A 44,508-nucleotide genomic window follows, 5' to 3' on the forward strand; every position below is an offset into this window, starting at 1 on the left:
CCCCCACCCCCCCCCCCCTCCCCTCCCCCCCCCCCCTCCCCCCCCCCCCCCCCCCCCCCCCCCCCCCCCCCCCCCCCCCCCCCCCCCCCCCGCTTCGTCGACTCAGATGAAGCGCCAGAGGTGGTCGTTGGTGCCGTTGTCGTCCCAGATCACGATCTGGGCGCCGCGCGCGGTGGAGGCGCCGTTGACGCCGAGCACGCGCCCGCCGTTGCCGCACTGGATGCGGAAGTAGCCGCCGGTGCCGTAGCGCAGCCGCCACTTGTGGTCGTTGGTGCCGTTGTCGGCCCACTGGAGCACCCGGGCGCCGTTGGCGTTGGCCGCGTTCTCGACGCCGAGGACCTTGCCGCTGTGGGAGTTGCGCAGCCGGAAGTAGCCGTCGGGGTCCACCACGGCGGTCCAGAGGTGGTCGGCGGTGCCGTTGTCGTCCCACTGCACGGCGAGGCCGCCGTCGGCGGTCGACATGTCCTGCACGCCCAGGACCAGGCCGCTGGCGAGGTTCTGCACGCGGCGGGCGCCGACGGGCACGAACCGCCAGCGGTTGTCGGCTGTCCCGTTGTCCGGGTCCTGCACGGCCTGCGCGCCCGCCGAGGTGGAGCCGTTGAGGATGGCGAGCAGCTTGCCGCTGTTGCCGTTGCGCAGCTTGTGGGTGCCGTCCCCGTTGTCCAGGACCGTCCACTTGTGGTCGGCGGCGCCCGTGTTGCTCCACTGCAGGACGCGGGCGTTGTCCGCGGTGGACGCGTTCTCCACGCCGAGCACCTTGCCGCTGTTGCGGTTGCGCACCCGCACGGCGCTGCCGTCGACGACCAGCTCCCAGTTGTGGTCGGCCGTCCCGGTGTCGTTCCACTGCACGGCGAGGCCGCCGTCGGCGGTCGACATGTCCTGCACGCCCAGCACCAGGCCGCTGGCCGCGTTCACCAGCCGGTAGCCCGCGTCCGAGCCGCCACCGCCGCCGCTGGTGCTCCAGTAGACGGTGTAGTTGTGCCCGTGGGCGTCGTAGAACGGCCCGAGGTTGACCGTCGCGCCGTCGGCTCGCGCGGTGAACGCCAGGCCCGACGTGCCGGTGCGGGTGATCGAGGCGGTGTCCAGCGCGGGCAGCCTGCTCAGGGCGGTGTTGCCGTAGTTGCCCGACAGCACGACCGGTCCGAACGTGACCGCGGCGACGGCGGGGTTGTCGTTGGAGGGCTGCACCACGACCCGCATCGGCAGGCGCACGGTGACCGCGTCGCCGGGAGCCCACGACCGGGTGAGGCTCGCGTAGGTGCCCGGGGTCGTGGCGATGTCCTGCGCCACGCCGTTGACGCTGACCGTCGCGCCGGTGGTCCAGGCGGGGATGCGCAGGCGCATCGTCCACGACCCGCTCACGCTGCCGGTCACGGTCAGCGTGGTGGTGTCCGACGCCGGGTAGCTCGTGGTCTGCGTGACGGTGATCCCGCGCTGCGCCCAGGTCAGCACCGACGGCGTGTACAGGTTCACCGTCAGCGTGGTGCCGTTGTGGAAGTAGATGGAGTTCGCCAGGGAGGTGTTGACCTCCAGCGCCGTGCCCTGGCAGCACCAGAACGTCGTGTAGTCGGTGCTCCAGTTGCCGCCGCCCCACGCGGGTCCGGTGTTGCCGCGCCGGTGGCCCGGGTTGAGGCCGGTGAAGTAGCAGATGTGGCCGTGCGGGTCGGCCGTGTTCTGCTGCCCGATGAGGTGGTTGAGCAAGGCGCGCTCGTAGAAGTCGAAGTAGGAGGCGCGGTTGGGGTCGAGCAGCCACAGCTCACGGGTCAGCTTGAGCATGTTGTAGGTGTTGCACGCCTCGGCCGTGTCGGTGTTGAGGTAGGCGGCGATGGCGTTGGGCGCGCGGAAGTGCTCGGCCTGGCTGTTGCCGCCGATGACGTAGGTGTGCGCGCCCACCGTGATGTTCCACGCGTTCGACGCGATGTCGCGGTAGCGGGTCGTCCCCGTGGCCTTGTACTCGCGCGCCGCGCCGATCCACTTCGGCACCTGCGTGTTGGCGTGCAGCCCGCTGAGCCGGTCCTGGTTGGCCGCCAGCGGGTCGAACACGGCGGCGTGGTCGAACCGCTGCGCCGCGGCCAGCCACCGGCTGTCCCCCGTCTGCTGGTACAGGTCGGTCAGCACGGCGTTCATGCCGCCGAACTCGGTGCCCAGGACGCGCTGCATCTGGCTGTAGGACAGCCGGCCGGTGCGCCAGTCCACCCACCCGGCGAACCGCAGCAGCACGTCGCGCGCCTGGGTGTTGCCGATGTGCCGCCACACGTCCAGCAGACCCGCCAACGTCTTGTGCAGCGAGTAGTACGACACCGACTTGGGCGAGCCCGCCTCCATCGCGTCGAAGTCGGACTCCGGGAACCCGGACAGGTACCCGGTGTTGAACCCGGCGGCGGCGTTGTTCGCCTGGCACTTCGCCAGCTCCGCGACCATCTGGTTCGCCCGGTCCCTGCACGTGGTGTCGCCCAGCACCGCCCACGCCTGCGCCCACGCGCTGAGGAAGTGGCCCTGGCTGTGGGTGCGGAACGGGAAGTTCGGCGCCTCCCAGCCGCCCAGCGCCGCCGCGCCGTTGGTGGACAGCCGGTGGTTGGCGCGGAAGTTGTAGAGCAGCCGGTCGACGTTGACGAACTTCAGGTACGTCAGCGTCCGGCTCTGGTTCTCCATCCAGCGACCGGGGCTCAGCCGCACCTCGCCGAGGTCGAACGGGTGGGCGGCCACGCCGAGGTCCGGCCGGACCGGCGGCACCGACGCCGCGACCGCGGACCCCGTGGTCAGGCCGGGCACGGTCGTCGCGACGGCCGCGACGCCGACGGCTTGCAGCAGCGTGCGGCGGCTCAGGGGTGACGACATGGGCTCTCCTGTGGGTTGGAGGGAAGGCCGGTGACGTCCCGCGGGACCGGCACGCGCGGTGAGGCGGGCGCGCCGCCGTGGCGACCGGCCGGGACATCGCGGTGCGGCCGGCAGGACCTGTCGGCGAAGGGAGATCAGGGACGACGTGGCGGAGCCGCCGCGACGGGTCGGCGCGCGAGGAGCGCCGCGCGAAGGCGCCGACCGCGGAGGTTCAGCGGGTCAGGACGTCCGGCTGCGGCAACGATCGGCGTCGGGTCGGGACGTGCGCGGCGTGCCGTGTTCGTCGCATCGGAATCCCCATCGTCGTCGTTGACGGGCGGTCGTGCCGGCGGATGCGTGACCGACTCGGGCCCGGCGGCCCGGCTGTCAGCACAGTAGCCACCGCCCGAGCCGGGCGTCAACGATGCGGCCCGCTAAAATGTTCACGCTCACTTTTAGCGGGCCGCAGCGCGTCCGGGTCGCCGATCGCTTGAACTTGGTTGTTTACAGAGGTGATCTCGCCTTCTCTTCCGCTACAGGACCAGCAAACCTGATCGACCGCAGGCTGATTCGTGTGAGCGTGAACATCGCCGGGCGACCAGAGCCGCGCCGCTTCGTCAGAAGCCCCAGAGCCGCCACGTCTGGTTGCGCGGGCTCGACTGGCCGACGGGGTTGCAGGTCCACTGGTGGACCGTGGCGCGCACCGCCGTGGAGACCCCGCTGACGTCGACGCACTTGCCGCTGTGCCGGGCCACGAGCTGGCGGTCGTGGGGGTCGTTGCCGGAGTAGGTGACCTTCCGCAGCGCGAACTGCTGGTTCCGCGCCCCCGGGAGGCACGTCCACTGCTGCACCGCGGCGCCGTCGGCCGAGGACGAGCCGTTCACGTCGAGGCACTTGCCGGTCTGCGCGTTGACGACGGTGTAGGTGTCGGCCGCATCGGTCACCGGCCGGAAGTCCCACAGCTGCTGGTCTCCGCCCTCGCAGGGGAACTGCTGCTGCCGGTTGCCGTCGGCGGTGCCCAGGTCCGCGTTGTCCAGGCACTGCTGCGAGTGCTGGGCGACGGCCACGGACGCGACTCCCCGGCTCGACGGCGGCAGGAGCGTGATGGTGAAGGTGTCGTCGATGGCGGTGTGCGGCAGGTTGACCGTGGCGCCGTTGCCGGACAGCGTCACCACGGAGTTCTGCACGGTGATCGGCCCCTGGACCGCGCCGCCGCCGTTGTGCGGGATGCGCTGGACGACCGCCCGCACCTGGTTGTTCTGCACGATGCCGCTGGTGGCGTCCAGCCGCCGGAGCTGGACCGCGACGTTGCCCGTGGTGCCGCCACCGCCGACCAGGACCTTCGCGACCCCGTCGGCCTTCGTGGCGAACGCGTCGTAGGCCGGGCTGGGCGTGACGGAGACGACCTGCCCCGTCTGCGAGCCGTAGAAGCGGTAGACCCACCACTCGCCCTTGGGCTGGTGCTGCCCGGCCGAGTTGCGCACGAGCAGGTTGCCGAGGTCGTTGTGCAGGTTGCCCGCGCTGGCCCAGTTGGCCCGCAGGCCGTCGGCTCCCGCCCGCTCCAGGCGCGCGATGTACCAGGCGCCGTCACCGGGGTTCTGCTCGTTGGACGCGCCGTACTCGTTGATCTGGTAGGGCCGCGGGTGCGGGATGCCGCGCGAGTCCAGCGTGGTGTTCGCCGCCGCCACGTTGGCCACCGGGTCGCCGGGCAGGGAGTGCCAGCTGATGATGTCCGGCACCGTGTTGGACGTGCGGATGAAGTCGAGGTACTGGTTCCACCACGTCCCGTTCGTCGTCGGGACGCCCGCGAAGCTCGGACCCACGATCAGCTGCTGCGGGAACGCGGCCCGCACGCGCTGGTAGGTGCGCCGCCACAGCTCGAAGTACTGGGACTGGGGACGGTTCCAGAACGGGGTGATGTTGGGCTCGTTCCACAGGTCCCACTGCACCGGGACGCCCGTGGCCCGCACGTCGTCGATCAGGCGGGTGAGGAAGTTGTCGTAGTCCGCCCAGTTGCCGTTGTCGCCCGGGAAGCGGGAGATCGGGTAGCCGTCCGCGCCCCACAGGTCGTGCGGCAGCAGGATGAACTCGCCGCCCAGCGACCGGGTGCGCAGCAGCTGGGCACGGGTGGCGTTCCACCGGCGGTCGTACTTGCCCGCCACCCAGCCGCCGGGCCCGTCGAGCTGGGCGCCACCGGCGCGCATGTACCGGAACTTCACGTCGCGGAAGAAGTGGTCCGCCGGTCCGGACCCGTTCTCGGTCATGCCGTAGATCCAGCCGGAGGCCCGGTAGGTCGGTGAACCGCCGGCGACGGAGAAGTCGACGGAGATGGACTCGTCCCCGGCCAGGGCCGCCGGACCGGGCGAGACGAGGGACGTGACGACGGAGGCGGCGATGACGAGGCCGGCGGTGACGCCGCGACCTCGCCGCCTTGCGGGGTTGGTGGCCACGCGTGACTCCTTTGTCGGTGATGGGCGCGAAGAGAGGTCGAACCGGTTCGACTAGCTCTGCACCGTACGCGCCGGCTCGCTTGCACGACAAGGGTCGAACCGGTTCGGCTGAGGCGTCGACGGTCGCCGAAGTCAGGCCACCACGGCCGTCGACGGTCGCCGAAGTCAGGCCACCCGGGGCGTCGACGGTTGCCGAAGCGGGCCGCCGAGGCGGGGAACTAGCGCCGCGGTCCGGCCGGTCGGGTTTCGGCGTCCGCGGCGAGCAGCAGGTACGCGCTCGCGGTCCAGGTGTAGGCGCGGTCGCGCAGGCCGTGGCCGGTGAGGGCGTCGAAGTTCTCGGCGAAGCCGCTCTTCTCGCACACCGCCCGGAACCGGGCGCTGACCTCGTCGGCGAGTTCCACCGCGCCTCCTCGGCGCAGGCCGTCCTCGATGAGCACGGTCGACGGGGCCCACACCGGGCCGCGCCAGTAGCCGTCGGCCTCGTACCAGGGCGAGTCCGGCAGTTCGGTGGCGAGGCCCACCGGGGTGAGGTGCCGCGCCACGCCCTCGACGAGCTTCGCGTGCACGTCGGGGGGCAGGTCGGCGCCCAGGACGACCGGCATGAGGTCGAGCAGGCTCGCGGTGGCGCGCGACGTGCCGTCGACCGCACGGCCGGTGAACGTCGTGCCGTCCCACAGCCGCGTCAGCATCGCGCCCAGCATCGCGTCCGCCTCCCCTGCCCAGCGCGCCGCGGCGGTCGGGTCGCCGAGGTCCCCGGCCAACCGGGCCAGCTCCCGCAGCTGCACCACGAGGAACGCCGCCAGGTCGGCGGACTGCACGAGCCGCCGGTCGCCGAAGACGGTGGAGTTGTCCCAGCCGCTGTCGTTGCCGTGCTCGTAGTGCGGGAACGGCTCCCCCGGCGCCCGGCGGTGGTCGAGCCAGAACGTCGTCCACGCCGCCAGCTGCCGGTACAGGCCCGGCAGTTCGGCGGCCGGGATGCCGCCGGGCAGCTTCGACCGCAACCGGCCCACCGCCCAGCCGTGGATCGGCGGCTTGACGAAGTTGTGCAGCACTTCGGCGTGCGTCACCGAGTCGGGCAGCGCGCCTTCCTCGGTCTGGTGGTCGAACACCACCTGGAACTGGTCCCACGCCAGGTCGGGCACCCCGGGCGCGAGCGCGAGGGCGTTGAAGCAGTGGTCCCAGCTCCAGACCTTGTCCATCCAGTTCTTCGACATCAGCACCGCCGGCCTGCGGAGGAACCCGGACGGGCTCACGGTGGCCGACCACAGCACGTAGCACGCGAGCTCGGCGGCGGGGGTGCGGTCGCCGCGCCAGGGCGCGACCCGGTCGGTGAACCGCTCGAACGACCGCCGTGCGGCCGCCACCACCTCGGCGAAGGTCGCCCCGGTGGAGAACCGCTTGCGGGCGGTCGTGGTCTCCTCCACCACCAGTTCCCACCGGCCGCCGTCCCCGCCGACGACGACCGCGCGCTCCGCCGTGCCGAGCGCGGAGTCGCCGTGCACGTCCTCGCGTCCCGCCAGCACGGTCACCCGGTAGCGGTGGCCGGTCTCGTAGGAGGTGAAGACGTACGACGAGGTGACGGGGTCGCGGAAGAAGTAGGTCCCGGTGAAGGGCGTCAAGGTGGCGTCCGCCGCGGCGATGCGCAGGCCGAGGCCGTGGCCCGACACCCTCAGCGCCGACGGCGACTCGAACGCCGCCGCGACCTCGCCGCGGCCCGCGGTCCAGGTGAGCAGGACCGGGTTCGCCGCGACCTCGGCGGTCACGCGGGCGCCGGCCAGCACGGGCGTCAGGGACAGCACCGCGTGCATCCCGTTGCGGTGGGACACGAGGTGCAGGTCGTCGGCGTAGTCGGCGAGCCCCACGACCGCGGACAGGTCGAACCACGCCCCCGGATGGCTGAACGGGATCTCCCGCACCGAGAAGTCGTCCACGAAGGTCCCTTCGGTCAGTCCTTGACCGCGCCCGAGGTGATGCCGGCGGCGACGAAGCGCTGGGCCAGCACGAGCAGCGCGGTGGCGGGCACGGAGGCGACCACGGCGGTCGCCATGATCGCGTTCCACTCCTGGTTGTTGTTGCCGATGTAGCGGTAGATCCCGAGCGTGAGCGGTTGCATCGCTCCCCCGGCGTCCAACGTCGCGGCGAACACGAAGTCCGACCACGCCCACAGGAACGCGAACAACGCGGCGGTGACCACCCCGTTGCGACTGGCGGGCAGCACCACGGACCAGAACACGCGCCACGCGCCCGCGCCGTCGATCCGAGCCGCCTGCACCACCTCGTCGGGCACCGAGGACATGAACGAGGTCAGGATCAGCACGGCGAACGGCACCGCGATGGTCGAGTCGGCGAAGACCAGGCCCCACAGGGTGTTGGTGACGCCGAGCTGGACGTAGATGCCGTAGAGCCCCAACGCCATGATGGTGCCGGGGATCATCTGCGCGACCAGCAGCACGAACGTGAGCGGTCCCCGCCCGCGCGGGCGCAGCTTCGCCAGCGAGTACGCCGCGGGCGCGGCCAGCGCCAACGTCAGCACCACGGTCCCGAGCGCGACCAGCAGGCTGGTCCCGAAGTAGGGCAGCTGCTCGTCCAGGACCCGCGCGTACCCCTCGAACGTCGGGTTGCCCGGGAAGAGGTCCGGCGGGGACTTGCGCATCCGTCCCGGCGGGGTGAGGGAGACGTTGACCATCCAGTAGACCGGGAAGAGCATCATGGCGGTGAGCAGCAGGCCCACCGCGGTGCGCCACCGGGGCCGGGTCATGACGCGTCCTGGTGGCGCTGGACGCGGACGTACGCCAAGCCCGCGACCACGGCGAGCAGGATCAGCACGTTGCCCACCGCCGCGCTGGGCCCGAAGCGGGGCAGCATGCTGCCGAACCCGAGCTCGTAGGACCAGGTGGCGAGGGTGGTCGACGACCCGCTCGGGCCGCCGCGCGTCATGATCCAGATGATGTCGAACACCTTCAGCGTGTAGACCAGGCCGAGCAGGATCGTCACGGCGGAGACCGGCCGCAGCATCGGGAACGTGACGTGCCGGAACGTCTGCCAGGAGCCCGCGCCGTCCAGGGCCGACGCCTCGTGCACCTCGGCCGGGATGTTCTGCAACCCGCTGTGCAGCACGACGAGGTTGAACGGGATGCCGATCCAGACGTTGGCGATGATCACCGAGGCCAGCGACCAGTCCGGCGAGGTCAGCCAGTGCGGGCCGGAGACGCCGAACCACGACAGGGCCGCGTTCACCACCCCGGCCTCGCTGTCGAACATCCACGCCCACGTCGACGCGGACACGATCAGCGGCAGCAGCCACGGCACCAGGAACAGCGCCCGCAGCGTCGTCGACAGCCGGAAGTGGCGGGTGAAGAACACCGCCAGCGCCAACCCGGCGGTGTACTGGAACACCAGCGAGGTCACCGTGAAGAGGACCGTGTTGAGCAGGGCGGTGCGGAAGACGGGGTCGGCGAGCACGTCCGCGTAGTTGGCCAGCCCGATCACCTGCGCGCCGCCGTGCACGAAGGTGCGGACGGTGTAGTCGCGGATGCTCAGGTCGAGGGTCGTCAGCAGCGGGTAGCCGTAGCACAGCAGCAGGTAGGCGACGAGCGGGACGAGGAACGCCCAGCCGACGAGGTTGCGGCGGACCACGGCGCTACTTCGCCGACGCGGCGGCGCTCTGGGCGTCCTCGAGCGCGTCCGCGGCGGGCTTCGACCCGGTCAGCACCGCCTGCACCGCGGTCCACAGCGGCTGCGAGATCCGCGGGTAGCGGGTGCCGAGGCCGTCGCCGGTGCGGCCCTTAGCGGCCTGGACGGCGTCGACCCACACCTTCAGCTCCGGCCGCGCGGCGACCTGCTGCTCCCGCACCGATCCGATCGCGGAGACGTAGGTCAGCGCGGTGTCGGTGGCCAGCACGGTGTCCGGGCCGACCAGGCAGTCCGCGATCTTCGCCGCGGTGGCCTCGCGGTCCGCGGAGCCCTGCACGGGCACCGTGACGAACTCGCCGCCCGTCGGCGCGGGCGCGACGCCGCCGTCCCGCGAGGGGATCGGGATGACGCCGTGCTCGAAGCCCAGCTCCGCGGCGTTGCCGAGCTGCCAGGTGCCGTTCTCGGCGAACGCGTACTCGCCGGTGGCGAACTCCTGCCAACTCGTGGTCTGCGTGTTGCCGACGACCGAGTTCGGCGCGTACCGCTTGTCCAACCACGACTTCCACAGCTCCACCGCCGCCACTGCCTGAGTCGAGGACAGGTCGGTCAGCTGCGCGCCCGCGCCCCAGAACCACGGCAGGAACTGGAAGGAGCCTTCCTCGGTGCCGATCGCGGAGAACGTGATGCCCTTCTTGCCCGCGCCCGTGACCTTGGCCAGCGCCGCGTCCAGCGACGCCCAGTCCGTCAGCGATGCCGGGTCGACGCCGGCCTGCGCCAGCACCGCCTTGTTGTAGTACAGCGCCAGGGTGTTCGCGCCGATGGGGACCCCGTAGGCCTTCCCGCCCACCTCGCCGGCGGCCAGCAGGTTGGGCGACGCCCCGGACGCGTCCAGGCCGGTGTCCTGGTTGGCCCGCAGCACCCCGCCCTCGGCGAGCGTGGAGACCACAGGGTTGTCCACGACCAGCACGTTCGGCGCGGTGCCCTGCTGCGCGGCGAGCAGCACCTTGTTGGTCAGGTCGGAGGTGTCGTACGCCTGGCGCTCGACCTCCACGCCTGCCTCCGCGCCGCACTTCTCGATCACCTTCACCCACTCCGAGCTGCCGTCGAACTGCGGGTAGGGGTCCCACACGGCGAAGGGCCCGGCGGCGCTCCCGTCGGTGTTCCCGCTGGACGTGCACGCGGTCAGGGCCAGTCCCGCGGCGACCAGGGCGGTGGCCGCGCGTCGGCTGGGCGAAGTGCGCTTCATGGGGGTCGGTCCTTCCTGGCGGCGACGCTGACACCTCATCGAACCGGTTCGACCTTGCGAGGCTGCGTCAACGTATCGGCGGCAAGGAGCGCACGCAAGAGCCGCATGACATATCATCGAACGCCTGTCGAACCGGTTGGACGGAGAGCGGATGAACATCGGTGAGATCGCCAGGCGCGCGGGCGTTTCGCGCAGCACGGTGTCCTACGCGCTCAGCGGGAAGCGGCCGGTGTCGGCGGCGACGGCGCAGCGCATCAACGGCGTGATCGCCGAGCTGGGCTACCGGCCCAACGCCAGCGCGCGGGCGTTGGCCGAGGGGCGGACCCGGACGCTGGGCCTGGTGATACCCCCGGCGAGCAGGCGGCTGACGGACGTGCAGCTGGGGTTCGTCGCCAGTGTGGTCGAGGTGGCGGCGGCGCACGACCTCGACGTGCTGCTGTCACCCAGCGGCGGCGACCACGACCGGTCGTTCGAGCGCATCGTCACGGGCCGCCGGGTGGACGGCGTGATCCTGATGGAGATCCTCCTCGACGACCCGCGGGTGGCGCGGCTGGAGCAGGAGGCGCTGCCGTTCGTGACCATCGGTCACGTCGAGCACCCCGGCGCGTCGTGGTGGGTCGACGTGGACTACGCGGAGCTGATCAGGCGCTGCGTGCACCACCTCGCCGACCTCGGGCACCAGGACGTCGTGCTGATCAACCGGTCCGACGAGCTGGTGGCCGCGGGCTACGGCCCGGCGCTGCGCTCGTCGACCGGTTTCCTCGCCGCCGCCGAGGAACGCGGGCTGACCGCGCACACGGTCTGCTGCGCCGACGAGCCCGCCGCGGGTTCCGCGTGCTTCGAGGACATCCGCCGGCGGTGGCCGGAGGTGACGGCGGCGGTGACCATCAACGAGGCGGCGCTGCCCGGCCTCCAACGTGCGCTGCGCCGCGCGGACCTGGACGTGCCCGGCGACTTCTCGATCACCGGCGTCATCGCCGGCCGCCTGGCGGAAGCCTTCCACCCACCCCTGACCGCCGCCGACGTGCCCGCGGGCGAGATGGCCCGGCTCGCCGTGGACCTGCTGGTGGAGCAGATCGCCGACCCCGGCGCCACCCCGCGGAACGCGCTGCTCCAACCGGCCATCGCACTGCGGTCGAGCACGGGAGCACGCCGCCGCTGAACACCACTGCCGAGCCCTCGGGGTGGACCGCTTCGGCGGTCCACCCCGGGGTCGACGGTCACCGCACCCCGTTCAGCCGCCCGTGGAGAAGGCGGCGTCGAAGGAGGCCGTCGGCGCTTCGAACGCGTTGCGCCGCACGAACTCCAGGGCTTCGGGCGCGCCGACGAGCCGATCCATGCCGGCGTCCTCCCACTCGACGCTGACCGGGCCGTCGTAGCCGATGGTGTTGAGCATCCGGAACGACCGCTCCCACGGCACGTCGCCGCGGCCGGTGGAGACGAAGTCCCAGCCGCGTCGGGGGTCGGCCCAGGGCAGGTGGGAGCCGAGGCGCCCGTTGCGCCCGTCGCCGACCTGGCGGCGGGCGTCCTTGCAGTCGACGTGGTAGATGCGGTCGCGGAAGTCCCACAGGAAGCTCACCGGGTCGAGGTCCTGCCAGACGAAGTGCGACGGGTCCCAGTTGAGGCCGAACGCGGGCCGGTGCCCGATCGCCTCCAGGGTGCGCACGGTGGTCCAGTAGTCGTAGGCGATCTCGGAGGGGTGCACCTCGTGCGCGAAGCGGACGCCGACCTCGTCGAACACGTCGAGGATCGGGTTCCAGCGGTCGGCGAAGTCCTGGTAGCCGGCGTCGATCATCGACGGCGGCACGGGCGGGAACATCGCGACGGTCTTCCAGATCGAGGAGCCGGTGAACCCGACGACGGTGCCCGCACCGAGCTTCGCGGCGGCCCGCGCGGTCGCCTTCATCTCCTCGGCCGCGCGCTGCCGCACGCCCTCGGGGTCGCCGTCGCCCCAGATGCGGGGTGACAGGATGCCCCGGTGGCGCTCGTCGATCGGGTCGTCGCACACGGCCTGGCCGGTGAGGTGGTTGGAGATCGTCCACACCTTCAGGTCGTGCTTGGCCAGCACGTCGAGCCGATTGCGCACGTAGTCGTCGTCCTCGGCCGCGCGCCAGGGGTCGAGGTGGTCGCCCCAGCAGGCGATCTCCAGGCCGTCGTAGCCCCACTCGGCGGCCAGCCGGGCGACCTCCTCGAACGGCAGGTCGGCCCACTGGCCGGTGAACAACGTGATCGGACGCGCCATCTCTCGTTCTCCTCTCAGACGTCTCGCCAGGTGCGGGACGCCGCGCTCGCCTCGACGGCGGCCAGGACGCGCTGCAACCGCAGCCCGTCGGCGAACGACGGGGCGGGGTCGGTCCCGGCGGCCACGGCGCGGACGAAGTCGACGGCCTGGTGGGTGAACGCGTGCTCGTAGCCCAGGCCGTGGCCCGCCGGCCACCAGGCGTCGACGTAGGGGTGTTGGGGTTCGGTGACGACGATGCGCCGGAAGCCCGCGGTGGCGGCGTCGTCGGTCCCGTCGTAGTAGTGCAGGACGTTCATGTCCTCGAAGTCGAACGCCAGGCTGCCCGCGGAGCCGTTGACCTCGATGCGGATGGCGTTCTTGCGGCCGTTGGCGAACCGGGTGGCCTCGAACGAGCCGAGCGCGCCACCGGTGAACCGGGCCAGGAACAGCGCCGCGTCGTCCACGGTGACCGGCCCCGTCCCGGCCGACGAAGCGGTGCCCGACAGCCCGGAGTGCTCGGCGGCCAGGGGCCGCTCGGACACGAACGTCTCCAACGTCCCGGACACCTCGCGGATGGTGTCGCCGAGGATGAACTGGGTGGCGTCGACGATGTGCGCGCCGATGTCGCCCAACGCGCCCGATCCCGCCTTCTCCTTCTGCAACCGCCACGACAGCGGCGCGGCCGGGTCCACGATCCAGTCCTGGAGGTACTGGGCCCGCACGTGGTGCACGCGTCCCAGCCGCCCCTGTGCCACGAGGTCGCGGGCGAGGGACAGCGCGGGCACGCGCCGGTAGGTGAACCCGACCATGGCGCGCACGCCCGCCTCGGCGGCGACGGCCGCCGCGGCCGCCATCGCCTCGGCTTCGGCGACGGTGTTGGCGAGCGGTTTCTCGCACAGAACGTGCTTGCCCGCCTCCAGCGCCGCGATGGCGATCTCCGCGTGCGTGTCACCGGGCGTGCAGATGTCCACCACCCGCACGTCGTCCCGGTCCAGCACGGCCCGCCAGTCGGTCACGGCCTCCGCCCAGCCCAGTCGCCGGGCGGCGGCCTCGGTGCGGTCCCGGTCCCGGCCGCAGACCACGGCCATGGCCGGGTGCAGCGGCAGGTCGAAGAAGCGCGGCGCGACGCGCCACGCCTGCGAGTGCGCGGCACCCATGAAGGCGTGGCCGATCATCGCGATACCCAACGTCGCTGTCGTCACAGCGGTGATCTCCTAGGACTCGAAGGCGGTGGGCAGGTAGCGGTCGACGTTGTCCTTGGTGACGACCGGGGCGAACAGCTCGACCTGGCGCGGCACCTCGACCTCGACCAAGTCTCCGAGGCTCTTGCCCTGCACCGCCAGCCGGGCCAGCCGGATGCCGTCCGCGCCCTGCGTGGAGGGGTAGACCACGGTGGCCTTGTGCAGGCCGTTGCCCGCCTTGATCTCCCGCATGACGTTGGCCGAGCCCGCGCCGCCGACCAGGAAGAACTCGTCGCGGCCGGAGTTCTTGATCGCCGCGGTGACGCCGACGCCCTGGTCGTCGTCGTGGTTCCAGATCGCGTCGATGCGCGGCGCGGCCTGGAGCAGGTTCGCCGCGGCCCGTTCCCCGCTCTCCACGGTGAACTCGGCCGCGACCCGGTTGGCCACCTTCAACCCGCAGTCGCCCAGGGCGTCGGCGAAGCCCTTGCTGCGGTCCTGGGTCAGCGGGAGGGAGTCGATGCCGGCGATCTCGGCGACGACCGCGCCGGACTTGCCCTTGAGCTCCTCGCAGATGTAGGTGCCCGCCGACACGCCCATGCCGTAGTTGTCGCCCAGCACGGTCGAGCGCGCCGCGAACGGGCTGCCGAACTCGCGGTCGACGTTGATCACCGTGATGCCGGCCTTCATCGCCTTGAGCGCCACCGGCGTCAGCGCCGCGCCGTCGAACGGCAGCAGCACGATCGCGTCCACCTTGTCGTTGATGAACGTCTCGACCTGGCTGATCTGGAGGTTGACGTCGTTGGTGCCCTCCACCACCTTCAGCTCCACGTCGGAGTACTTCTCCGCCTCCGCCTTGGCGGCGTTGGTGATCGCGGCCATCCAGCCGTGGTCGGCGGCGGGCGCGGAGAAGCCGATGACGACCTTCTCGCCGGGCTCGTCGTTGGCGACCTTGGCGCCGCCCTGGTTGCCGCTGCCGGCCTGGGGTTCGGGGGTGTTGCCCGTGCAGGCGGTGAGCGCGAGACCGACCGAGAGCGCGGCGATGAGACGGGTTGTTGCCTTGCGTGACATGGGAATGCTCCTCGAAATGGCGGCGGGGTCGGGGTCAAGCACCGCTGCGACGGGCCAACCGCTGTTGGAGCAGGACGGCGACCACGATGATCGCGCCCTTCGCGACGGCCTGCGCGGAGATGGAGAGGTTGTTGAGGGTGAACACGTTCGACAGCGTGGTGAAGATCAGCACGCCGAACACGGTGCCCGCGATCGTGCCGCGACCACCGGACAACAGCGTGCCGCCGATGACGACCGCGGCGATGGCGTCCAGCTCGTAGAGGCCGCCGTGGGTGGAGCTGCCGGTCGTGGTGCGGGCGACGAGCATGACCGCGGCGATCCCGCAGCACACGCCCAGCAACGTGTAGAGCAGCACGGTGTGCCGCCGCACGTCGATCCCGGCCAACCGGGCGGCCTCCGGGTTGCCGCCGACGGCGAACGTCCGCCGCCCGAACGTGGTGCGGTTGAGCACCACCCACCCCACGACGGCCACCAGCGCGAAGATCACCACCAGCACGGGCACGCCGAGCACCGAGGCGTCGAAGAACGCGGAGAAGCCCGGCACGTCCACGATCTGGGTCTTGCGGTTGGAGATGATCTCGGCCAGGCCGCGGGCGGCGGCGAGCATGGCCAGCGTCGCGATGAACGCCACGATCCGGCCGTAGGCGATCAGCAGGCCGTTGACCACGCCGCAGCCGGCGCCCACGGCGAGCGCGGCGAACACGACGACCAGCCAGTGGGTGTCGTTGGCCATGGCCTGGGTGGCGAGCGTCGTGGCCCAGACCGAGGACAGCGCCACGATCGCGCCGACGGACAGGTCGATCCCGCCACCGGTGATCACGAACGTCATGCCGACGCTGACCACGCCGATGACCGAGGCCAGGCGCAGGATGGTGAGCACGTTGTCGACGTCGGCGAACCGGTCGCCCGCGGTGGCCACACCGACCAGGCACAGCAGGACCAGGGCGACGACGAGACCGGTGTTGCGGCCGGCGGCGGACCCGAGCAGCGCGGTGACGCCGCGCTTCGCGTGCTCCGTCGTCGGCGGGTCGGCCGCGGTGGTGGCGGCGGCGTTCTTGCTCATGCGGCGGTTCCTTCCATGACCAGGTCGAGGACCCGGGATTCGTCGATCTCGGCGGCCGGCCCTTCGTGGACCACCCGGCCTTCGCGCACGACCAGCACCCGGTCGGCGAGGCCGAGGACCTCCTCCACCTCGCTGGACACGACGACCACGGCGACGCCGCGGCCGGCCAGGTCGCGGATCAGCTCGTAGATCTCGCTGCGCGCCCCGACGTCCACGCCCCGGGTCGGCTCGTCGAGCAGCAGCACGCGGCACTCGCGGAGCAGCCACCGCGCCAGCACGACCTTCTGCTGGTTGCCTCCCGACAGCGTGCGCACCGCCCGTTCCACGCCCGGCGGGCGGACGTCCAGCGCCGTGGTCAACTCCTGCGTGCGCGCGCGCTCGGCGCCGTTGTCGAGGAAGCCGAACCGGGCGAACGCCGACAAGGTGGACACCGTGACGTTGCGGTACACGGCCTGGTCCAGCAGCAGCCCCTGGCTCTTGCGCTCCTCCGGGCACAGCCCGACCCCGGCGCGCACGGCCGCGCCTACGCTCCCCCGCCGCAGCCGCCGGCCGTCCACCTCGACGGTGCCCGCCGTCGGCTTGCGCGCGCCGTAGACGGCTTCCAGGATCTCCGACCGACCCGACCCGACGAGACCGGCGAGCCCGACCACCTCGCCCGCGCGGACGGTGAGGTCCACCCCGGCGAACCGCTGCCCGGCGGCCAGTCCGCGCACCACCAGCACCTCGGGCGCGGCCGGGTCGACCGGTTCGCGCGGCGGGAAGGCGTACTCCACGTCACGCCCGGTCATGAGCCTGATCAGGTCGGCGGTGCGGGTCTGCGCGGCGGGCAGGCCGGTGGCGACCGTGCGGCCGTCCTTCAGCACGGTGACCCGGTCGCCGATCTCGCGGATCTCCTCCATCCGGTGCGAGATGTAGACGATCGCCACGCCTTGGGCGGTCAGCTCCCGGATGACCCGGAACAGGGTGCGCACCTCGTCCTGGTCCAGCACCGCCGACGGCTCGTCCATGATCAGCAGCTGCCCGTCGCGCGACAGGGCGCGCGCCATGCTCACGATCTGCTGGTTCGCCGCCGACAGCCGGCCGACGTCGCGGTCCGGCGGGATGTCCGGGTGGCCGAGCCGCTCGAGCAGGGCCCGGGTGCGGCGGTGTGCCTCGGCGCGGCGGGTGAAGCCGGCCGTGGACAGCTCGTGGCCGAGGAAGACGTTGTCGGCGACGGACAGCCCGGCCACCAGGTCCAGCTCCTGGTAGATGGCCGCCACGCCGCTGCGCATCGCGGCGGTCGGGTTGTCGAACGACACGACCTCGTCCCGCCACCGGATCTCGCCCTCGTCCGGGCGGTGCGCGCCGGCCAGCACCTTGATCAGCGTCGACTTGCCGGCGCCGTTCTGGCCGAGCAGGCAGTGCACCTCGCCGGCGCGCACGTCGAAGTCGACGCCGCCCAGGGCCGTCACACCGGGGAAGCGCTTCACCACGCCCCGGACGGACAGCAGCGGGGCCGTCGTGGTCGTCATACGGTTTCCTCCTGTGCCAGGGGCTTGTCGACCGGCTCGACGAGCACGGGGTCGCGGAAGACGCGGTCGAGGATCTGCGACGCACCGCCGCGCACGGAGCCGGTGAAGCCCAGCGGCGAGAACGCCACCCGCGTGCCGCCGACGTCCCGGGCGAAGACGTGGCCGCGCAGCTCCTCGCGCAGCGAACCGGCGATCCACGGCCGCAGCGCGGCGAAGTAGCCGCCGAGGACGAGCAGGTGCGGGTTGAAGACGTTCACCAGGATGCTCGCGCCGATGGTGAGCCACCGGTCGATGTCGGCGATGGCGGCCAGCACCCGCGCGTCGCCCGCCGCGGCCCGGTCGCCGATCTCGGCGAGCCTGCGTTCCAGGTCCGGCAGCGGGTCGTGCTCGGGTTCGTGGCCCGGTTCGCGCTCGGCGACGGCGGCGAGCAGGGCGTTGAGGCCGACGGCGGCTTCCCAGCAGCCCCGGTGGCCGCACGCGCACGGCGGTCCGTCCGCGCGGACCCTCATGTGCCCGACCTCGCCCGCGAAGCCGTGCGCGCCGCGCAGCAGTCGCCCGCCCACCACGACGCCGCCGCCGACGCCGGTCGCGCCGGTGACCAGGATGAGGTCGCCGTCGCGGTCCAGGCCCTGCGCCTCCACCTCGGCCAGCGCCGCGAGGTTCGCCTCGTTGTCCAGCAGCACGGGGTACGGCGGCTCGCCGAGCAACCTGCTGATCTCGGCGACCACCGGCACGTCGGTCCACCCCAGGTTGGGCGCGGCGCGCACCACGCCGGTGTCGGCCTCGACCAGGCCGGGCACGGCGATGGCGACGCCCACCGGGCGGGCCGCGACGCCGACCAGCGCGGCGTCCAGCAGCCGCCCCAGCCGGGCCAGCACGAACGCCGGTTCCAGCGCGGCGGTGTCCAGCGCGATCCGCCGGCGTGCCACGACCTGACCGCGCAGGTTGAGCACGAGCACCGACAGGTAGCCGACGTTGACCTCGGCCCCCACCGCGACGACGTGCTCGCCGTCGAGCCGGATGATCTGGCCGGGCCGCCCGACGGTGGCCCGCTCGGTCTCCCCCTCCCCCACCAGTCCGCGTTCCACGAGCTCGGCCACCAGGCTGGACACGGTGGCCTTGTTCAGCCCCGTCTCCCCCGCGAGCCGGGCCCGCGACCGGGGCCCGTGGTCGCGCAGGTGCGACAGGACGACGGAGAGGTTGTGCCGGCGGACCGTGACCTGGTCCGCGGCCGAGCTGCCCGCGCGCAGGCGAGTCGGCCTGTCCTTCATGGCGCTCCTCGAGGTCGGCCGGGTGGACGTGGGGCGTCGGCCGGGGTGGACGTGGGTGGTGGCCCGGCGGTGCCGGTGAGGTGGTGATCACCGCCGGGGTCGGCCGGGTTGTGCCTCGGTGGGTGGCGGCCCGCTGGGGGTAGGCGGGGTGGTGGCACGCCGGTGGGTCGACCAGCGGGTCGGCCGGGTGGCGGGTCGGTGGGTCGGTGGGTTGGTGACCGCCGGCGGCGTCGGTGGAGTGGTGGTCCGCCGGCGGGGTCGGTGGAGCTGACCCCGCCGGCGGGATCGGTCGGGCGGGCCCATGCCGGTGGGCCCCGCCCGGCCCGCTAGAGGTGCGGCAGGGAGTCGTCGTCGCGACCCGGCCGGGGTGTGTACCGGCCGGTGGCCTCGACGTTGCCCGCCACGTCGATCGACCGGTACTCCAGGTACTCCCGGCCGTTCGGCCTGATCTTGATCTCACCGCCCCGGTGGACCTGCCACGCGCCGCCGGAGATCCGGTACTCGGTGCGGGCCACGCCGGAGGTGGCGTCGGAGGCGGTGAGCCGGACCCGGGAGGCGGACGAGCCGCGCTTGGCCGACGTGACCGGCGGCGCGGTGTCCACCTTCACGTCGATCGCCTGCTCGGCGGAGGTGTTGCCCGCCGCGTCGGTCGCCCGCACCGCGACCCGGTGCTTTCCGTCGCCCACGGACACGGCGCCGGTGTAGGGCCGCCACGGGCCGCCGTCGAGCCGGTGCTCCAGCACCGCGACGCCGGACGTCTCGTCGGTGGCGTTCGCCGACACCAGGGCCCGCTGCGTCCACCAACCCTCGGGGCCGGGCGCGTTGTCCGCCTTCACGGTGAGCCGCGGTGCGGTGCGGTCGATCCTGACGGTCGCGGACTTCTCCGCCGAGACGTTGCCCGCGGCGTCGGAGGCGCGGAACGCCACCACCCGCTCACCGTCGTCGGCGAACGACAGGGGCGCCGCGTACTGCGCCCAGTCGCCCTCGCCCACCCGGTACTCGACGCGCACCGGCCCGTTGCCGTCGTCGGTCGCGGAGGCGGTGACGGCCACCGGACCCGTCCACCACCCGCCCGTGCCCGGCGACGCCGGGTCGGTGACGACCGACAGCACCGGGGCCGTGCGGTCGGTGCTCACCCGGAAGTGGTCGAACTTGGCGGGCTTGGACGCGGTCTGACCGCCGCCGAGGGCGAACAGGCCGATCCGCGCACCGGCCAGGTTCTCGTTGACCACCGGTTCGAGCGACGTCCACTCCTGCCCGTCCGCGCTGTAGGACCCGGTGTAGGTCGCGCCGGACTTGGCCAGCCGCAGGTGCCACACGCCCCCGGTGAGGCCGCCGACGCCGGGCTGCGGCTGCCCCACCACGTCGCCGCTCTCCGTCCGCAGCTCCACGCCGCGCTGGACGGGCGTGCCCGCCTCGTTGGTGGCGATGTGGTCGAGCTTCACGTAGTTCGCGTCGTCCGCGTAGGCGATCAGCCCGGCCTGCTGGTAGCGCTCGTCGAACGCCGACGCGTCGACCTCCGTCTCGATCACCCAGTCGCCCTCGGGCGCGTGCTGGAGGATGAAGTTGGCCGGGTCGTCGGCCGAGCCGCCGTAGATGTCGCCGTCGCTGGTGTCGATGCGCAGGCTGCCGTCGGACACGCCGTAGCGGTTCGGGTCGGGTCGGACCACGGCGTTCCAGCGGCACCCGTCCAGCGCGGAGCCCGCGAAGTCGTCGTCCGGCGCCACCGACGCGGTCTCGTCGGGGGTGAGGGTGAACCAGTCGAACTCGGCGTCCACCACCGGGCGGTCACCGCCGCCGCCCACGAGCGAGAGCAGGCCGACCTTGGGGTTCACCATGCCCGCCAGCGCCTTGGTCTGCGGCATGTCGGTGAACGCCTGACCGTCCGCGCTGTAGGACGCGGTCAGGTTCTGCCCGTCGCTGGTGAACCGGACCCAGACCTCGTCGGGGAACGCCGCGCCCAGCGCCGCGGTGTTCGACTCGCCGACCTCGTTGGGCTGCCCGGCCTCCTCGCGGATGAACTGGAAGATCCGGCTCGCCGCGTCGTCGGTGTCCGACCGGGCCTGCAGCACCATCTTGGCGTAGTTGTCGTCGTCGCCGTAGATCACCAGGCCGGCTTGCTGGTAGGCCCGCCGCACGGGCACGCGCACCTTGGCCGTGGCCTGGAACGGCCCGGACGGCAGGTCCTGGAGCACGACGTTGGGCGTGGTGTTGGTGGTGCCGTAGATGTCGGAGTTGGCGGTCGGGATCACCAGCCGGCCGTCGCGCACCGCGAGGTCCTGGTTCTCCCGCACCACGGTGGTCCACCGGTCCCGGTCGAGCGTCGTGCCGAGGAAGTCGTCGGAACGGCCGGAGAAGCAGGTGACGTCGGGCGCGCGGACGGTGATCGGGATGGTCCTCGTCCCGCTCGCGCCCCGCGCGTCGGTCGCGGTGACCTTGGCGGTGAACCTGCCCGCGGCGGTGTAGGTGTGGCTGACCGACGAGCCCGTGGCGGTGCCGCCGTCGCCGAACACCCACGTGTAGCTGATCGGGGTGTCGCCGTCCGGGTCGGTGGCCGACGCCGTGAAGTCGACCTTCAGGGGCGCGGTGCCCGACGTCGTGGTGGCCGTGGCCTCGACCGCGGGCCGCTGGTTGTGCGTCACGCCGCGACCGGCGAACTCCAGCCAGTTCACGTTGACCAGGTAGCTGGTCGTGGTGCTGCCCTGCGGCCTGCGGGTGACGAAGTACAGCTCGGACCCGGCCGGCACGTCGTCGGCGAGGTCGGCGGTGACGGTGGTCCAGTTCTGCCAGCCGCCCGTGGCGGCGAAGGTCGCCGTGCCCGCGAGCGGGCCGTCCGGCGCGCCGACGCGGACCTCCATCCGGCCGCCCTCGGAACCCGACGCCACGCGGAACCGCACCTGGTCGATGCCTTCCAGGGTGGCCGGGCGCAGCGAGAACCAGTCGCCGTCGGTGATGAACCCGATGTTCTGGCCGCCGCCGGTGTCGGTGGTGCTCTCCTTCTCCACGCCCGCCGCGTCGTCGCCGACGCCGTCCGCGGTGCGGCCGGTCGCGGTGTGGAACTCGGCCTCCTTGTGCTTGGGCTGCAGCACCAGGATCGACTCGCCGGTCAGCGGGGACGCGCCGTCGCCGCCCTGGTCGGTGTACTTCGCGGTGAGGACGCCGAAGATGTCCGCGCCCACGTGGCCCTCGTCGCCGGACATCAGCGCCAGGCCCTCGCAGCCGCGGTACTGCTCGTAGCCGTGGGAGTGCTCGTCGTGGCCCAGGGCGGGCTGCACGACGACGTCCTGGCAGTCGACGGAGCCGTCCTCGGCGTCGGTGACCGTGACGCGGTAGGACACCTGGTCGCCGAAGTCGATGAAGCCGCCGTCGACCGGCGCGGTCAACGTGACCACGGGAGGCGTGTTGCCCACGACGATGCGCACGTTGGCGACCGCGGACCTGCCGCCCTGGTCGGTGACGGTGAGCCGGGCGGTGTAGTCGCCGTTCGCGGTGTAGGTGTGGCCGGGCGCGGCCTCGGTGCTGTCGGTGTCGCCGTCGCCGTCGAAGTCCCACGCGAACGTGAGCGCGTCACCGTCGGGGTCGCGCGACCCGGCCGAGTCGAACCGCACGGTCAGCGGCGCGTGCCCGGAGGTCTTGTCCGCCTTCGCGACCGCGACCGGAGCCCGGTCGCCGCGCACGTAGTCGATGCGGTAGACGCCGCTGTCGGCGTTGTTGCCGCCGAAACCGGAGCCCCACTCGATCACGTACAGCGCGCCGTCCGGGCCGAACTGCATGGCGTGCACGCGGTTGAACGCCATGCCGGGCAGCATCCTGCTGATGTCGAACACACCGGTGCCGTCCTCGGTCAGCTGGAGCGAGAACAGCCTGCCGTCGTTCCAGTCGCCCCACATCGCCTTGCCGTCCCAGTAGGCGGGCCACTTGCGCTCGGAGGCGAGGTCGGCGTCGTACCGGTAGGTGCCGCCCGCCATGGGCGCGCCGCTGCCACCGATCTCCGGGTTGCCCGTGCTGGTCTTGCCCTGCCAGATCTTCGTGCCGATCGCGGCGGGCAACTGCGTGATCCCGGTGTTGTTCGGCGAGTCGTTCACCGGGGCGGCGCAGTCGAACTGCTCGCCGGACGCGCCGGTGGCGAAGTCGTAGTCGACGTACGGGGTGTTGTCACCGACGCAGTACGGCCAGCCGTAGAAGCCCGGCCGGTCCACGACGTTCCACTCGACGCGGCCGTCCGGACCACGCCGGGGGTCGCTCTGGCCGCCGTCGGGGCCGTAGTCGGCGACCTGGAGCTTGTTGGTCAGCGGGTCCAGGCCGATGCGGAACGGGTTGCGGAAGCCCATGGCGTAGATCTCGGGCCGGGTCTTGGCGGTGCCGGCGGGGAACATGTTGCCCGCCGGCACGGTGTAGGTGCCGTCGGCCTGCGGGGTGATGCGCAGGATCTTGCCGTTGAGGTTGTCGCTGTTGGCCGAGGAGCGCTGGGAGTCCCAGGCCGAGCGGCCGGCGCGCTCGTCGAGCGGCGCGTACCCGTCGGAGGCGAACGGGTTGGTGTTGTCGCCCGTGGTGATGTAGAGGTTGCCGTCGTTGTCGAACTCCAGCGCCCCGCCCGCGTGGCAGCACTGCTCGCGCTGCGTCGTGACGGTCAGCAGGACCTTCTCGCTGCCAGGCACGATCACGTCGCCTTGCAGCGTGAACCGGGAGACCCGGTCGACGGCCTCAGCGCCCGCGGGCGAGTAGTACAGGTAGAGGTGGCCGTTGGTGGCGAAGTCGGGGTCCAGGGCGATGCCGAGGAGGCCGAACTCCTGTCCGGTGTAGACGTTCAGGGTGCCCGCGGTGACGACCGCGCCGTCACGCCGGACGACCCGCACCGCGCCGTTGCGGTCGATGTAGAACACGCGGCCGTCGTCGGCGATCGCGAGTTCCATCGGGTTGGCGGTGGTGTCGTCGAGGGTGACCTTCTCGAAGGCGTCGGTCCGGGTGGCCGAGCAGTCGGCCTCCACGACGCCCGCCGCGGTCTGGATGCCCTTGAGCAGGTGGTCCAGGAACGCCGGTTCGGCGTAGGACTCGTCGCCGTGGCCCAGGCCCGTGTACCAGGAGCGCCCGCCGTCGTAGTCCTGGCACCAGGCGATCGGGTGGCTCGACCCCATCGTGCCGCCGCTGTAGCTGGTCTCGTCCAGCTCGGCCAGCACGTGCACCTTCGCCGAGGGGTCGGCGCGGAAGTTGTACCACTCGTCGAAGCGGCGCCACGACTGCGGCAGGCCGGCCGTCGACGGGTGCGCCGGGTCGGTGACCTTGACGGTCGCGTCCTGCGGCGCGGGGTGGCCGGAGAAGTAGGCGCCCACCAGGTCGCCGTACCAGGCCCAGTCGTACTCGGTGTCGGAAGCGGCGTGCACGCCCGCGTACCCGCCGCCCGCCTGGATGTAGCGCTCGAAGGCGGCCTGCTGGGTGGCGTCGAGGACGTCGCCGGTGGTGGAGAGGAAGACCACGACTTCGTACTCGGCGAGGTTGGCGTCGGTGAACGCGGCGGCGTCGACGGTGGCGTCCACGGTGAAGCCGTGCTCGACGCCGAGCCGGCGGACCGCGGCGACGCCCGCGTCGATCGACGGGTGGTGGAAGCCGGCGGTCTTGGCGAAGACGAGGGCCTTGAACGTCTCGTCGCCGTGGCCGGGGTGCGCCTGGGCCGGTGCGGCCAAGGAGAGCAGCGACCCGAGCAACGCCGCCACGACCCCGATGGTCGACCACCGTCTCCTGCCGCGTCTGGACGAGCTCACCATTGAGGCCTCCAACCCGATGCACACGCCGAACGGCTGATCACAGATTCGTCTGTCGGCTAAACAAACTAATGACGCGTTTTCCGGAGGGTCAAGGTCGACGACGTGTCCACAACTCGCCAATCCCCCTACCTGCCCGGAATCCGCGACTAGCGCATTCGGCGGCTTTACTCCGCCGCCTCGCCGCTGGACACTGCGCGCGCCCGCACGTCCGTCGCCCCGCGCGAAATCCCTTGCAGGGACGGGGATTGAGCCGAACGCAGGAGCGCTGCCGCATGACAGGGGGCAAGACGAGAAGAATCCTGAGTGGACGGTCGAGCACGCGCGCCCGCGACGATCACGGGGCGATCGGCGGGCACCACCCGGCCGACCCGGACCAGAACGACCGGCGCCTCCGGCTCCGGCATCAACCCCGAAGCCCTGACCTGCACTGGCCGATGAGTATGACTCATCGGGCGGGCCGGGGCAACCTCGACTGGTGGTCCATGGCCCCGGCGCCGCCGTCGACCAAACCGGCCGAGTCCGGACGAATTTCACGTCGCGCGGCTCTTCGCCTTGACTCGGCGGCAGGTGACCGCTGTCATGTGTGCTGGAGGCCGTCGCGGGGGCGGCCGACCCCAGGCGCAGGACGGACGCGGGCCGTCCGCTCGCCGAAGCCAAGAGTAGGACGCATCCCGACCACCGTGTGAGGTGTATCCGCCATGTGCCGATCGACGACCTCGTCCGCGCGGGAACCCGACGCCCGCGGGTCGGCTCGCCATGACCGCGGTTGAGCCGGTGGAACTGACCGCGTCGGCCGTCGTGGAGGACGTGGACGAGGTGGACCTCGAACCCACGCCCGGCACGCGACGGCTGCTGCTGCTCATGCGCACGGGTGCGATCGACGAGGCCATCGCGCGGGAGCTGGGGGTCAGCCCCCGCACCGTGCACCGCCGGATCACGCGCCTGCAGAACCTGCTGGGCGTGCGCTCGCGCTTCCAGCTGGGCGTGATCGCGTGCGAACGGGGCTGGGTGTGACGTCGGCACGACCGTCCACTCCGGACTGCTCCGGGGCACGACCTCGCGGAACCGGCCGGACACCTGTCCGGGCGATTGTGCCGGTCACCGCCGGCGCGTACGGTCCGGTTCGATGATCGAACCGGTTCGAGATCTAGTCCGCCCGAGCGTCCCGATGCCGTCCGCAAGCCTCGGAGGACACGGCGGCGCTCCGGGCGGGGACGAGGAGCGAGCATGGCTCGGGTGCTGGTCCTGACGGCGGACGCCGCCGAGGAACTCGACTCGATGTACCCGGTCTTCCGGCTGCGCGAGGGTGGGCACGAGGCGGTCGTGGCCGCCCCCACCACGCGCGCGGTCAAACTGGTGGTCCACGACTTCGAGCCCGGTTGGGACGCCTACACCGAGAAGCCCGGCCACCTGCTGCCGGTGGACGTGGCGTTCGGCGACGTCGATCCGGAGGAGTTCGACGGCCTGGTGATCCCGGGCGGGCGCGCGCCGGAGTACATCCGGACGAGCCCCGACGTGGCCCGCGTCGTCCGCCACTTCTTCGACCGCGGCCTGCCCGTCGGCACGATCTGCCACGGCCCGCAGGTGCCCGCCGCCCTGGGCCTCCTGCGCGGCCGCACGACCGCGGCCTTCCCGCCGCTGAGGGCGGACATGGAGCAGGCCGGCGCGACGTTCGTGGACGAGCCCGACGTCGTCGACGGAGCGATGGTGTCCTGCCGCGGCTGGCCGGACCTCCCCCTCTGGTCACGTGCGTTCATGGCCGCGCTGGAGAAGTCGCAAGTTCCCGCCTGACCGCACGGCCCTTGGCCGGTCATCGATCTGCTGTCCAGATCGATGACCGGCCAAGGCGTTTCGTGGTCGGCCGACGTGTCCGGTCGGGCGACCGGACACGGGTCAGGCGCGCAGGCTCCACTGCTGGTTGGCGCCGGTCCCGCAGGACCAGAGGATGAGCTTGGTGCCGTTCGCGGTGCCCGCTCCACTGGCGTCCAGGCACAACCCGGACTGCACGCCGGTGATGGTGCCGTTGGCGTTGACGTTCCACTGCTGGTTGGTCTGCCCGTTGCAGTCCCAGATCACCACGGTGGTGCCGTTGGCGGTGCCCTGGTTGTTGGCGTCAAGGCACTTCGTCCCGGCCACCTGCAACTGCTTGCCCGAGGTGTGGGTGAAGCGCTGGTTGGCGCCGCCGTGGCAGTCCCACAGCTGGGCCTGGGCGCCGTTGGTCGTGGCCGACCCGGGGATGTCGACGCACCGGCCGGACTGGCCGCCGACGATCGTGACGCCCTGCTGACCGCCGCCCTGCCGCCGGGCGAGCGACTTCGACTCGGACGACCGGTTGCCCTGCGCGTCCACGACGTAGAGCCGGTAGTCACCGGACGTGGCCGGCACGTCGATGGTCGTCGCGGTGCCGCCCGCCCTGGTCATCGTCGGGCCGACGGCGAAGCTGGTCGTGCCCTGCGGCGCGAGCCAGACGGTCTTCGCCTGGTCGCCTGCGCTGCGGATCGGGATCGAGGCCGTGTTGGCGCCCACGTACGTGCTGTCCGGCAGGACGTAGTCCGGCAGGGAGAGGAGGCTCGGCGGGATGATGTCCCGGTACGCGTCCTCCAGGCCGGAGCTCACCGCGATGCTGTGCGCCGGCGCGGGCCACACGTAGTCCGACGACACGATGATGTCGTGGATGGTGCTGTTCGGCAGGTTCTTGTTGGAGACCTTGTTGATCGGCCCGTAGGTCTGGGTGATGCTCAGGTCGTGCTTGCGGCCGAAGTCGTCGGAGTTGACCATCCACGTGACGTTCTTGTCCACGCTCAGGACGTTGTCGCGGAAGGTGATGTACGCCGAACCCTCGTCCGGGTGGAGTCCGTACTTGTGCCCGGACGGGACGCCTTGGAGGTAGTTGTTGGTGATCGTGGTGTTCGGCTGGCTGCCCAGCGTGTAGATGGGTGCCGTGTCGTTGAGGCGCTGGACCGTGTCGATGATGTGGTTGTGGCTGATGGTGTTGTTCCGCGCGGTGGTCGTGGGGCGGTTGGGTGCGATGGAGCCCGATGAGCCGTCGAAGTTCCACCAGCCCCAGCCCATCGTGATGCCGTTCCACGGCGCCTTTTCGATCCGGTTGCGCTGCACGGTCAGGGTGTCGACGAAGAACGCCGAGATCGGGCTGTGCCCGTTGAACAGCACCGCGCTGTCGTACAGGTAGTTGTTCTTGATCTCGATGTTCTTCGGGAGTCCTTCGACCTGCGCGGAGTACTTCTCGCGGTTGGACGACGTGTGGTCGCCGATGTAGACGTGCTGCGGGTGGCCCACGTTGATGGCGGACCCACCGACGTCGTTGGTGAAGTTCCCGATCAACTGCGTGTTCTGCACGTCGTTGACCAGGGTGATGGCATCGACACCGGTGTGCTGCACCCGGTTGCGGAGCAACTGGATGCCGTCGGCGTTCTCCAGCTGGATGGCGCCCGGCGCGGTGTCGACGTTGCGGTAGTAGTAGGCGTGGAAGTTGCCCTTGACGTACGCGGTGTTGCCCAGGTTGCCCTGCTGGGCCTGCTTGAACGCCGAACCGGCCACGGTGAACAGGTTCCAGTCGGAGTGCTGCACCGTGATGCCGGAGAAGGTGATGTTGCGGGCGTGGTTTGTCGTCGACGTGCCGGCGACCCGGAGCAGGGTGGCCACGTTGTTCGGCGCGTACACCGTCGCCGTCGCCATGTTGTCGGCGGCGGCCTTGTAGTAGTAGACCGTCTGGGCGGCCCGGTCGAAGTAGAACTCGCCCGGCGAGTCCAGGAACTCGTAGGCGTTCATGAGCTTGTGGCTGCCGCCGACCTGGAAGTTGCCGTTGAACGCCCCCTGGGCGATGGCCCCGCCCGGTTGCTGGAACAGCGCGACCCGGCCGGAGCCGTCACTGCTCGTGGTGACCTGGCGGACGCCCACGATGGCGGTCTGCCAGGTGGTCGCCGTCTCGATCTCGAGGTCGTCGGGGTTGCGGGAGATGGCGGGCAGGTCGGCCATGCCGTACTTGGCGCCGTCGCACTGCGAGCCCGATTCCCACGCCCACGGGGCCTGGCCGGCGTTGACGTTGTAAGTGCCGTAGCAGCCCTGGGACGCGATCGTCTTGGTGGCCATGACGGCGCGCTTGTCGTTGACGTAGAGCGCCCGCAGCTTGTTGCCGCGGTTGAGCGGGGCCTTCCAGATGTTGCCGCCGTGCTGCGTCCACCCGGTCACCTGCACGCCGCCGCTCAGCACCGGCGTCTCGTTCTGGTACGCGGAGTACACGACCCGGAACCCGTTCGTGCCCGAGTCGGCGGGGGTGAAGTCGATGGTGCTGCTCACCTGGTAGTTGCCGCCGCGGAGGTACACGAGGATGTCGCCGGTCATGCTCGCGTTGACCGTGCGGACGACGTCCCGCGCGCGCTGCACGGTCTTGAACGGCGCCGTGATCGTCCCAGGATTGGCGTCATTGCCGTCAGGGGCGACGTAGTACGTCGCCTGGGTGGCGGCCGAGGCCTGGAACTGGTCCGCGAAGGTCGGCAACAGCGCGGCGGACACGAACACCGCGATCGCTACCAACGTTCTCGCGGCGGTCTTGGCTGGTTTCACCTTCTTTGCCCTTTCGCTCGGTCCGATCGGAGTGTTCGCCGCGCACGCCGGCCTCCACCGCGCTGGGGGCAGCTGGGTGGGTTCCCGTCAGGCGATCCGGACGGGGCGGGTGCCGTGCACGATGGGTACTACTGATCCCGGCCTCATCGGCCCGTGCCCGGGACGAGCGACATGACCTGAGCGCAGCGTCGATTGCGGTGGCACAGGCAGGATCCGGACGCGTGGCCTGGTAGTCCATGAGAGCAGCAGCGCCACCCCACGTCAAGCAATAAGTATGCTTATCTGCCGCCCGATCGATGGCTGCCCACGGCAACGACAGGCCGGCAAGACATCCCATCGATTCGCAGGGACCTCGCCACCCCGAGCTTCGCGACCGGTGCCGACTCAAGGCCTTGACCAGCCCGACAACCCCGCCACTTGGCCCATTCGGCCGTACGGGTCTGGACAGGCGCCCACCACGCGATCTATAAATCCATCCCATGTCGGTCCGCCGCTCGCACGAGGGCGGACATGCCGCCGACACGCCACGAGGGGTGGTTGCCCGACCGTCCGCCCGACGGCCGGGCACCACCCGTGCCCCTCACCGGACGAAGGAGCGTGCGTGATGGACGGCCCAGTGGACCGGAGGGGCTTCCTCGCCCTCGCCGCGTTGGCGACCGGAGCCGCGGTCGTCCCCGGCGGACTGTCGGGAGGGCGGGCGAACGCCGCCGTGCCGCCGCACGTCACCCTGCCGGAGCGCGGCATCCACGACACCGGTCACGCGACGTCCTGGACCGACGGCTTCGTGACCGGGAACGGCGAGTACGGCGCACTGCTGCACGGCGCGCCGGCCCTGGAGAAGGTGATCTTCAACTACCACCGGCTGGTCCTGCCGAACGGCACCCGCTCCCTCACCCCGCCGGTGACCGCCGGACGGCTGGAAGCCGCGCGGGACAAGGCCCTCGCGGGCGACTACGCCGGCGCGAACCGGGACTTCGCGGCCGGGTGGTCGTTGCGGTGGACGCAGACCTACCACCCCGCCTACGAGCTCCGGATCTCCACTCCCGGCACGACGACGGTCAACGACTACGCCCGCGTGACCGACTTCCGCACCGGTGAGGTCACCTCCACGTGGACCGACGGCTACGGCGCCTGGACCCGCCGCGCGTTCGCCTCCCGGGCCGACCGGGTGATCGTCCACGAGCTGCGGCCGGCGACCGGGCGGACCGTGGACGCCACGCTCACCGTCCACACCGCACTCGAAGGGCTGCCCGCCGGCCTGCGCTACACCACCCTGGCCACCGTCAGCGGCGGCTCGGGCTACCTGAACCTGCGCGGCGCCTACCCGACCGGGCAGGGCGCGTTCGGCTACGAGGGCGTCACCCGGGTCGTCCCGACCGGCGGCACGGTCAGCGCGAACGGGTCGGCCATCGTGGTGACCGGCGCGACCCGACTGCTGCTGCTCACCGCACTGGACCGGTACGAGACCTCGACCGCCTGGGACTCCCGGCCGCTGCACGCCCGGCTGGCGGCGCTCGGGGCCGACTACTCCGCGCTGAGCTCCCGGCACACCGCGATCCACACCGCGGTGTACGACCGCTCGCGGCTGGACCTGAACGTGTCCGACGCCGACCGGCGGCTGTCCGCCAGCGAGCTGATCGCCCGCCAGAACGGCGACCGGGACGTCATCGACCTCGCGTTGCTCGAACGCCTCTACGACTCGGGCCGGTACTTCTTCCTCAGCTCCAGCGGCATCCTGCCACCGCGGCTGACCGGCATCTGGACCGGCACGTGGTCCGGCGCGTGGGCCGACGACTTCACCACCGACGCGAACGTCAACCTCCAGGTCGCCGGCGGCAACATCCTCGACACGACCGAGGCCATGCGGGGGTACTTCTCCCTCGTCCTCGGCCAGCTCGCGCACTGGCGCACCAACGCGCGCAACCTCTACGGCGCCCGCGGCTTCCTCGCACCGTCCCGCACCGACGGCGAGTACGGGCACATGCTGCACTTCGACCCGGGCTTCCCCGGCCAGACCTGGACCGGCGGCGCCGACTGGCTGCTGTACCCGTTGATCGAGTACTACGAGGTCACCGGCGACCACGCGTTCCTGCGCGACGAGCTCGGCCCCGCGCTGATGGAGCTCGCGCTGTTCTACGAGGACTTCCTGACCCGCACGGACGCCAACGGCAAGGTCGTGTTCGTGCCGTCGTTCTCGATGGAGAACAGCCCCGGCAACACCGGCGTCCTGCTGGCGGTCAACGCGACCGGTGACGTCATGGCCGGCAGGCACGCCCTCCAGGCCGCCATCTCGGCCGCCGACGCGCTCGGTGTCGAACAAGGCGCGGGCCAGGGCGTCGCACGCTGGAAGGCGCTGTTGGCCAGGATCCCCGCCTACCGGATCAACGGCGACGGCGCGCTCGCCGAGTGGTCGTGGCCGACCCTGACCGACCGCTACGACCACCGGCACGTCCACCACCTCTACGGCGCGTGGCCGCTGCACGAGATCAACCCCGAGGAGAAGCCCGAGCTGGTCCGCCCGGCGGTGCGCGCGTTGGAACTGCGCGGCGACCAGAACATCTCCGCGCACGGCAGCCTGCACCGGGCCCTGGCCGGCGCGCGGCTCAAGGACGGCGGCAAGGTCTACGACAACCTGCGCAAGATCATCGGCAACAACATGGTCTTCAAGTCCCTGATGACCTCGCACAACCCCGACCTGGACATCTACAACGCCGACGCCGCCAACGCGATCCCCGCCGTGCTGGCCGAAGCGCTGATCTACTCCCGTCCCGGCGTGCTCGAAATCCTCCCGGCGCTGCCCGCGCAACTGGCCAAGGGCTCGATCACCGGCGTGCGGGCCCGCGGCCGGATCCACGTCCACACCTTCGGCTGGGACCTCGCCGCCCGCACGGCCACGCTCTCGCTCACCTCCGCCGTCGACCAGCAGGTGACCCTGATCAGCCGGCCCGGGATGGCGTCGGTGACGACGTCGGCGCCCGTGACCGCCTCGCCACTGGGCAACCACGCCCGCCAGGTCACGCTGACCGCCGGGCAACGCACGGACGTCACCGTGTCCCTGCCCGCCACCTCCCTGCCGACCGGCTGGCACCGGCTGGTCAACCGGGCGAGCGGCAAGGCCCTGGACGTCACCGGCGCGAGCACCGCCGACGGCGCCAAGGTCATCCAGTGGACCCAGACCGGCAGCACCAACCAGCAGTGGCAGTTCCTCCCGAACCCGGACGGCTCGTTCCGGCTCGTCGCCCGGCACAGCGGCCGCCTGCTCACCGGGTCGGGACAAGGGGCTCAGCTCGACCAGTGGCCGGACACGGGCGGCGACAACCAGTGGTGGCGGCTCGTCGACGCGGGAGGCGGCCACCACCGCATCGTCAACGTCCGCACCGGGCTGTGCGTGGACGTCGAGGGCGGCTCGACGGCGGACGGAGCCCGAGTCGTCCAGTGGCCCGCCAACGGCGGCGCCAACCAGGAGTGGAGGATCGTCACCTGACGACCGGGGCTCACCCGTCGGTGACCGGCGTTCTCGTGCCGTGCCCGTCCGCTCCGGCGCGCACGGCTCGCGGCGAGGCCCCGAGCTCGCGGCGGCACGCCTTGTTGAACGCCTGGAGGTCGTCGAACCCCACCGCCGCCGCGACTGCCGGGATGGGCAACGTCGACTCGCGCAGGAGGTGGCGGGCCCGCGCCAGCCTGCGCCGTCGGATGTAGGCCACCACGGTGTGCCCCATCTCGGCGTGGAACAGCCTGGTCAGGTGGTTGTGCGAGACGCCCGCGGCGGCGGCGACGGCGGGCACGGTGAGCGGTCCCGCCAGGTTCGCCTCGACGTGCGAGACCGCCGCGGCCACCGCGCCGTGCGGTTTCCCGGACACCGCCAGGTCGGCCACCCGCCACAACACCGTCCAGACTTCCGCCTGCGCCATGGCCGCGGACCTCGGCGCGACCGCGATGGCGTGCCGCAGCAGCCCGGCGAGCAGCGGTGTGTCCACCCCGGCGTGCTGCATGACCGGCACGGTCAGCGCCGGGCCCTTCCCGGGCAGGCGCAGGTGCGCGTAGAGGTGCTCGGACCGACCTCGGTAGCGGTACGACACCCGCACGCCGGGCGGGACCAGGCTCACGTGCCCCGGTCGGATGGGGTGCGTCGTGCCGCCGACGGTCAGCTCGGCGGTGTAGCCGTAGAGGTGCAGCTGCCACAGCTCGGGCAGCAGGAACTCGTCGCGACGGCTCGCCACACCGTGCACGGCCACGCCCAGGTTGGCCACGACCGGCGGCGCGTCCAGCCGGACCGTCACGTGATCCATGGTGAAAAATTACCACTAATGGTGAGCACGACCCATTACCCGCCACTGTCGGGCACCTACTGTCTGATGCATGGAAACCACCAGCCACCTGCTGTCCTCGGTGCTGATGGCGCGCTTCGCGGCACAGGGGTTCCTCCGACTCGACGCGGTCGTGCCCGACGACCTCAACGCCGCGGCGGTCGAGGCCCTGGAGCGCGGCATCCCGGGCGTGCCCTACGGGATCCCGCTAAACGTGGCGTTCCCGGACGGCTCGTTCACCCGTCGGCTCGTCGACCTGCCGCCCGTCGCCGGGGCGTTGCGCAGCCTGGTCGGCCCCGATCCCGCGGTCGACCACCTCGCCGTGCACGTGCGCGAGCCGAACGAGGGCAGCGCCCAGCCCCTGCACGGCGACGCGATCATCGACACCCGGCGCGACGCGTTCGACGTGCAGCTCATGTACTACCCGCACGACGTCACACCGGAGATGGGCGGCACGCTCCTGGTGCCGGGCAGCCACCTGCGCCTCACCAACGAGTCCGACACCGGGCGCTACCAGAACCTGCTCGGCCAGGTCCGCCTGACCTGCCCGGCGGGCACGGTGCTGCTGCTGCACCACGGCATCTGGCACGGCGGCCGGCGCAACGACTCCGCGCGGCGCCGGTACATGTTCAAGATCAGGTTCAACCCGACCGCGCCCCAGGTCCGGCTCTGGGACACCCGCGACCTCGACGACCCCGCCGTCGTGGCCGAGCTGTCGACCACCTTCCCCTGGTACGAGCACGCGACCGGGCGGCTGGAGATCTACAACCGGATCGCGCTGTGGCGGACCCTGACCGGCGACGACACCTTCGACATCGAGCACTGGGCCACCAGGGTGCACAACCGTCCGGGGAGGACCGCGTGAAGCAACGAGTGCTGGTGCTGTACCTGGCCACGTCGTCGCTCGACGACCGGGTCGTCGGCTGGGCGTCCTACGACGGCACCGGCCGCACCAACCCCACCACCGGGGACGGCGAGCAACCGCCGTACGCGACCGGGACCGACGCCCTGCGCGACGGCTGGCGGCTCTTCCAGGCCTCCCAACTCATCCCGCCGTACCCCGGCCACGAGTACGACACGTCGTTCCTCAAGCACGAGTTCTTCTTCGAGAAGGTGGAGTGACTCCTGTCAGCGGGCGGCGAACTGCACGTTCGTGGCCTGGACGACGTCCGGCTCGATCGGCAGGGGATCCACCACCAGGCGCTCGCCGTGGAGGTCGGTGACCGCGACGGCCCCGCCGCAGCCCGCGCCGTTCTCGGAGAGGAAGTAGTTGTAGTCGGTGCGGTGCAGCTGCCGCCACTGCCCGCCCGCCTGGACCTCCAACCGCGCCACCGGGTTCCGGTGGTCGATGACCTGGATGCCGCACCAGTACCGGCTCGACCCGGTCTTGTAGCGCAGGGAGATCGTCTTCGACAGCTCGGGGCTCACCAGGGTCCAGGTGATCGGGATCTCGCCCAGGTCGGGCGCCGCCAGCCGGGCGAACGCCTCCGCGCTCAGGTCCAGTTGCCCCACCCGGCACGGCTGCGGGCACAGGTTGGTGATCCGCACCGTCAGGCTCGCGCCGTTGGCCGCGCGGACCAGGACGTGGGCGCCGCAGGCCTTGGCGTCCTCGTAGTCGGCCCAGTTCATCGCGGCGGTCAGCGGGTCAGGGCCGGGGTCGTAGGAGCAGGCGCCACCGCCGTCGGAGTCGTAGAACGTCGCCACGCCCTGGTTGACGACCCCCGGCTTGATCCTCCCGGCGAGCGGCGCGTCACCCGCGACGGGCGCCGGTGTCGTGGCGGCCGCCGAGGGCGACGGCGCGGTGTCGGCCTCGCCGATCGCCGCGCTCGGCGACGTGGTCACCGGCGTGCTCGCACTCGGCGCGGTCGAGGAGGTGCCTGCAGTCACCGGGTCGCCTGCGACGGCCCGGTCCTGGAGCACGACGACGACCACACCGACAGCCGCCAGCACCACGGCCACCACCGAGGCCACCAACCACCGTCTTGGCACCGCACCTCCACACACGACGAACAAGGGCCGACGTCGAGCACGGCGGCCGTGATGGTGCCAAACGCAGACCCGCCGGGCAAGTGATCGTCGCCCACCCGGCCCGGACCTGGTCGCACCAAAGCGGTTCCCCGTCCGGTGGAGGCGATGTCCGGACGGGGAACCGCTTTTCAGGGCTGGTCACGGTGTCAGGAACAAGCGGTGCCGTTCAGGGCGGGTGAGCTGAACGGCGGTGTCGTTCCGCTGTAGCTCGCGTTGTAACCGATGGTCGTCGTTCCACCGGTCGGGAGCGACCCGTTCCAGGACGCGTTGGCGACCCGGACGACGTCGCCCGTGTCGGTCCACGTCCCGTTCCAGCCCTGCGTGACGGACACACCGGGCGCCGAGAACGTGAGGGTCCAGCCGTTGACCAACTGGCCCCGGTTCCCGATCACGATCTCACCGGTGTAGCCGCCCGACCACTGGCTGACCACGCGGTGGGTCACCGTGCAGCCGCCGCCGGGGTTGTTGCCCGTGGTGGTGGTGGTCGTGGTGGTGGTGGTCGTGGTGGTGGTGGTCGTGGTGGTGGTGGTGGTCGACGTCGGGCCGGCCGCGATCGCCAGGTCGTACGCCCGCTGGGGCACGAACTGACCGGCCGGCGCGATGCAGCCGTCCGCCTCACCCGGCAGCTTGACCCACAGGAACGCGGCGATCCTGGAATCGCCCGTGTTCGTCGTGCTGGGCGTGCCGATCGCACGTCCGGCGGGGTCGCACCACTCGGTGCCCAGCGGGCCCTTGCCGTTGCGACTGGTGTCGATCACGGCGGTGAGCCTGCCGTCGCCGACGGCGTTGAGGATGTTCTTGGTGTAGCTGACCTCGTCGGGCGTGCTGCGGTAGTTCGACACGTTCGACGCGATGCCGTCCGCGCTGTTGGAGATGTCCGCGGCGCGCAGCCTGTTCGCCGCCTCCGACGGGCTCAGCCAGGCCGAGTTGCCGATGTCGTAGTACACCTTGGCCTGCCCGGAACCCGACTTGAGCTTCTTGCCCGCGTAGGCCATCGACGCCCTGGTCTGGGCCTGCTGGTCGGCGTTCTGGCAGTTGCTCATGATCGGGAGCACGTCGGGTTCAAGCACGATCGCCGCCGGCCGACCGGCCAGTCCCGCCGCGACCTCGTCCACCCACGCCCGGTAGGCCTGGTGCGAGGGCGCGCCGCCACCGCTCGCCCCGCCGCAGTCGCGGTTGGGAATGTTGTAGACCACCAGGATCGGGATCTTCCCGGCCGAGGCGGCCGCGCCGACGAAGGAGCTGACCTCCGAGCGCACCGTCGAGGTGTTGGTGGTGGTGTACCACCGCGCCTGCGGCACGGAGGCGATCCGGTCGCGGATCACCGCGGCCCGGGAGTCGCCGGGGTTGGCGGCGACCCACTTCGCGCTGGAGCTCGACGGGTCGACGTAGAACGCCGACTCGGCCGCCTGCGCGGTCGCGCCGCCGCCGACCACCAAGGCCACCGCACCGGCCACGAGTGCGCTCGAGAGGAAGCACGCGGCCGCGGTTCGTTTGCTGGACGTCATGGTGTCCCCTGGCTCAGAACGCGGGGTAGGCGTTTTGGACCAGCGAGGTGAACCCCGCCGGGAACCACGCGCCCGCGTGCGGCGCGCCGGCCATGGCGCCGGTCAGGTTGCCGCCGTTGGCCTGGTCGTCACCGCGGAAGGCGGGGTCGCACATCGGGTCGTGCTGCTTGCCCTCTTCGTTCGGGCCGTCGGTCTTGGTCGCGATGCCGTCGGACTCGCCCGGGGGCTTGATCCACACGTAGGCGTCGAAGCCCGCGCGCGGCGCGGCCGTGGGCCGTGCGCCGATGCCCGCGCCGGCCTGGTTGCACCAGTTGCCCCGGTGGAGCTTGCGGTCGATGCGGCCGGAGTTCACGTACGCGTCCACCGTCGACCCGCTCGCGCCGCTGGGCCGGTTCGGGCCGCCCCAGCCGTTGCGGGAGGTGTCGACCAGCATGCCGATGCCGCTGGGGAAGCCGGCGGCGATGAACCGGTTGCGCATCTCGGTGCCGAAGTCGGCCTCGTCGAAGTACGGGTTCCACTGGTAGAACGTCGCGGACCGCAGCTGCTGGCTGCCGACGGTGAGGTTCGGGTCGGGCAGGTTGACCTCGTCGGTCGGCGAGGTGTTGGCCATGTTCGACACGAAGCCGTCGACGCTGTTGACGCCCTTGGTGGTGCCCTTGATGGCGTTGGCGATCAACGTCACGGCGGGGCCCATGTTCGAGTCCCAGCCCAGCCAGCCGGCGTGCGCGATGTCCACGTAGTTGTAGACGTTCGAGATCGCGCTGAGCTTGTTCAGGGCGTACTGGATGCCCTGGACGTAGGCGCCGCTGGAGCTGGCCTCCGCGCACTTGGGCTTGCTCAGGTTCGTCACCAGGTTGGGCAGCGAGTCGGGCTCGACGATCGCGACGATCCGCAGGTCCCGGTACTTCGAGTCGGCCAGGATGGCGGCGATGGGATCGATGTACTCGGCCTTGTAGCGCGCCAGGCCGTTCTCGCCGACCTTCAGCTCGCCGTTGGACGCCAGTGCGGCGCAGTCGCGGTTGGGCAGGTCGTAGACGACGACCTGGATCACCACCGGCGTGCCGCCGGCGGACTGCCGCAGCGCCTCGTCGAGGTGGCCCCGCAGGCCGCGCCCGGCGGTGATGGCGCCGATGCGGTCCATCCAGACGGCGGTGGAGTTCTCGGCGACCTTGCGCATGGACGTGCCCAGGGCGCCGCCGGTCGCGTCGGCCAGGGTGTTCACGTTCGCCACGTAGTCGGGGTTCAGGTAGCCCTTGGCGCCCGCGTACGGGTTGGCCACGTGGGTGCCGGGGGTGTCCGGCGTCGTCGTCGTGGTGGTCGTGGTCGTCGTCGTGGTCGTCGAGGTCGTGGTCGAGGTCGACGTGGAGGTCGAGGTCGAGGTCGACGTCGAGGTGATCGGGCCCCCGCCGCACGTGGTGCCGTTGAGCGTGAACGACGTGGGCAGGACGTTCGTGCCCGAGTACGAGGCGTTGAACCCGATGGTCGCGCTGCCACCCGTGGGCAGCGACGCCGCCCACGAGGGGTTCTTCGCGCTCACGTGCTGACCGGACTGGGCGTAGGTCGCGCTCCAGCCGTTGGTGATCTGCTGGTTGCCCGGGAAGTCCCATTCCAGGGTCCACCCGCTGGAGATCGGGTCGCCGAGGTTCTTGAGCGTGACGTTGGCCGTGAAGCCGGTGTCCCACTGGTTGACGCGGTAGTCGACCGAACATCCGGGTGCGGCGCTGGCCGACGTGCTCGCCAGCGTCAGCAACCCCGCGCACAGGGTCAGGGCGGCGGCAGCGGCACCGCCGCGTGCCAGTTTCGTTGCACTCATTCAGGGTCCTCGCAGCGTCGATGCTGTGGTGTGAGTTGGAGGTGGAGCTTTTCCGGGAGCGCTCCCAGTCATGGGGTGGCGAATCGGTCGTCGAGGGGTGGACACGGCAAGGCGGCGCGGCGGGCCGCACCTCCCGCGCGAAGAAGGATTCACTTCGGGTCGAATGTAACCACGCCGAACACGGCAGTCAATTGCCCGGAATGCTAAAAGTGTTAGCGCTAACTTTAGCTTTATGGCTTACGAAAGCCTTTCGCGCCACAAGTCGATCAGGCCCGTCAAGTGCCGCTTTGCGGATTTCTTGCGCGAGATTCACCCCACCTGAACCACCGCTACGATTGGCTTAGACCTAACCTTGTTAGCGCGCACAAGATGGCCGCACGGCCCTGCGCGCCGAACCGCCACCGGTTCACGGTGAAAAGCCCCGGTAGTCGAACCAGTCGAACGCCGCGACCCCGCGCGTGACGTACATGCCGACGACCCGCCCGGCGAGGCCGGTGCTGACTTCGGGCGACAGGTACCGGCCGTCCAACTCCGCCAGCGGGCCCGGATCGGCGCCGACGTGGAACGCGATGGTGTCCGGTCCGGCGGGCTCGACGCCGGCGGGTTCGTCGGTCGGCCGGACGAACGACGGCGGCACCAGGTCGGTCGTGCGGGTGACGACGGTGAGCGTGATCGGCCCCGGAGGTCTGGTGCGGCTGGCCACGACCTGGCGCACCGGCCCGATCCTGGCGATCACGTCCACCCGGCCGGGCACCACCTCGAAGTCGTAGCGGTGCGCCTCGTCGCGCCGGATGCTCAGGCCCGCGCGGGCCGTGCCGGGATCGAGGTGGACCGACACCCGCGAGTCGAGGTGCCGCAGCCGGGTGCCGACGAACGTGCAGCCCGGTCGGTCGAGGGTCTCGCCGGTCGCGTGCAGCGTCAGCCAGCCGGGGCGTTCGGTCAACGACCAGGAGCCGTCCGGGAGCCCGCGCGGCGAGATCCAGGACGGCGCCAGCGCGAACCCGTCGAAGTCGTCGCGCGCGGGCTGCGCCGGCGCCGGGTCCGACGCCCGCGGCGCGGGCCTGGTCCCGTCCGCCCCGACCACGACCGGCCACTCGTTGCGCCAGCGCACGGGCGTCAGGAACACCTCCTGCCCGAGCACGTGGAAGCCGGACGGGTGCTCGCGGGTCCCGGGCCGCACCAGCCACCAGGTCCCCTCCGGGGTCGTGACGAGGTCCGCGCGGCCACTGCCCCCGGCCGGGCCGAGCGTGTCCACGAAGGTGCTCGGCGCGCGTTCGAACGGCCCTCGGGGCGTGCGCGCGCGGGCGACCACCAGCGACCGGTCGCACTCGAACAGCAGGTACCACCAGTCGCCGACGTGGTACAGGTGGGGCGACTTCGGGGTGTCGTCGCAGCTCCAGGCCCGCCACGGTCCTTCCAGCACGGTTCCCCGGTGGGGGTCGATGCGGGCCGTGCGCCCGTCGGTCGTGGCGCACCAGCAGTCGCCGTTCTCGTCCCAGGCCAGGTCGGGGACGACACCGGGGAGGTCGATCCACACCGGGTCCGACCACCGCCCGGCGAGGCGGTCGGTCGTGACGACGAACGTGCCGCCCGCCGACAGGTCCGTCGCGGTCACCCAGAACCTCCCGCCGCGGTGGCGGATGGTGGGCTGGTGGATCCCGCGCGACGCGGGCGTGTCGGCGGGCAGCCGCAGCTGGTCCGGGCGGTCGAGGACGTTGCCGACCTGCCGCCAGTGCACCAGGTCGCGGCTGTGGAAGATCGGCACGCCCGGGAAGTACTCGAAGCTGGAGCACACCAGGTAGTAGTCCTCGCCGACCCGGCACACGCTCGGGTCGGGGTGGGATCCACCGATCACGGGGTTGCGGGCGGTGCGCACGGTGCTCCTTCCCTGGGTCGCGGGTGGACGTCGGACCGATCGGCGCGGGTGGGCCCGGTCCTCTCGCCGTGCTGTGCGCGAGAGGACCGGGTCCCGGAAGCAGCGCCCGCGGGCATTCGTGAGGCGACGGCGCCGGAGGGCGGGCGCGCCGCTCAGGCCGCCGTCAGACGCGGCTCCACCTCTGGTTGGCCTGGCCGTTGCAGGTCCACAGGATCAGCCTGGTCCCGTTGGCGGTGGCGGCCTGGTCGGCGTCCAGGCAGAGGCCGGCGTGGGTGTTGCGGATGGACCCGTCCGCGCCGAGGGTCCACTTCTGGTTCGCCTGGCCGTTGCACGACCACGTGATCACGCGGGTGCCGTTGGCGGTGCCCTGGTTGTAGGCGTCGAGGCACTTGTCCCCGAACACCCGGATCTCGCCACCGGTCCAGGTGGTCCACAGCTGGTTCGCGGCGGTGTGGCAGTCCCAGAGCAGCACGGTCGTGCCGGCGGCGGTGGAGGCGTTCTCGGTGTCGACGCACCGGTTGGAGCCGGCGCCGCGCAACCGGGAGGTGGTGGCGGCGATCGGGCTGCCGCCCGAGACGCGGAACGCGGCCACGCCGTGCGCGGGCACGCTCGCCGAGATCGCGCCGGAGGTGGTGGAGGCGCCGCCGGTCCACAGGTCGGTGAGGGAGAACGACCCGCCGGACAGGCCGAGCTGGGCGGCGGTGGTGGACACCGTGGCGGTGCTGCCGCCCCGGTTGAACAGGCCCACGGCGACCGAGCCGTCCGACAACGCCTTGGCGAAGACCTCGGTGTTGCCGTCGTCGCGCACGCGTCGACCGCCCGCACCGAGCCGGTCCTGGTTCACCGCGAGCAGCCGCGGGTTGCGCAGGATCGCGCTGACGTCGGCCGACATGGTGCGGATGTCGTTGCCCGCCATCAGCGGCGCGGCCATCAGCGCCCACAGGGCGAAGTGCGACCGCGACTCGGTCAGGCTCAGGCCGGGCCGCCCGACGACGAGCATGTCCGGGTCGTTCCAGTTGCCCGGACCGGTCTGCGCGGCCAGCGGCGCGGTGACGTCCAGGACGTTGCCCACGCCCATCGGGTAGCTGTTGGTGTTGCCGTTCTGCCAGATGTCGAGCAGGTCCTCGGTGGTGCGCCACAGGTCGGCGACCTCGCCCCAGTCGTACTTGTCGCCGGTCGGCGCGTGGAAGCTGTTGGAGTTGATGCTGTAGACGATCGGGCGGCCGGTGGCCCGCAGGGCGTCGCGCATGATCGTGAACCGCGCGACCTGCTCGTCACGCGTGCCGCTGCCCGAGCACCAGTCGTACTTCAGGTAGTCCACGCCCCAGGACGCGAACGACCGGGCGTCCTGGACCTCGTGCCCCTTGCTGCCGGTGGAACCCGGGTGCGTGCCCACGCCCTGGGCGCAGGTCTTCTCGTTGGGCGCCTGGTAGATGCCGAACTTCAGGCCCTTCGAGTGGATGTAGTCGCCGAGCGCCTTCATGCCGGAAGGGAACTTCGTCGGGTGGGCGCGCAGGTTGCCCTGGGCGTCGCGCTGCGGGTCGAACCAGCAGTCGTCCACCACCACGTACTGGTACCCCGCGTCACGCATCCCCGACGACACCATCGCGTCGGCGGCCTGCCGGACCTGCGCCTCCGTGATGCCGCAACCGAAGCTGTTCCAGCTGTTCCAGCCCATCGGCGGGGTGAGCGCGGGACTGCCCGGCGCGGCCTGGGCGACGGGCGCGCCGGGAGCCGCGGTGACCACGCCCAGCGCGGCGATGGCCGCCAGGGCGAGGTGGAGGAGTCGTCCGCGTGTACGGGTGGGCATCGTCGCCTCTTCGGTGTCGACCGGACGCCGTCGGCGTCGGTCACGGATGTCGGCAGGGGTGGTCGGTCGGGCGCGCGACAGGTCCGCGGGTGCTCACCGGACGGGATCGCGCCCGTCACCTCGCGGCCTGGTGTCGCGCCAATGAAACTATGACCAACCAAGACGGGTCAAAGCTAAATTGTGAGCGCTAACTTTGAGCACCGCGACGAGGAAAGAGGCAGACCAGGCCTTATCGTCCGGTCACACCTCGACGAGGCCCGGGAAGTTGCCCCGTTCGGACCACCGGCCGGCGTCCGCCACCCGACGTGCCCCACGGGAGGCCGCCGCGCGATCGGCGATCGGCGTGGCGGCGAGCTAGAACACCAGCGTCGACTTTAGCCGGGCGAACGAGGTTCACCCGACGCGGACACGGAAGACGAGTGTTCCTCCACTGTGGACGAGCGAGGACGTCGGCGGATCGGACCGCACTTCCCGGCACGCACCACCCGGGCGAAACAGTTGCGTCACGTCTTGACCGAGCGTGAGCCGTCGTTCACAGTCTGAAGAGCACACCGACGCTCGTGGCCGTGGTTGCCGCCCCCGAACGCGCTTGTTCCCACGGGGCGGCCGACCAGGCTGGATGTTAACGCTAACGCCAGTGCGTCCTGGTCGCGGCCCGGCCCCGTGCGGCCCCCGATGGCGTCCCTGCCACCGCCGGCACCCGAGCCCGCGGTGTCCGACCCGAAGGACATGTGATGGAACATTCGACACGAGCGGTCATTCGGCCGGCGCTCGCGCGTCGACCGAGAACAACGGCGTTGCTGCTCGTCGTGGGACTGATCGCCACCGTGCTGGCGGTGGCGTTCCACGGTTCGGCCAAGGCCGCGGGCACGACCCTGGCCACCGCGGCGGCGGAGAAGGGCCGGTACTTCGGCACCGCGGTCGCCGCGGGCAGGCTCGGCGACTCGACCTACGCCGGGCTCCTCCAGCGGGAGTTCGACATGGTCACCGCCGAGAACGAGATGAAGATCGACGCGACCGAGCCGAACCAGAACCAGTTCACCTACGGCAACGCCGACCGGATCGTCAACCTCGCCCGCTCCCAGGGCAAGCGGGTCCGCGGCCACACCCTGGCCTGGCACTCGCAGCAGCCGGGCTGGATGCAGAACATGTCCGGCAGCGCCCTGCGGTCCGCGATGCTCAACCACGTGACCAAGGTCGCCACCTACTACCGCGGCAAGATCTACGCCTGGGACGTGGTGAACGAGGCGTTCCAGGACGGCAGCTCCGGCGCGCGCCGCGACTCCAACCTCCAGCGCACCGGCAACGACTGGATCGAGGCGGCGTTCCGCGCCGCCCGCGCGGCCGACCCCGGCGCCAAGCTCTGCTACAACGACTACAACACCGACGACTGGACCCACGCCAAGACCCAGGCCGTCTACCGGCTCGTCCAGGACTTCAAGCAACGCGGCGTCCCGATCGACTGCGTCGGCCTCCAGTCCCACTTCAACGCCCAGTCCCCCGTGCCGGGCAACTACCAGACCACGCTGCAGAGCTTCGCCAACCTCGGCGTCGACGTCCAGATCACCGAACTCGACATCGAGGGCTCCGGCTCGGCGCAGGCGGCGAACTACGAGCGCGTCGTGAAGGCCTGCCTCGCCGTCGCCCGCTGCACCGGCATCACGGTCTGGGGCATCCGCGACACCGACTCCTGGCGCGCCTACGGCACCCCGCTGCTGTTCGACGGCTCCGGCAACAAGAAGCCCGCCTACACCGCCGTCCTCAACGCCCTCAACGCGGGCTCCAACCCCCAGCCCGGGGTCATCGACCCGAACGCGTGGTACGTGCTGGTGAACCGCAACAGCGGCAAGGCGTTGGACGTGTACGGCCTGGCGACCAACGACGGTGGTCGCATCGCGCAGTGGTCGCGCAACGACGGCGCGAACCAGCAGTGGCAGTTCCTGGACTCCGGCGGCGGCTACTACCGCATCAAGTCGCGCCACTCCGGCAAGGTCCTCGACGTGCCCAACTCCTCCACCGCCGACGGCGCCGCGATCCAGCAGTGGACCGACCACGGCGGCACCAACCAGCAGTTCGGCGCGGTCGAGTCGGGCGGCTACCACAAGTTCGTCAACCGCAACAGCAACAAGGCCGTCGAGGTGCAGGGCTCTTCCACGGCCGACGGCGCGAACGTCGTCCAGTACAGCGACACGGGCGGCGCGAACCAGCAGTGGCAGCTCGTCCGCGTCGGGTGATCCCGCGGCACTGACCGCCCCGCCCCGGTGGTGGGAGGTGGGGGGGGGGGGGGGGGGGGGGGGGGGGGGGGGGAGGGAGGGGGGGGGGGGGGGGGGGGGGGGGGGGGGGGGGGGGGGTGCGCGTA

At 71.5% G+C, this 44,508-nt stretch carries 27 protein-coding genes; 7 read left to right on the top strand and 20 right to left on the bottom strand.

Annotated features, from left to right (window positions below; translation table 11 throughout):
* Positions 1-102 precede the first annotated feature (102 nt).
* The 6 genes from ACZ7GX_RS31480 to ACZ7GX_RS31505 form a co-directional block, all read right to left on the bottom strand.
* Positions 103-2,838: a beta-L-arabinofuranosidase domain-containing protein gene (locus ACZ7GX_RS31480; RefSeq protein ID WP_498781900.1), complete on the bottom strand. Its 2,736-nt coding sequence runs from the start codon at positions 2,836-2,838 to the stop codon at positions 103-105.
* Between the two features lie 596 nt (positions 2,839-3,434).
* Positions 3,435-5,267 (bottom strand): RICIN domain-containing protein, encoded by a 1,833-nt coding sequence (locus ACZ7GX_RS31485; RefSeq protein ID WP_498781901.1) that lies wholly within the window; start codon positions 5,265-5,267, stop codon positions 3,435-3,437.
* Positions 5,268-5,485: 218 nt separating this feature from the next.
* Positions 5,486-7,198 carry an amylo-alpha-1,6-glucosidase gene (locus ACZ7GX_RS31490; RefSeq protein WP_498781903.1) on the bottom strand — a complete coding sequence of 571 codons (1,713 nt, stop codon included), beginning with the start codon at positions 7,196-7,198 and terminating at the stop codon, positions 5,486-5,488.
* Between the two features lie 14 nt (positions 7,199-7,212).
* Entirely contained in the window at positions 7,213-8,025 is an 813-nt protein-coding gene (locus ACZ7GX_RS31495) for a carbohydrate ABC transporter permease (RefSeq protein ID WP_498781905.1), read from the bottom strand.
* Positions 8,022-8,903, bottom strand: a complete 882-nt coding sequence (locus ACZ7GX_RS31500; RefSeq protein WP_498781907.1) for a carbohydrate ABC transporter permease — start codon at positions 8,901-8,903, stop codon at positions 8,022-8,024. The genes ACZ7GX_RS31495 and ACZ7GX_RS31500 overlap by 4 nt, the downstream gene beginning before the upstream one ends.
* 4 nt (positions 8,904-8,907) lie before the next feature.
* Positions 8,908-10,146 (bottom strand): sugar ABC transporter substrate-binding protein, encoded by a 1,239-nt coding sequence (locus ACZ7GX_RS31505; protein WP_498781909.1) that lies wholly within the window; start codon positions 10,144-10,146, stop codon positions 8,908-8,910.
* 151 nt (positions 10,147-10,297) lie between these two features.
* Here ACZ7GX_RS31505 and ACZ7GX_RS31510 point away from each other — a divergent pair, with 151 nt between their 5' ends.
* Entirely contained in the window at positions 10,298-11,308 is a 1,011-nt protein-coding gene (locus ACZ7GX_RS31510) for a LacI family DNA-binding transcriptional regulator (protein WP_498781911.1), read from the top strand.
* Between the two features lie 72 nt (positions 11,309-11,380).
* Here the strand turns inward: ACZ7GX_RS31510 and ACZ7GX_RS31515 are convergent, their stop codons facing one another.
* The 7 genes from ACZ7GX_RS31515 to ACZ7GX_RS31545 form a co-directional block, all read right to left on the bottom strand.
* On the bottom strand, positions 11,381-12,388 hold the full coding sequence (locus ACZ7GX_RS31515; protein WP_498781913.1) for a sugar phosphate isomerase/epimerase family protein: 1,008 nt from the start codon (positions 12,386-12,388) through the stop codon (positions 11,381-11,383).
* A 14-nt stretch (positions 12,389-12,402) separates the two neighbouring features.
* Entirely contained in the window at positions 12,403-13,542 is a 1,140-nt protein-coding gene (locus ACZ7GX_RS31520) for a Gfo/Idh/MocA family protein (protein WP_498781992.1), read from the bottom strand.
* A gap of 39 nt (positions 13,543-13,581) precedes the next feature.
* Positions 13,582-14,616: a substrate-binding domain-containing protein gene (locus ACZ7GX_RS31525; protein ID WP_498781915.1), complete on the bottom strand. Its 1,035-nt coding sequence runs from the start codon at positions 14,614-14,616 to the stop codon at positions 13,582-13,584.
* A gap of 34 nt (positions 14,617-14,650) precedes the next feature.
* Positions 14,651-15,679, bottom strand: coding sequence for an ABC transporter permease (locus tag ACZ7GX_RS31530; protein ID WP_498781916.1), 1,029 nt, complete (start codon positions 15,677-15,679; stop codon positions 14,651-14,653).
* The gene (locus ACZ7GX_RS31535; protein WP_498781918.1) at positions 15,676-17,190 is read right to left on the bottom strand and encodes a sugar ABC transporter ATP-binding protein; all 1,515 of its coding nucleotides are present in this window, start codon (positions 17,188-17,190) and stop codon (positions 15,676-15,678) included. Before ACZ7GX_RS31535 ends, ACZ7GX_RS31530 begins: the two co-directional genes overlap by 4 nt.
* On the bottom strand, positions 17,187-18,461 hold the full coding sequence (locus tag ACZ7GX_RS31540) for an ROK family transcriptional regulator (protein WP_498781920.1): 1,275 nt from the start codon (positions 18,459-18,461) through the stop codon (positions 17,187-17,189). Before ACZ7GX_RS31540 ends, ACZ7GX_RS31535 begins: the two co-directional genes overlap by 4 nt.
* 326 nt (positions 18,462-18,787) lie before the next feature.
* Positions 18,788-24,172 (bottom strand): ThuA domain-containing protein, encoded by a 5,385-nt coding sequence (locus ACZ7GX_RS31545; RefSeq protein ID WP_498781922.1) that lies wholly within the window; start codon positions 24,170-24,172, stop codon positions 18,788-18,790.
* An 807-nt stretch (positions 24,173-24,979) separates the two neighbouring features.
* Between ACZ7GX_RS31545 and ACZ7GX_RS31550 the strand changes: the two genes are divergently transcribed.
* Entirely contained in the window at positions 24,980-25,237 is a 258-nt protein-coding gene (locus ACZ7GX_RS31550) for a helix-turn-helix domain-containing protein (RefSeq protein WP_498781924.1), read from the top strand.
* A gap of 213 nt (positions 25,238-25,450) precedes the next feature.
* Complete coding sequence (locus ACZ7GX_RS31555; protein WP_498781926.1) at positions 25,451-26,014, top strand: DJ-1/PfpI family protein; 564 nt, start codon at positions 25,451-25,453, stop codon at positions 26,012-26,014.
* A gap of 102 nt (positions 26,015-26,116) precedes the next feature.
* Here the strand turns inward: ACZ7GX_RS31555 and ACZ7GX_RS31560 are convergent, their stop codons facing one another.
* A complete protein-coding gene (locus ACZ7GX_RS31560; protein ID WP_498781928.1) occupies positions 26,117-28,807 on the bottom strand; it encodes an RICIN domain-containing protein in 2,691 nt (896 codons plus the stop codon).
* A gap of 604 nt (positions 28,808-29,411) precedes the next feature.
* On the opposite strand from ACZ7GX_RS31560, the gene ACZ7GX_RS31565 reads away from it, so the two are divergent.
* Positions 29,412-32,291, top strand: a complete 2,880-nt coding sequence (locus ACZ7GX_RS31565; RefSeq protein ID WP_498781930.1) for a glycosyl hydrolase family 95 catalytic domain-containing protein — start codon at positions 29,412-29,414, stop codon at positions 32,289-32,291.
* Between the two features lie 10 nt (positions 32,292-32,301).
* On the opposite strand, the gene ACZ7GX_RS31570 is transcribed toward ACZ7GX_RS31565, so the two are convergent.
* A complete protein-coding gene (locus tag ACZ7GX_RS31570; protein ID WP_498781932.1) occupies positions 32,302-33,096 on the bottom strand; it encodes a helix-turn-helix domain-containing protein in 795 nt (264 codons plus the stop codon).
* A gap of 70 nt (positions 33,097-33,166) precedes the next feature.
* On the opposite strand from ACZ7GX_RS31570, the gene ACZ7GX_RS31575 reads away from it, so the two are divergent.
* Both ACZ7GX_RS31575 and ACZ7GX_RS31580 read left to right on the top strand, forming a co-directional pair.
* Entirely contained in the window at positions 33,167-33,979 is an 813-nt protein-coding gene (locus ACZ7GX_RS31575) for a phytanoyl-CoA dioxygenase family protein (protein WP_498781934.1), read from the top strand.
* A complete protein-coding gene (locus ACZ7GX_RS31580) occupies positions 33,976-34,236 on the top strand; it encodes a hypothetical protein (protein ID WP_498781936.1) in 261 nt (86 codons plus the stop codon). The genes ACZ7GX_RS31575 and ACZ7GX_RS31580 overlap by 4 nt, the downstream gene beginning before the upstream one ends.
* 6 nt (positions 34,237-34,242) lie before the next feature.
* Here the strand turns inward: ACZ7GX_RS31580 and ACZ7GX_RS31585 are convergent, their stop codons facing one another.
* From ACZ7GX_RS31585 to ACZ7GX_RS31605, 5 genes are all read right to left on the bottom strand, one after another.
* A complete protein-coding gene (locus ACZ7GX_RS31585; RefSeq protein WP_498781938.1) occupies positions 34,243-35,103 on the bottom strand; it encodes an expansin EXLX1 family cellulose-binding protein in 861 nt (286 codons plus the stop codon).
* A gap of 185 nt (positions 35,104-35,288) precedes the next feature.
* Positions 35,289-36,650, bottom strand: coding sequence for a glycoside hydrolase family 6 protein (locus ACZ7GX_RS31590; RefSeq protein ID WP_498781940.1), 1,362 nt, complete (start codon positions 36,648-36,650; stop codon positions 35,289-35,291).
* Positions 36,651-36,663: 13 nt separating this feature from the next.
* The gene (locus ACZ7GX_RS31595) at positions 36,664-38,463 is read right to left on the bottom strand and encodes a glycoside hydrolase family 6 protein (protein WP_498781942.1); all 1,800 of its coding nucleotides are present in this window, start codon (positions 38,461-38,463) and stop codon (positions 36,664-36,666) included.
* 406 nt (positions 38,464-38,869) lie between these two features.
* Positions 38,870-40,339: a family 43 glycosylhydrolase gene (locus tag ACZ7GX_RS31600; RefSeq protein WP_498781944.1), complete on the bottom strand. Its 1,470-nt coding sequence runs from the start codon at positions 40,337-40,339 to the stop codon at positions 38,870-38,872.
* A 163-nt stretch (positions 40,340-40,502) separates the two neighbouring features.
* Positions 40,503-42,149: a glycoside hydrolase family 27 protein gene (locus ACZ7GX_RS31605; protein WP_498781946.1), complete on the bottom strand. Its 1,647-nt coding sequence runs from the start codon at positions 42,147-42,149 to the stop codon at positions 40,503-40,505.
* A gap of 734 nt (positions 42,150-42,883) precedes the next feature.
* Between ACZ7GX_RS31605 and ACZ7GX_RS31610 the strand changes: the two genes are divergently transcribed.
* On the top strand, positions 42,884-44,383 hold the full coding sequence (locus tag ACZ7GX_RS31610) for an endo-1,4-beta-xylanase (RefSeq protein ID WP_498781948.1): 1,500 nt from the start codon (positions 42,884-42,886) through the stop codon (positions 44,381-44,383).
* The last annotated feature ends 125 nt before the right edge of the window (positions 44,384-44,508 follow it).

The sequence above is a fragment of the Actinosynnema sp. NPDC037264 genome (genome assembly GCF_055603705.1).

Coding starts and splice junctions, on each gene's coding strand:
- ACZ7GX_RS31480 (WP_498781900.1), bottom strand. CDS start 2,838: ATGTCGTCACCCCTGAGCCGCCGCACGCTGCTGCAAGCCGTCGGCGTC.
- ACZ7GX_RS31495 (WP_498781905.1), bottom strand. CDS start 8,025: ATGACCCGGCCCCGGTGGCGCACCGCGGTGGGCCTGCTGCTCACCGCC.
- ACZ7GX_RS31505 (WP_498781909.1), bottom strand. CDS start 10,146: ATGAAGCGCACTTCGCCCAGCCGACGCGCGGCCACCGCCCTGGTCGCC.
- ACZ7GX_RS31510 (WP_498781911.1), top strand. CDS start 10,298: ATGAACATCGGTGAGATCGCCAGGCGCGCGGGCGTTTCGCGCAGCACG.
- ACZ7GX_RS31515 (WP_498781913.1), bottom strand. CDS start 12,388: ATGGCGCGTCCGATCACGTTGTTCACCGGCCAGTGGGCCGACCTGCCG.
- ACZ7GX_RS31520 (WP_498781992.1), bottom strand. CDS start 13,542: ATGATCGGCCACGCCTTCATGGGTGCCGCGCACTCGCAGGCGTGGCGC.
- ACZ7GX_RS31525 (WP_498781915.1), bottom strand. CDS start 14,616: ATGTCACGCAAGGCAACAACCCGTCTCATCGCCGCGCTCTCGGTCGGT.
- ACZ7GX_RS31530 (WP_498781916.1), bottom strand. CDS start 15,679: ATGAGCAAGAACGCCGCCGCCACCACCGCGGCCGACCCGCCGACGACG.
- ACZ7GX_RS31535 (WP_498781918.1), bottom strand. CDS start 17,190: ATGACGACCACGACGGCCCCGCTGCTGTCCGTCCGGGGCGTGGTGAAG.
- ACZ7GX_RS31540 (WP_498781920.1), bottom strand. CDS start 18,461: ATGAAGGACAGGCCGACTCGCCTGCGCGCGGGCAGCTCGGCCGCGGAC.
- ACZ7GX_RS31550 (WP_498781924.1), top strand. CDS start 24,980: ATGACCGCGGTTGAGCCGGTGGAACTGACCGCGTCGGCCGTCGTGGAG.
- ACZ7GX_RS31555 (WP_498781926.1), top strand. CDS start 25,451: ATGGCTCGGGTGCTGGTCCTGACGGCGGACGCCGCCGAGGAACTCGAC.
- ACZ7GX_RS31565 (WP_498781930.1), top strand. CDS start 29,412: ATGGACGGCCCAGTGGACCGGAGGGGCTTCCTCGCCCTCGCCGCGTTG.
- ACZ7GX_RS31570 (WP_498781932.1), bottom strand. CDS start 33,096: ATGGATCACGTGACGGTCCGGCTGGACGCGCCGCCGGTCGTGGCCAAC.
- ACZ7GX_RS31575 (WP_498781934.1), top strand. CDS start 33,167: ATGGAAACCACCAGCCACCTGCTGTCCTCGGTGCTGATGGCGCGCTTC.
- ACZ7GX_RS31590 (WP_498781940.1), bottom strand. CDS start 36,650: ATGACGTCCAGCAAACGAACCGCGGCCGCGTGCTTCCTCTCGAGCGCA.
- ACZ7GX_RS31595 (WP_498781942.1), bottom strand. CDS start 38,463: ATGAGTGCAACGAAACTGGCACGCGGCGGTGCCGCTGCCGCCGCCCTG.
- ACZ7GX_RS31605 (WP_498781946.1), bottom strand. CDS start 42,149: ATGCCCACCCGTACACGCGGACGACTCCTCCACCTCGCCCTGGCGGCC.
- ACZ7GX_RS31610 (WP_498781948.1), top strand. CDS start 42,884: ATGGAACATTCGACACGAGCGGTCATTCGGCCGGCGCTCGCGCGTCGA.